The organism is Aromatoleum toluclasticum ATCC 700605 (assembly GCF_000378245.1).
In the GTDB taxonomy this organism is placed as follows: Bacteria; Pseudomonadota; Gammaproteobacteria; order Burkholderiales; family Rhodocyclaceae; genus Aromatoleum; species Aromatoleum toluclasticum.
Map to the genome: position 1 here is coordinate 57672 of NZ_KB899494.1, position 56613 is coordinate 114284.

The window sequence follows — 56613 nt, forward strand, 5'->3', positions numbered from 1 at the left end:
ATGACGCGCAGGCAGTGGCGGATTTCGTCGTGGATTACGCGTTCAGGATCGTGGCGACACAGCCATAGGGCGCGGCCGGTCAGGGCCGCATTACGCCGTAGGATTCGCGGATGAGCTTCAGGCCCGTTGCGCCCAGGATCACGCCGACCGTCGCGGACAGCCGGTGCGAGTGCGCCGAGTACCAGGTCCGCACCGGCCCGCGCGAGAACAGGTAGGCGACCAGCCCGTACCAGCTCAGCGCGTTCAGCAGGACGATCAGGATCGCCACGGCGGGCAGCCAGCCCGGGGGATCGGCGGGAAACGCCGCCGCGAAGATGCTGCCGAAGAACAGCACGGCTTTCGGATTCGTGAGATTGGTCAGCAGGCCGACGCGAAACGCGTGGTCGTGCCGGCGGATGCCGCAATCCGGCGCCGTGCACGCGCGGGCGGACAGGCAGAACTTCCCGCCCAGCCACGCCAGATAGGCACCGCCCGCCGCCAGCGCCGCCGCGCGGACGTCCGGAAACGCGTTTAACAGGGTGCCTACGCCGGCAACCGCGAGCGCCGCCCAGAGGGCGGAACCCGTGGCGATGCCCGCGGCAGCGCGCGCCGCGGCGCCCTGCATTCCGCTGGCGGCGACCTGCATCACGAGCACGGTGTTCGCGCCCGGTGTCATCGTCGCGACGAGGTGCAGGAGCCAGATGGTGACGAGTGTGGCGGGCATGACGCTATCGACCCTTGTGTTCAACGAGCGACCTGATCGCCCACCGCAGGGCGGGGATCACGAGCGCGATGACAATGACGTCGATCGTCGCCAGAGTCGGCAGGGGATTCTCCCATTTGTCCAAGCATGGATCGTCCGCAGGACGGGACTTGCGGTGCGTGTCGTTCGGCCGCGTAGGAATTTGGCGTCTCGTTCTTCCGTGTATGCGCCTATTTGTTTGGCTTCCGCCCCAAGCAATCGCCACCGCATAATGTTAATGGAATTTTCAATTCCAGATCAAAGGTGTGCCCAGATGAATTTGCGTAGTAACGAAAAACCTTGACCCGGTCGAGGCCCGGCGATTGCGCGCCGGGTGCTCAATCCAGCGGCAATACCTGTCCCGGCGTGGCCAGTTCATAGCCGCCGAGCTGCTGCGCGAGCTCGCGCATCTCGGCGCTGCCGAGCCGCGCGAGCAGGCGCTGGAAGAGGTGGCGGAAGTAGATTTCCTTGGGCAGCGCGAGGTCCAGCGCTTCCCGGCCGAGCGGCAGGAAGTCGAGGCCGAATTCGCTCGCGGTGGCGCGCGTGCCGGGGGTGCAGTCGGCCGCGTCGCGCACCAGCAAGGCGGCGGCCTCGCGTTCGCCATGTGCGGTTGCGACGGCGCTGCAGTCCTCCGCGCGCAGGCCGCGCGCCCTGAGCGCCGAGGCGAGGAAGTGCGAGGCGCCGGAGCCGGCTTCGCGCATCGCCCAGCGCACGTCGAAGGCGGCCAGCGTTTCGAGCTGGTCGATGCCCAGGCCGGGGCGCAGCAGCACGCCCTGCTCGCGCTGGCCGATGCGCACCAGCGTCCAGCGGGCGTGGCCGGGATGGGCGCGCAGCAGCGTTGCGTGCAGGTGCGCGCTGTGCTCGACGTCGCCCCAATGCACGACGGAGAGGTCGGCGCGGCGGCGCGCGAGCTGTTCCAGGCCGGGCAGGGTCGCGGTCGGGCTGTAAGCGACGAAGGCCTCGGCGCCGAGTTCGGCGGCGAGCGACCGCACCGCCGCGGCGAGCAGCGCGTCGTCGCCGCCGGCGATCAGCAGGCGGTCGGTGAGCACGCCGCCATGCGCCTGCTCGAGCAGCCAGTCGTCGAGCAGCCGGCGCGGAAACAGCCACTTGCCGCCGACGCGCGCGGCCGGGACTTCGCCGCTGTTGGCGAGCTCGTACAGCTTCTTCTCGTTGAGGTGCAGGTAGGCCGCCGCCTGCTTCGCGGTGAGGCAGGGGCTCTCCGGCGCAAGATGGTCCACGGTTGGCGGCTCGGGCGCGCTCATCATCCGGCGTCGTTCAGTTCGTCGCGCGTGTTGATGTTGCGGAAGGCGGCCTCCTCGTCGTCGAAGCGCACTTCGACGATCTTCAGCGTCGCGTACCAGAAGTCGATCTTGCGCCCGCCGCCGGCGAGGAACTCGTCGAGGTGCGGCAGCACCTCGCGCCGGCACAGGCAGAACACCGGGTGCGGCTGGTCGAAGGTGCGCGCGACGGCGAGCTCGGCGCCCGCGTCCGCGAGGCCGCGGTAGAGGCGTTCGACGAGGTCCGCCGGCAGGAAGGGCGAGTCGCAGGGCGCGGTCGCGACCAGCGGATGCTGCGCGCGTGCGAGGGCAGCGTGCAGTCCCGCGAGCGGGCCGGCGAAACCGCCGATGTCGTCGGGGAACACCGGGTAGCCGAAGGCCGCGTAGCGCTCGGCGTTCTGGTTGGCGTTGATGATCAGCTCGTCGACCTGGGGGCCGAAGCGCTCGATGACCCGTGCGGCCATCGGCCGCCCGCGCAGCTCGACGAGCCCCTTGTCGACGCTGCCCATGCGCCGTCCCTGCCCGCCGGCGAGGATGACGCCGGTGATTTTCTCGCGCGCGCTCATCGCGTGAATCGCTCCTCGCCGGTGAATAGAAGGTAATGCTTGCCCTGCGCGCGGCCGATCATCGTGAGGCCGATCTTGCGCGCGATCTCCCAACCCATCTGCGTCAGGCCGGAGCGCGAGACGAGGAAGGGGATGCCCATCTGCGCGGTCTTGATGACCATCTCCGACGTGAGCCGGCCGGTGGTGTAGAAGATCTTGTCGCCGCCGTCCAGGCCGTCCAGCCACATCTGCCCGGCGATGGCGTCGACGGCGTTGTGGCGGCCGACGTCCTCGACGAACATCAGGATGTCGCAGCCGTCCGCCGTGGGTTTGGCGAGCGCGCAGCCGTGCACGGCGCCGGCCTGCTTGTAGATCGATTCGTGGTGGCGTACGGCGTCCATCAGCGCGTACAGGGTCGCCTGCGTGAGCGTGCGCTCGGCCGGCAGGCGGATCGTGTCGATCTCGTCCATCAGTCCGCCGAACACCGTGCCCTGGCCGCAGCCGGTGGTGACGGTGCGGCTGCCGAGGCGCTCCTCGGCGTCGACGAGGCCGTTGCGCGTCTTCACCGCGACCGCGTTGACCTCCCAGTCGACCTGCACCGCCTCGATGTCGTCGAGGCTCGCGACCAGGCGCTGGTTGCGCAGCCAGCCTATCGTCAGCGCCTCGGGTGCGGCGCCCAGTGTCATCAGCGTGACGATCTCGCGGCGGTCGACGTAGATCGTCAGCGGGAACTCGCCGGCGATCTGCGTCGGCACGTGTTCGCCGTTTTCGTCGACGGCCGGGATCGTCACCGTCAGCGGGTGGCTCGCGTGACTTAGCAGCGGTCGGCGTGGCGTGTCGGAGGCGGAGGGCATGGAGAGGGACGGGTAGGTTCGAGGGGGTATTCTAGTGCGGCGGGCAGGAAATTCGCCAAGGACCACGGTGCGCGGGTCTGTGACGGGCGTCGATGTGGGAGCGGCTTCAGCCGCGAAGCAGCGTTCCCTCAGTCTGAAGCGCCTATTCGCGGCTGAAGCCGCTCCCACGGGAACCGGGTCGGCGGTGTGACGTTCGCCGCCAGCGGCTGCTTCGCCTATCCTATGAGAGATCAAGTCACCCGGAGTTCGCCGCATGGACCGCTTCCCCGTCGCCGTCGTCATGGAGCGCCGCCGCCTGCAGAGCCGCTGGGCGGACGAGGCGTGGGAAGCCGTCGGCGTCGTGCCGGCCTTCGGCGACAACCCGGCGGCGACGCGCCAGCTGGTCGCCGAGACCGACCGCGACCAGTACCTCGTCGGCGGTTTCGCGCTGGAGCTGTTCCGCGACGAGGCGGACAACTACTTCCTCAACCTTAGTTCGCCCGTGCCCAAGGTGTTCGTGATGTGGCGCCACGAGGATGGCGTCGCGAAGCCCCTGGTCGTTACCGTGAGCTACGGCGAGGCGGCGCGTCTGCTCGATTCGGGCGAACAGGTCGACGGCGTCACGATGCCGCGCGAGATTGCCGACTGGGTCGGCGCGTTCGTGAACCTGCACTACAAGCCGGCGCCGCGGAAGAAGATCCGGCGCAACGACCCGCTGGCGCAGGACCGGGATCGGACATGAGCCGCTTCCTCGAACGCTGGTCGCGGCTGAAGCGCAGCGACGTTGCCGCCGCTGCGCCCGCGGCCCCGGTGGTGCCGGCGCCCACGGTCGCGGAAGGGCCCGCTGCACCGGCTGCGGCGTCGCCGGCCGATGCCCAAGCGCCGGTATCGCCTGCGGAGGCCGTGCTGCCGCCCATCGACAGCCTCGACCTCGCGGCGGACTTCAGCGCCTTCATGAAGAAGGAGGTCAGCGAATCGCTGCGCCGCGCCGCGCTGCGCAAGCTCTTCAGCGATCCGCACTTCCACTTCGAGCGCATGGACAAGCTCGACATCTACATCGACGACTACTCGGGCAGCGATCCCATCCCGCCCGACATGCTGCAGCGCCTGCGTCAGTTCGAAACCCTGCTCAAGGACGAGGAAAAGGAAGGGGGCGAGGACGCGGCAGCACCGGACGTCGCGGGAGCGTCGTCCGGTGCGGATGCTCACGTGCCGGCCGACGCAGAATCGCGCGAGCCCGCCGTTCAAGCCTTGCCCCCGGAAATGGGGAAAGACCGGGGAAAAACCCCATAGCAAATGCGACATTTTGGGGACGCTGGGACTTTTAGTCCCGATTGACGCGATTCATCGCTCGTAGCTGCGGTAAATCAGGGATTCCTGCTCCGTTTTATTGCCGTATTCCTGGTACGCCCTCTGCTTTGCCTTCAGCACCTCAATCAGGCAGGCAGAAGACCCAAAGTGGAGAGACAGCTCAGGCTGTGCGACTGCAACCGCAGTTTCACGGTCGATGAAAAAGCCCTCGCGGCGGGCAGCACGGTGCCGCTCAAAGTCCATCACGAACTCTGCCGGCGCGAGATCGGCGAGTTCGAGTCTGCGCTCGCGTGCGGCGACGTGCTGGTCGGCTGTACGCAGGAGGCTGCGCTGTTCGCCGAAGTGGCGGCGGAGCGGCCGATGGCGCGCGTCGACTTCTTCAACCTGCGCGAGAACGCCGGCTGGTCGGCCGAAGGGCGCGGTGCGACGCCCAAGATGGCGGCGCTGATCGCCGCGGCGATGCTGCCCGAGCCGGACCCGGTCGCGGGCGTGACGCTCGCGGCGGGCAATCACCTGCTGATCGTCGGCGAGGCGGGCGCGGCGCTGGGCTGGGCCGAGCGGTTGGCTGCGCGCTTCGACGTGTCCGTGCTGCTCACCGGCACGAGCCGCGATGCGGAATTGCCGACCGAGCGGCGCTATCCGGTGTGGTCCGGCACGGGCGTGACGCTCGCCGGCCACCTCGGCGCTTTCGACGCCACGTGGGTGCAGCAGAACCCGATCGACCTCGACCTGTGCGTGCGCTGCAATGCCTGCATCCGCGCCTGTCCCGAAGGCGCGATCGGCTGGGACTATCAGGTCGACAGCGCGCGCTGCCAGTCGCACCGCGCCTGCGTGACGGCCTGCGGCACGGTCGGTGCGATCGATTTTGCGCGCACCGACACGCGGCGCGAAGGGCGCTTCGACCTCGTGCTGGACCTCTCGCCCGAGCCGCTGATCAAGCGCGTCGAGCCGCCGCAGGGCTACGCGGCGCCGGGGCGCGATCCGCTCGACCAGGCGCTGGCGGCGCAGGCGCTGGGCGAGCTCGTCGGCGAGTTCGAGAAGCCGCGCTACGTCGCGCTCGACGCGAAGCTGTGCGCGCACAGCCGCTCGCGCAAGACGGGCTGTACGGCCTGCATCGAGTCCTGTTCGGCCGAGGCGATCGCGTCGGCGGGCGACGTCGTGCGCGTCGATCCGTATTTGTGCCAGGGCTGTGGCACCTGTTCGACGGTGTGCCCGACGGGCGCGCTCGCGTCGCAGTATCCGCGCGTCGAGGACCTCGGCCTGCGCGTGAAGACGGTGCTGACGGGCTACCGCGAAGCCGGTGGCGATGCGCCCGTGTTGCTGTTCCATTCGGCGGAAGCCGGCCGTGCGCTGATCGACCGCCTCGCGCGCCGCGGCAAGGGGCTGCCGGCGCGCGTGATCCCGCTCGAAACCTGGAGCGCCGACGCCGTGGGCCTCGACCTGATGCTCGGCAGCCTCGCACTCGGCGCCTGCCAGGTCGCCGTGCTCGCAGCCGGCTCGCACGACGCGGCCCCGCTGCGCGCGCAGGCCGCACATGCGCAGGCGATCCTCGCGGGCCTCGGCTACGGCGGTGAACACCTGCGCGTGATCGATGCCGGCGACTGGCCGGAGCTCGAATCCGCGCTGTGGGACTGGGCGCCCGCGCAGGGCGTGAGCCGCCCGGCGACTTTCCGCCCCATGCCGAGGAAGCGCGACACGCTCGACCTCGCGTTGCGTCACCTGCACGCGATGGCACCCACGCCGGTCGCGGAGATCGCACTGCAGGCCGGCGCCCCCTTCGGCGCGGTCGCCGTCAGCGATGCCTGCACGCTGTGCATGTCCTGCGTCGGCGCCTGTCCGACCGGGGCGCTCAGCGCCGCGACGGACGCGATGCGCCTGGGCTTCCTCGAGAAGAGCTGCGTGCAGTGCGGACTGTGCGTGAACTCCTGTCCCGAGAGCGCCATTGCGCTCACGCCGCGCCTGCTGCTCGACGACGCGGCGCGCCGCGTGGTGCCGCTGAAGGAGGCCGAGATCTTCCACTGCATCCGCTGCGGCACCGCGATGGGCGCGAAGCCGATCATCGACGCGATGTTCGCGCGCCTTGCCGGCCACGCGATGTTCGCCAGCGAGGCGCAGCGCCGGCGCCTGCACATGTGCGCGGACTGCCGCGTGATCGACCTGATGGAAACCGAGAACGGCACCAAAGCCTGGGACATGACCGAATGAACGCACCTGTGTCGATCTTCCAGCCGCAGCACCCGGCGCCCGGCGACGGAACCGTGCTCACCGACGAGGACCGTGCGCGTGCGCATCACTACGCGCTGCTGGGCAACCTGTTCTTCGCCGCGCCGGAGGCGCCGTTGCTGACCGCGCTGGCAGCCTCGGCGCGCGTGCTCGGCAGCGGCGACACGCCGTTCGCCACCGCCTGGGCCGCGCTCGGCGAGATCGCCGCAGGCAGCGACACGGCGAGCGTGCACGACGAATACCACACGCTGTTCTTCGGCATAGGCCGGCCCGACGTGATGCTCTTCGGTTCCTTCTACCTCGCAGGCTTCCTGATGGAGGAACCGCTCGCCGAACTGCGCGACGACCTCGCCGAGCTGGGTCTCGCTCGCCGTCCCGGCGTCGCCGAGACCGAGGACCACATCGCCGCGCTCGCCGAGGTCATGCGCCACCTCGTGATCACCGGCCCCGACGAGGCCGGTCTCGCGCGGCAGCGCCTTTTTTTCACCCGTCATCTGCAGCCGTGGTACGCGCGTCTCGCCGACGCGCTCGCCGCGGCGCCGCAGGCACGGTTCTATGCCCGCGCCGGTGCGCTGATGCGGGCGTTTTTCGACATCGAGAGCGAAGCTTTCGCAATGGAGTAGGTCGCACCCGGTCCGCTGGGCCGGCCGAGTGATCCGATACGGGAGAAGGACCATGGAAGACAAGAAATCCGGCCTGCAGCGCCGTCATTTCCTGCTGACTCTGGGCGCTGGCGGCGCTGCTGCCGCGGCGGCCGTTGCGACGGTCGCGGGCAAGCCCGCTGCGGTCGCCACGCCGCTCGCACAGACGACGGGTGAAACCGGAGCGGAGCGCGGCGTCAGCGAGCACGCCCGCAACTACTACCGCACTGCGCGCATCTAGGCGGGGGACAGGCGATGCTTACGAGGAAATCCACCCAGGCGACGGGCGCCGCCCGCCAGCTGCGCAGCTCCGCGGCGCGGCACTTCGGCCAGACCATGGACCGGCGTACCTTCCTGAAGCGCTCGGGCCTCGGCGTGGGCGCCGGCGCGCTGGCCGCGCAGCTGCCCTACAACCTGATCGGCAGCGCCGATGCGGCGAGCCCCGAAGCGGCGGGCGCGGCGGGCGCGGCGGGCGACACGAGCGTGCGCCGCACCGTGTGCAGCCACTGCTCGGTCGGCTGTGCGATCGACGCGGTCGTGAAGAATGGCGTGTGGATCCGCCAGGAGCCGGTGTTCGACTCGCCGATCAACCTCGGCGCGCACTGCGCCAAGGGCGCGTCGATCCGCGAGCACGGCCACGGCGAACACCGCCTGAAGTACCCGATGAAGCTGGTCGACGGCAAGTACCAGAAGATCACGTGGGAGCAGGCGCTCCAGGAAGTCGGCGACCGCCTGCTGAAGATCCGCGAGGAGTCCGGCCCCGACGCCGTGTACTGGATCGGCTCGTCGAAACACAGCAACGAACAGTCCTACCTGCTGCGCAAGTTCGTGTCCTTCTTCGGCACGAACAACATGGACCACCAGGCACGCATCTGCCACTCGACCACCGTCGCCGGCGTCGCCAACACCTGGGGTTACGGCGCGATGACGAACTCCTACAACGACATGCAGAACGCGAAGGCGATGCTGTTCATCGGCTCGAACGCCGCCGAGGCGCATCCGGTGTCGCTGCTGCACATCCTGCACGCGAAGGAGAATGGGTCGAAGATGATCGTCGTCGACCCGCGCTTCACGCGCACCGCGGCGAAGGCCGACTACTACGTGCGCATCCGCTCGGGCACCGACATCCCCTTCATCTGGGGCATGCTGTACCACATCTTCAAGAACGGCTGGGAGGACAAGGAATACATCCGCCAGCGCGTATACGGCCTCGACAAGGTGCGCGAGGAAGTCGCGAAGTGGACGCCCGACAAGGTGCAGGAAGTTACCGGCATCGCCGAGGAGCAGGTGCTCAAAGTCGCCGAGACGCTGGCGAAGAACCGCCCGTCGACGGTCGTGTGGTGCATGGGCCAGACCCAGCACACGGTGGGCAACGCCAACGTGCGCGCGATGTGCATCCTGCAGCTGGTGCTCGGCAACGTTGGCGTCTCGGGCGGCGGCACCAACATCTTCCGCGGCCACGACAACGTGCAGGGCGCGACCGACGTCGGCCCGAATCCGGATTCCCTGCCGGGCTACTACGGCCTCGCGGCCGGATCGTGGAAGCACTGGTGCAGGGTGTGGGGCGTCGACTACGAGTGGGTCAAGGCGCGCTACAAGTCCGAGGACCTGATGACCAAGTCGGGCATCACGGTGTCGCGCTGGATCGACGGCGTGCTCGAGAACCCGGAGCTCATCGACCAGCCCGGCGGCAACCTGCGCGCGGTGGTGTACTGGGGCCACGCGCCGAACTCGCAGACGCGCGGCGCGGAGATGGTCGAGGCGATGAAGAAGCTCGACACCCTGGTCGTCATCGACCCCTACCCGTCGGCGACCGCCGGGATGGCGGCGATGGTCAGGAAGGACGGCGTCTATCTGCTGCCGGCCTGCACGCAGTTCGAGACCTCCGGGTCGGTCACCGCGTCGAACCGTTCGCTGCAATGGCGCGAGAAGGTCATCGAGCCGTTGTTCGAGTCCAAGCCCGACCACACCATCATGTACGCCTTCGCGAAGAAGTTCGGCTTCGCCGACGAGCTCGTGAAGAACATCAAGCTCGTGAAGGACAAGCAGGGCTGGGACGAGCCTGAAACCGAGGACATCCTGCGCGAAATCAACCGCGGCACCTTCACGATCGGCTACAGCGGCCAGTCGCCCGAGCGGCTCAAGCTGCACATGCAGAACATGGCCACCTTCGACGTGAAGACCCTGCGCGCCAACGGCGGCCCGTGCGACGGCGAATACTTCGGCCTGCCCTGGCCGTGCTACGGCACGCCGGAGCTCAAGCACCCCGGCACGCCCAACCTGTATGACACGTCGAAGCACGTGATGGAAGGCGGCGGCAACTTCCGCGCCAATTTCGGCGTCGAGCGCGACGGCGTGTCGCTGCTCGCCGAGGAAGGCTCCGCCTCCAAGGGCGCCGAGCTGCAGATGGGCTACCCCGAGTTCGACGACGTGCTGCTGAAGAAGCTTGGCTGGTGGGACGAGCTCACCGACGCCGAGAAGGCCGCGGCCGAAGGCAGGAACTGGAAGACCGACCTCTCGGGCGGCATCATCCGCGTCACGATGAAGAACCACGGCATGCACCCCTTCGGCAACGCCAAGGCGCGCGCGCTGGTGTGGAACTTCCCCGACCCGGTGCCGCTGCACCGCGAGCCGATCTACTCGCCGCGCCCGGACCTCATCGAGAAGTACCCGACGCACGACGACAAGATGAAGTTCTGGCGCCTGCCGACGCTGTACAAGTCGCTCCAGGACAAGGTCAAGGACATCTCCAAGGAGTATCCGCTGATCATGACCTCGGGGCGCCTCGTCGAGTACGAGGGCGGCGGCGAGGAGACGCGCTCCAACCCGTGGCTCGCCGAGCTGCAGCAGGAGATGTTCGCCGAGGTGAACCCCAAGGACGCCAACGACGCCGGCTTCCGCAACGGCGACTACATCTGGGTCGAGTCGCCGACCAAGGCGAAGCTCAAGGTGCGCGCCCAGGTCACGCAGCGCGTCGCCCCGGGCACCGTGTTCCTGCCCTTCCACTTCTCCGGCTGGTGGCAGGGCAAGGACATGCTCGAGTTCTACCCCGAAGGGGCGGCGCCGATCGTGCGCGGCGAAGCGGTCAACACCGCGACGACCTACGGCTACGACTCGGTGACGATGATGCAGGAAACCAAGACGACGCTTTGCCGCGTGTCGAAGGCCTGAACAAGGGGACCAACAAATGGCACGCATGAAATTCCTGTGTGACGCCGAGCGCTGCATCGAATGCAACAGCTGCGTCACCGCCTGCAAGAACGAGCACGAAGTGCCGTGGGGCGTGAACCGCCGGCGCGTCGTCACGATCAACGACGGGGTGCCCGGCGAGCGCTCGATGTCGGTCGCCTGCATGCACTGCTCCGATGCGCCGTGCATCGCGGTGTGCCCGACCAACGTGATCTACCAGACCGAGGAAGGCGTCGTCCTGCACGACAAGGACGGCTGCATCGGTTGCGGCTACTGCTTCTACGCCTGTCCCTTCGGCGCGCCGCAGTTCCCCAACGGACCGGCGGCCTTCGGCGCGCGCGGCAAGATGGACAAATGCACCTTCTGCGCCGGCGGCCCCGAGGAAAACGGCTCGCAGGCCGAGCTCGAGAAGTACGGCCGCAACCGGCTGGCCGAAGGCAAGCTGCCGCTGTGCGCCGAGATGTGCTCCACCAAGGCGCTGCTCGGTGGCGATGCGACCGAGATCTCCGACATCTTCCGCGACCGCGTCCTGCGCCGCGGCAAGGGGGTCGAGGCCTGGGGCTGGATGACCGCGTACGGCAAGGACAAGGAGGAGGCGAAATGAAAGCGCGCATTCATTCGCTGGCACTGGCCGGTGTCGTGACACTGGCGGCGGCCATGCTCGCGGGTTGCGGCGAGCGGCCGCAGGTCGGGAAGCTGGAGCAGGGCAAATATGCCGGCAAGGCCGACACGCGGCCGTGGGAGGGCGGAACGTTCAAGGGCGACAAGGGCGCCTGGGAGCAGGCCGAACGCAACCGCGTCCGCGCGCAGAACGAATACAAGCGTGTCGAATGAGGAGACGGCCATGAGCACAATCCTCAGGCGGCGCAGCGGCCTCGGGCTGCTGGCGGCGCTGGCAGTGTGGCTGCTGGCGCTGGCCGGTACGCCGGCCGTGGCAGCCGACGCGTCCGCAACTCCGGCTGCGGCGCAGGTCGAGCGCCAGCAGACGCAGCCGCTCAACAACGCGCCGGTGTGGCGCGAGGTGCGCTCGGGCGAGGTGCACTTCACCACCGTGCGCGGCCCCGAAACCGGTGTGCTGATCCAGAGCGAAGGCCAGACGTGGCGCCAGTGGCGCAACGGTCCCGTGACCTTCTGGGGCGGCGTCCTGCTGCTGGTGGTGCCCACCGCGATCGGCCTGTTCTTCGCGGTGAAGGGCGCCGTCAAGCTGCATGGCGCGCCGACCGGGCGCAGGATGCAGCGCTTCAGCACCTTCGAGCGCGTCGTGCACTGGGGTACCGCGATCAGCTTCGTCGTGCTCGGGATCACCGGCGTGTGCATCCTGTTCGGCAAGCACTTCATCGAGCCGGTGTTCGGCAACGCGGTGCTCGGCGGGCTGCTGTGGGCGGGCAAGAACGTGCACAACTACGTCGGCCCGCTGTTCGGCGTGTTCACGCTGCTGATGATCCTCGCCTTCCTGCGCGACAACGTCTGGCAGGCGATAGACAGCGTGTGGATCCGCAAGGCCGGCGGCATCGCCAGCGGCGAGCACGTGCCCTCCGGGCGCTTCAACTTCGGCGAGAAGACCTGGTTCTGGATCGGCGTGACCTTCCTCGGCCTGATCGTTGCCGGCTCCGGTCTCGTGATGGACTTCCCCAACTTCGGCCAGACGCGCGCGACACTGCAGCTTGCCAACATCATCCACGGCGTCGGCGCGATCCTGTTGATCGCCCTGTCGCTGGGCCACATCTACATGGGCACGATAGGCGTCGAAGGCGCCTACCAGTCGATGAAGACCGGCTACGTGGACGAGACCTGGGCGAAGGAGCACCACGAGCACTGGTACGACGAGGTCAAGGCGGCCCGCACGGGCAATCCCTGATCCGCGGCGTGCGGGAGGCGTGCCGCCCACCCTCCCGCGCACTTTCCTGCTCACTTTCCCGCCAAGACCCCTCCGTCCGCGCGGTTCCCCTGTGCGGCATTCACGACTAGACTGATCCGGTAAAGCTGGCGCTCGCCGCCGGCCCACAGACATCTCAACGGAGGAGACACTCGCATGAGCACCGTGACCCTGGGCGGCAACCCGATCGAAGTCGCAGGCAAGTTCCCGCAGAAGGGCGACAGCGTCCCGCCGCTGGCGCTGGTCGGCGCGGACCTCAAGGACGTGACGCTCGCCGACTACGCCGGCAAGCGCAAGGTTCTCAACATCGTTCCCAGCCTCGACACCCCGACCTGCGCGACCTCCACGCGCAAGTTCAACGCCGAGGCGTCCAAGCTCACCGACACCGTCGTGCTGGTCATCTCCGCCGACCTGCCCTTCGCCGCGAAGCGCTTCTGCGTCGCCGAAGGGCTGGAGAACGTCGTCACGCTGTCGACGATGCGCGGCCGCAACTTCCTCAAGGACTACGGCGTCGAGATCGCCTCCGGGCCGCTCGCCGGCGTCACCGCGCGTGCGGTCGTCGTGCTCGACGGCGACAACAAGGTGCTGCATTCGCAGCTCGTCGGCGAGATCAAGGACGAACCCGACTACGCGGCGGCGCTCGCGGCGCTGAAGTAAGGCGCCTGCAGGAATCGGCTAATGCAAATGGGTTTATGATGCGGTCAGGGCGCGTGCGGCCGGTTTCCGGTCGCGCCGCCGTTGCGCATCCGGCTGGCGGAAACAGCCGCTTTCCGATCCGCCGCCCGATGTAACGAGATGCAGGACCCACTGCCGAAAGTCGGTGTCGAACAGGTTCAGGTCGGCATGTTCGTGTCGCTGGACATGCCTTGGCTCGACCACCCCTTCCTGGTCAATTCCTTTCGCATCAGCAGCGAGAAACAGCTGCGGGCCCTGCGTGAACTCGGCCTGCACCGCATCGCCTACGATCCGGCGCGTTCGGCGGTCGGGCCGCGCGAATGGGGCAGCGCCCCGCCCGCGCCTCCCCCATCCGCATCCGGGGCGGACGACGGGTTCCGGATCGAGGCCAAGCGCCAGGGCGCGACGCGCATGGCCGAGCAGCGCGAACTTATCCGCAGCTGCGAAAAGGCCTATGGGGAATGCGTCGACTCCACCCGCAACCTGATCGCCGACCTGCTGCGCGAGCCGGCGGCGGCCACCGCGCTGGCGGGTGCCATGGTCGGGGAGCTCGCGTCGACCTTCCTCGACGACCCCGGTGCGACAGTGATGCTGATCGCCTCGCGCAAGCGCGACGATGCGACGCACCAGCACGCGCTCAACGTGATGATCCTGACGATGATCCTCGCGAAGGGGCTGGGCCTCAAGCGCGAGGTGTTCGAGGCCGCCGGCATGGGCGCGCTGCTCCACGACATCGGTGCCAAGCGGATCAACCCCATCGTGTTGCGCACCAAGGAGCGCAGCCGCCCGGAAGAATCCCTCTACCGCATGCATTGCGAGTACGGGCTGCAGATCGTCGGCAAGCACGTCGCGTCCCCGGTATGCGCGATCATCCGCGAACACCACGAATGCGTGGACGGCAGCGGTTTCCCGGCCGGCCGCAAGGGTGCGGACATCAACCCGCTCGCGCGCATGGTCGCGATCGCGAACCGCTACGACAACCTGTGCAATCCCCATTCGCTCGCCGAGGCACTGACGCCCGCGGAAGCGCTGTCGCAGATGTACGCGCGCGAGTCCGCGCATTTCGACGCCTTCATGCTATCGACCTTCATCAAGGAGCTGGGGATCTATCCGCCCGGCTCCTTCGTGCGCCTGTCGACCGGCTCGATCGCGATCGTCGTCGCGGTCACGCGCGGCAACACGCTCAAGCCGACCGTGCTGGTGTACGAACCGGGCGTGCCGCGCCGCGACGCGCTCGTGCTGAGCCTGGCCGACTCCGGCGAGGTCACGATCGACGCCGTGCTCAAGCCGCGCGCGCTGCCGCGCGAAGTCGTCGATTACCTCAACCCACGCATGAACCTCGCGTACTTCGCGCAGCGCGCGCACGGCTGACGCAAGACACTATTACCGGGCAACCAAATACCGTTCGGGCTGAGCCTGTCGAAGCCCTGCCCATGCCCTTCGACAGGCTCAGGGCGAACGGCTATCTCTGATCGCCGCGTTAGTTGCGCACGCTGATTTCCACGCTGTCGAAGCGGCCCGCGTCGTCCATCGCGGTGATCCGGTATGGGCCGGCGACGGGAAATTTCTGCAGCAGCGGCCGGCCGGCCGCCATGCGCCCGACCTGCACGCCGTTCACGAGCCAGGTCAGGGTGTCCTGCCCGCCGCGGGCTTCCAGCCGCACTTCGGGGGCGGGGCCGGTTCCGGCGCGGCGTATGGTTTCCCCGTCGGCGACGCCGACGATCTTCAGCCCCGCCTCGGGCGCGATCGCATCCTTGCATGCGGGCGCCCACGCGGGGGGCAGGGCGTGCCGCCGGGTTCCGGTGTCCAGCCAGGGTTCGAGTGCGGCGGGCCAGCGTGCCATCTCCACGGCCCGCATTTCGCCCGGCGCGCAGCCGGCGCGCACCCGCAAGCCGCTTTCCGCGTCGCGGTAATCCGTGTAGCGGGGCGCGCCGCCGCGCAGGCGGTCGGGAAAGGTCGGCGGCGCGGCGCCGTTGAGGATCCAGGCGGTGCGCTGCTCATGGCACAGCGCGGGCGGGAGGTCCTCGCCCCAGGTGCCCAGCGGCCAGCAGATCTTCGCCTGCGACACGCCCTCGGGCGGGAGGCGTGGCCCGGGAGGTGCGCCATCGACCGCGGCGAACACGTCGATCAGCAGCGGCGCGGCGATGTTCGCGCCGAAGAAGCCGGGGTTGGGCGTGCCGTCGGGCCGGCCGACCCACACGCCCACCGTCAGGCGGTCGCTGACGCCGACCGACCAGGCATCGCGGAAGCCGAAGCTCGTGCCGGTCTTGAAGGCGATGCCGCGCCGCACCCCGACGCCGCCTTCGACCGCGCGCGCCAGCGGCCCGCCCGATTCGAGGATGTCGCGCACGATGAAGGCCGCGCCCGCGCTCATCATGCGCGTTTCCTCGAGCGGCGCGTTCTTCGTGTAGCGCGGCCGGGCGGCGATACCGCTGCGCGCGAACGAAGTATAGGCGCCGACGAGACCTTCCAGGCTCGTCGCGGCGCCGCCCAGGATCACGCTCAGGTTGGGGCCGGCGCCGCGCGGCAGCTCGAGCCTGAGGCCGCCGCGTCGCAGCTGTGCGACGAAGCGCTGCGGCCCCAAGTGGTCGAGCACCTCGACGGCCGGCACGTTCAGCGACTTCTGCAGTGCCTGCGACACGCTGACCGGGCCGCTGAAATTCGCCTGGAAGTTGCCCGGCTGGTAGCCGGAGAAGGATTGCGGCACGTCGGCCAGCAGCGATTCCGAATGGATCAGGCCTTCGTCGAGCGCCAGCCCGTAGAGGAAGGGCTTCAGCGTGGAGCCGGGCGAGCGCGTCGCCCGCACCATGTCCACGTGCGAGAAGCGGCTCTCGTCGGCGAAGTCGGCGGAACCCGCGTAGGCCAGCACTTCCAGCGTCGCGTTGTCGACGACCAGTGCCGCCATCGACACGCGCGGCGGCAGCACCGACAGCCGCGACGCGATGAGCTGTTCGACCATGCTCTGCATGCCCGCGTCCAGCGTCGTCTCCACGCGCGGCTGGCGGGGATGCTCGCGGCGCACGCGCTCCGCGAACAGCGGTGCGAGCAGCGGTTCGCGCACCGTCTGTGCGATCACCGGCTCCTGCCGCGCCTCGCGCACGAGCTCGGCCCCCCAGCGCGGCCCCATGCGGGCCAGCACCTTGTCGCGCGCCTGCCGCGCACGGTCGGGATAGCGGTCCGGGCGCAGCAGCGAGGGGGCCTGCGGCAGCACCGTCAGCAGCGCGGCCTCCGACTCGGTCAGGCGCGCCGAGGGCTTGCCGAGGTAGGCCCGGCTGGCCGCCTCGACGCCTTCGAGCACGCCGCCCATCGGCGCGTAACCGAGGTAGAGCCCGAGGATCTCGCGCTTGGACAGCCGCAGTTCCAGCTGCACCGCGCGGGCCATCTGGCGCAGCTTGCCGCGCAGCGTGTGCGGCGTCGGGTCGAGGATGCGCGCGACCTGCATCGTCAGCGTCGACCCGCCCGACACGACGCGGCCGTTCGTTGCCCACTGTCCCGCGGCGCGCAGCAGCGCCAGCGGATTGACGCCGGGATGCCAGTGGAAAAAGCGGTCCTCGTAGGCGATCAGGGCCTCGAGGTAGCGCGGCGACACCTCGTCGTCGCGGACGGGATGGCGCCAGATGTGGGTGCGGTCGGGGAAGGCGCGCAAGGGCGTACCGTCGCGCGCCAGCACCACCTGCGCATGCGGTGCCGCGCGCCCTGGCAGGGGCGGCGGGAAGAGCTGGTCGGCGACAAGCAGCAGTCCCAGCGCCGCCGCCAGCGCGAGGCGCAGCCGGCGGCTCATTGCCCGTTGCCGGCCCCGCCGCCGTTTCCGTCGGTGATCTGCAGCGTTTCCTCGCTTCCGGCCATGCCGTAGATCTGCGGCTGGTACATGTCCTCGGCGTAGGTCGGCGGCACGACGAAACGCCCCGGGGTGACGACGCGCACGCGGTAGAAGAAGTTCATCTCGCCCCGCAGCTTCGCGGCGACGACGAAGCGGTCGTCGCGGAACTCGACGTGCTGGATCGCGCTGTCCTGCATTGCCTGGCGCGGGTCGATCCCGGCGATGCTGATCGCCGACTGCTCGCCCTGCACGATGTTGGCGTTCTCGATCTCGACCCCCGCCGGCACGTAATCGACCACCAGGCCGTTGGCATGACGGCCCGCCGTGAGCACGCGCAGGCGCACCACCAGCGTTTCGCCGACGCGCAGCGGACGCTTGCCGAGCGGCTGTCCGTCCGGCGTGTACCACTCGCGCTTGAGGTCGAAGGCATCGCGGCGAGCCGCGGGCATCGTTGCGGGGTTGCCCGCGAGATTGAGTTCGACGAAGAGCTTTTCCTGGTGGGTATTGGTGAACCGGACGCCGCCGGCGACGTCCTCGGCGGACAACGACAGGAACTGCGTGCCTTTGCCGCCGATCGCCTGCGTCTTCCCGCCGCTGGCCGCTTCGGCCGTCCAGTTGCCGCCGGCCCGGGTCACGAAGCTGCGGCCGAGGAGGAACAGCGCGAGTTTTTCCTGGGTGCTGTGGTAGTAGTAGCGGCCGCGCTCCAGTTCCCCGGCGACGAGGTTCACGAGATTCTCGCGGCCTTCCGGATTGAGACCGTGCTTCTCCGTCAGCACGTACATCAGCGCCCAGTCGCGCAGGTTGCTGCCGTAGTCGCCCCACCAGTAATTGTCCGGGCGGCTCTTCCTGATGCCGGCTTCGACCGCGCTGGTGGCGCGCGCCTCGTCGCCCATGAGCTTCAGCGCGATGCCCAGGTGCACCAGCCCGAGGCCCGAGTGCGCCGCGGCCAGCGATTCGTGCAGCTGCCGCAGCGTCGCCAGCGGCGCCTTGCCCTGCCGGGCGAGGACGTAGGCGCCGTAGGCGAGCACCGCGAAGCGGCCCGATCCCGCGTAGCGGTGGTCGGCCCACACCGAATCCGCATTGTATTTCACCGTTTCGCGCGGTAGCCCGGCGACGCCTTCCTGCAGGCCCTTCAGCAGGAATTCGACGGCGCGTCTTTCCATCTCGGCCGGGACGTTGAAGCCCTGTTCGCGCGCGTCGAGCAGGAAATTCGTGACGTAGGCCGACAGCCAGTACTCGTAATTGCCGACGTTGCCCCACAGGCTGAAGCCGCCGTTCGGCGCCTGCATGCCGGCCAGCCGCCCGATTGCCTTCTCGAGCATTTCGGCGCGCTCGGCCTGCGTGTAGGCCTTCAGGCCGAACTGCTTCGCGGCGGTCTCGTCGATGAACACATGCGGGTACGCGGTACTCGTCGTCTGCTCGGTGCAGCCGTACGGGTAGGTCAGCAGGCCGCGCACGGCGCTGCGCACGTCGATCGGCGCCTTGTCGGATACCGCCAGCGTCGCCGCGACGCTGTGCTTCAGGAAGCCGCCCAGTTCGGCCTCGCGCACATCCACCGTTTCACCCGGAGCGACCACGACACGCTTCATCACCGACTGGCGCGGCGTGGGCGCCTGCACCTGCAGCGGGAAGCTGCGGTCGATCTTCGCCGCGTCGCTCTCGATGTGCACGCGCACCTCGGTGAGTCCCAGCGCCGTTCCCGCCTCGACGGGGATGCGCAGGATGCGCTTCTGCTGGTCCTTGAGTGCGAGCCGCTGTTCGCCCGCGCGGATCGCGAGGCCGTCGCCGTTCGTCACGCTGATGCGCACGTCCTGGGCTGCGCCGGAGAGGTTCTGCACGTCCATCGCGAGCACGGCGCTGTCGCCGACCGAGAGGAAGCGCGGCGTCGCGAGTTCGACGACGAGCGGTGCCGCCACGACGACCTCGGCTTCCTGCATGCCGAAACGCTCGCCGCTGGTCGCGACGGCCATCAGGCGCAGGCTGCCGTTGAAGTCCGGCACCGGCAGCGAGATTTCCGCCTCGCCCTTGTCGTCGAGCGCCACCGGGCCGCTGAAGAGATCGACCAGGCGCACCTTCTTGGGCAGGCTCTTGGTCGGCTTGGGGGCGGCGTCGCCGCCGAACTTGAGCCGTCCCTTGTCGCCGGCCATCTTCTCGATCAGGCGCCCGTACACGTCGTGCGCGTCGGCGCCGTAGCGCAGCTTGGCGAAGAAGAAGCCGAACGGGTCGGGGCTCTTGTACGAGGTGATGTTGAGGATGCCGGCATCCACCGCGGACAGCGTGACCATCGCCTTCTGGCCCCGGGCCTCCGGCACCTTCACGCGAACCTTCAGCGGCTGCTCGGGTTTCATCTTCTGCGGCGCCTCGAGCGCCACGTCGAGCTTGCGTTTGCTGCGGTCGAGCGGCAGGTGGATCAGGCCCAGCGCGCGCGCCGGCGTGACCTTGTCGCCGCTGCTGCCCGGACGCAACACCATGACCGACACGTACAGGTCGTGGCGCTTCCATTCCTTGTCCACCGGGATGTCGATCGTCGTGCCGTCGGCGCCGATCGAGAGGCGGCGCACCCACAGCGCCTTGTCGCCCTCGACGGTGACCAGCGCCTCGCCGGCGTGCGGCGGCGTGATCGTCAGGCGCGCCGTCTCACCGTCCGCGTAGCCCGACTTGTCCAGCTTCAGCGCGACGAGGTCCGGGCGCACGCCCTGGGTTTCGTCGTCCTGCGCACTCCAGCCGGCGTAGAAGCGGTAGCGTGCGGTCTGCTGCGTTTCGGGGTCGAAGACTTCGAGCCGGTAGCGGCCGTACTTGACCGGCAGCGCGAGCTTGCCGCGGCCGCCGGCGGGCACGGAAACCTGCGTGGTCGAGACCAGTTCGTCGGTCTCGGTAAAGCCCGAGTTCCAACCGCGCTGGTCGTCGAAACGCCAGTAGTAGTTGCGGTTCTCGCGGAACAGCCGCACCGGCAGCGCAGTGCCCGCCTTGAGGGTGCCGGCGGTATCGGCCCGTACCACTTCGAACTCCGCTGCGGCGCCTTCGCGCGCGTAGGCGCCGACGAACATCGGGCGTACGCCGATCAGCACCGGCGCGGGCCAATGCACGCGCTCGATGCTGCGGATGACCGGCCGGCCGCCGCTTTCGAGCAGCCCGATGGTGGCGCGCACGGTGAAGGGCGAGTGCCGGTCGGCGACCGGCTCAAGATCCACGGCTATGCTCGTCTTGCCCGCGTCGTCGAGTGCGTTTTCCGGCAGTTCGGTGCGCGACTTGACCGTGTCCTCGTCCGCATCGCCGAATACGAAGCCGGGCAGCTTCTGCGCGAGCGGATTGCGGTTGCGCTCGGTGTTCACGACGCCGACGAGGTTGTTGCCGGCGGCGGGAGCGCCGTACAGATAGCGCCCCGTGACGTCGATGCGCCAGCTTGCGCCGTCCGCGAGACTGCCCTCGGTGCTCGCGAGGTCGAGCTTCATCCGTTCCGGCAGGAACTCCTCGACGCCGAAGCGCATCACCGCCGCTGCCGTGCTCGCCGCCGGGTCGGTGCGCAGTTCGAGCGCCCACGAGCCGGTCGCGGCGTCGATCGGCAGCTCGATCGCCTGATTGTAGTAGCCGGGGTCGAGCTCCTGCGGCTTCCATGTCCGGGTCCATTGCAGCTTGCCGTCCGGTCGGCGCAGCGCGGCCTGGACCGGCTGCGGCGGCACGACGCGACCGTCGGCATCGCGCGCGATGACCGACACGTCGAAGCGCTCGCCCGGGCGGTAGAGATTGCGTCCGCTGTAGGCGAACAGGCGCACCGGGACGAAAGGCGTGCCGGCGATGTCGAATTCGCCGAGGTCGAGCGCCGGTTCCTTCAGGGCGATGAGCGACAGGTGCTCGCCCTTGCGTGCCGTCAGGACGCGGGCGCCTTTCGGGCGTTCGGCGAAGTTCGCCCGCCCGTCGCCATCGGTCTCGCCGCGCGCCAGGGTCTTGCCCTCGCCGTCGATCCAGTTCACCTCGGCGCCGCTCACGGCCTTGCCGCTGGCCAGCGAACTCACCCAGGCGTCGGCGCCGGCGGCGTACTGGCGCACGTGCAGACCGAGATCGCTGACGTAGAAGTAGGTGGTCTGGAACTCGTGGCGGAAGCGGTTCGGCTGCGACATCACCGCGACATAGACGCCCGGTTCGCGCAGCGCGGGGATGTCCTCGACGGGAATGAAGGTCACGCGGCGGCGGTCGGGCTTCTGTTCGGTGACGAAGCGCCCGATGAAGGCGCTGGTCGTGAGGCGGTGCAGCTGGTCGAGCTGCCAGCCGTCGACGGCGCCCTTGAGGCGCGTGCCCGACTCGCCGTAGTAGGTCTCCTCGTCGTCGGCATCGCCGCCTTCCCCTTCGCCGTCGGCGGCTGCGTCGCGGGCGCGCTGGCCGGCCGGGCCCGCCACGACCTGGTCGAGGAATTCGGACAGGCGTTCGGGCTTGACCTTGAGGAACTGGATGTCGACTTCGGGCACGTTCACGGTCGTGACCGGCAGCCCGCCGTTCTGCCCCGCGGGCAGGACCATGCCGCGGCTGGCGAAGTAGAAGGCCGGGGCGACCGCGCCCATGCGGATGGAGAAGCGCGATTCCGCATCGAGCTTGCTGCCGTCCTTCGCCGGCAGGCCGGCCATCACGCGCACGACGTAGCGGGTCTGCGGCTTGACGTGCGGGAAGAACAGCAGCCGCGGGTTCTCGCCGACGACCCAGGCGCCCGCGACCGGCTTGCCGCCGTCGGTCGCCGTGTCGACCGGGTCGCGGCTGCTCGCGTTGCTGATCCCGGAGGTCGTGCTTCCGTCTTCCTCTTCCTCATACTGCACGCCCGCCGAAGAACCCTCGGCCGCGTGGGCGGGAGACGGCATCTCCAGCACCTGGAGAAACTTGTCGTGATCGCCGCGGGCGTCGAGCGGAAGGCTGAACGACAGCGCGAGGGCCGGCGATCCATCGAGCTCGCGCGGGGCGCCGTCCACGACCTCGAAGGGCACGCTGCCGACCTCGGCCTCCTCGCCCGACTTGTCGCGCGTCGCGAAGAAGTAGCCGCCGAGCGCGGCCACGAGAACGACGACGAGTGCGATCGGCGCAATGCCGAAGCCCCTGGATCCTGCCTTTCCCAACCGCATGCCATTCCCCCGTTATATGCGGTCGGAATTGTAACCGAGGAATGCGGGAAGTTCTCCGGGCCGGACAGCTCGGTTGCCGGGTCGATAGGTGGCCGCCGCAGGGCGCGCCGCTTATGTCGGCCGGAGCGCGTCGAGTGCCTGTTCGAGCGATGCCACGCTGCGCTCGACGGCGTGCAGCTTGTCGAGGCCGAACAGTCCGATGCGGAAGCTGCGGAAGTCCGCCGGCTCGTCGCACTGCAGCGGTACGCCGGCGGCGGATTGCAGGCCTTGCGCGATGAACTTCCGGCCCGACTGGATTTCCGGGTCGTCCGTGTAGCACACGACCACGCCCGGCGCTTCGAAGCCCGGTGCGGCGACGCTGCGGAAACCGCGCGCGGCGAGCAGCGCGCGCACGCGGCGGCCCAGCTCCTGCTGTTCCGCCTTCACCTTGTCGAAGCCGTAAGCCTCGGTTTCGAGCATCACGTCGCGTAGCGCGGTCAGCGCGTCGGTCGGCATCGTCGCATGGTAGGCATGGCCGCCCTTCTCGTAGGCTTCCATGATCTGCAGCCACTTCTTCAGGTCGCACGCGAAGCTGGTGCTGGTCGTGCCGTCGAGGCGCTCGCGCGCGCGCTCGCCGAGCATCACGAGGGCGCAGCACGGCTGCGAGCTCCAGCCCTTTTGCGGCGCGCTGATGAGGATGTCGACGCCGCTCGCGGCCATGTCCACCCAGATCGTGCCGGACGCGATGCAGTCGAGCACGAACAGGCCGCCGACTTCATGCACGGCGTCGGCGACCGCGCGGAGGTAATCGTCGGGCAGGATCATGCCCGACGCGGTCTCGACGTGCGGCGCGAACACCAGGTCGGGTTTCTCGTCGCGGATCGCCGCGACGACCTCGGCGATCGGCGCCGGCGCGAACGGCGCCTGCGGACCGGCGTCGGCCGGCCGCGCCTTCAGCACCGTACATTGCAACGGGATGCCGCCCATGTCGAAGATCTGCGTCCAGCGGTAGCTGAACCAGCCGTTGCGGATCACGAGGCACTTCTTCCCGGTTGCGAACTGGCGTGCGACCGCCTCCATGCCGAAGGTGCCGCTGCCGGGCACGACCACCGCCGCTTGGGCACCATAGACCTTCTTCAGCACGCGCGAGATGTCGCGCATGGCGCCCTGGAAGCGCTGCGACATGTGATTCAGCGCGCGGTCGGTATACACGACCGAGTATTCGAGAAGACCGTCCGGATCGGGTTGGGGCAGCAGGCTGGGCATATTTTTTCGGGCTCCGCAGGCAATGAATCCGACATGGCCGTCCAGCTTAGCACGCAGTGCGGCTCAGGGCGGACAGGGGGTCCGGTTCAGGTATCTGGCGCATTCCGCATCGGTGAGGCCGTCGGCGACGCGTTCGCGCAGTGCCGTCGCGAGTTGCCCTGCGTCGAGCGGATGGAAATGCACGCGCCCGTCGCCGCCGCCGGTCGCTAGCAGGCGCCCGTCGGGCGAGAAGGCGACGGCATTCACGGCGCCATCCTGCGGCGGCAGCACCAGATGCTCCTCGCCATTCGCGACCTCCCACACGCGTGCGCGGTGGTCGCGTCCGGCGGTTGCGAGCAGGCGGCCGTCGGGGCTGAAGACGAGCGCAGCGATCGCGCCCGCATGTCCTGCAAGGCTTCGCACCGGCTTGCCGCCCGTCAGGCCCCACAGGCGCGCAACGCGGTCTGCGCCGGCCGTTGCGAGCAGCGAGCCGTCCGGACTCAGCGCGAGGTCGAGGATATTCTCGCCGCGCTGCTGCAGGTTGCGTAGCCGCTTGCCGTCCGCGGTATTCCATTCCGTGAGGGCTCCGTCGGCACCCGCGGTCAGCAGGCTGCGTGCGTCGCGGCCGAAGATCACGCAGTTCAGCGGCGCAGCGCCGGTACGCAGCCACAGGCGTCGCGCGCCGCTGGCGGCGTCCCATACGCCGACCATCCCGTCGCGTCCGGCCGTGACGACGCGCTGCCCGTCGTTACTGAAGGCGATGCCATTCACGCGACCCGTGTGTCCGCGCAGCGGCAGCGGCGGCTGCTCGCCGGCCGCGTCCCATAGCGTGGTGGTGCCGTCGGCTTCCGTCGTCGCGATGCGGCGGCCGTCCGGGCTCCATGCGACGCGCGACGCGGCGCCCGCGTGGCCGGCGAGCCTGTGCTGCACTTTTCCGCTCCCGAGCTCCCACACGGTGACGTCCGTGCCGGCGGCCGCCGTTGCAAGTCGCTTGCCGTCGGGACTGTAGGCAAGGCCGTGGATCGCACCCGCGTGGCCGAAGGCAATGTCCCACAGCTTCATGCTGCCGTCTGCGCCGGTCGTCGCAAGCCGTGCCCCGGAGGTATCGAAGGCGAGGTCGGTGACGGGGTTGCCGGCGTCGGCGAGCGTCGCGAGCGGCTGGCATTCGCCGGCCGGGCGCGTGCAGCCCGCCGCGTCCCACAGCCGAGCCGAGCCGTCCGAAGCACCGGTCGCCAGCAGGCTGCCGTCCGCGCTGAAGGCGACGGCATGAACCGCGCCGGGCTGTTCGGGCAGCTCGCGTACCGCCGCGCCGCTACCGGCGTCCCACAGGCGCGCCCGGCGGTCCTCGCCTGCGCTCGCCAGCCAGCGCCCGTCCGGGCTGAAAGCGATCGCCAGGACCGTGTCGGAATGGCCCTCGAGCACATGCAGCACGCGACCGCTCAACAGATCCCAGATGCGTAGCGCACCATCGCCGCCCGCCGTCGCCAGGCGCCGCCCGTCGGGGCTGAAGGCGACCGCACGCACCTGGGCCTTGTGGCCGGTGAGATTGGCGAGCAGGCCGCCCGTATCGGCGTCCCACAGCCGCACGACCGGGCTCTGGCCGACCGTCGCCAGGATCTCCCCGTCCGGCCCGAACGCGACGCCGTTCAGCGGTTCCGGCTGGCGTGGCAGCTCGCGCAGCTGTTCGCCGCGCACGGCGTCCCACAGGATGATGCGGCCGTCGTCGCCGACCGATGCGAGCGTCTTGCCGTCCGGGCGGAAGGCGAGATCGCGAGCCGCGCCCTCGTGTCCGCGCAGCTCGGAGGACGCGGTCCCGTCGGAGCGCCGGATGCGCACCGTGCCGTCCTGCCCGGCCGATGCGATGAGGGCGCCGTCGGGGCTGAAGGCGACCGCGTTGACGCGGTCCGCGTGCCCGTGCAGGGTCAGGCGCAGGCGGCTCCCGTCGAGTGCGCGCCGCGCCGCGTCTTCGGCCTGGGCGCGCACGAAGGGTGCGGCGTCCGCGGTGCGCCGCAGGGCCTCGAATGCCGCGCGCGCGGCGAGGTCCGGGTCGGTGTCGAGATGGCGCAGGGACGTGGCGACGAGCTGGAGCGACAGCGCGACCGCGTCCTGCTGCCGGCGCTGCAGCTCCGCGACCTGCTGTGCGATCAGTGCGGCGATCGCCGCGACCGCCAGCAGGAAGGCGAGGATGCCCAGTCCGATCGCACGCCGCCGCATGCGTCGCGCGAGAGCGGCCTGGTCGTCGTCGCGTGTGTGCGCGGCGACCATGCGGTCTTCGCGTCCGCCTGCGGGACGCTCGTCCCGCAGCAGTTCCGAGATCACGCCATCAGGGGATGATGCCACCGCCGCCCTCCACGCCGATCCGCCGCAAGGCCCGCCGTTACGCGATCTGGCGCGCCTCCGTCGTTGAACTATATTTGAAGCACGCTCCCGTTCGAAGGAGTTCCGTCACGTGTGCCCCGACATCCGTACATCGCGTCCGGGCTGGCGATTCGCCCTTGCGTCTGCGCCACCCGCCGACTCCTGCCCGCGGACGAACCGCGGTCCGCGCGGTGCGCGGCCACCCCCGGCCGCCTGTCCGCAGCATGCCGCGGACATCGGGCCCGCGCCGGTTACAAAGTGTAAGCTCGCCCGCAGTACTCCGGCGCACGAGCGTGGACACGGGTTGATCCCTATGCCCGCGTGCCGCGCCATGCCTTACGATGGGCGCGGGCGGCCGTCACCTGCTCGCTGCCTCGCCGGGTCAAAGAGTCGTCCTCCGCATTTCCGAACCAACACAATTGGAGTCCGTTCATGCGCAAGTCCCTCACCGCCGTCGCCCTGTGCCTGTCCCTCGCCGCGCCCGCCCATGCCCAGCTCACCGGCACGTTGCAGAAGATCAAGGATTCCGGCGCGATCACGATCGGCCACCGCGAATCCTCGGTGCCCTTCTCCTACCTCGACGCGAATCAGAAGCCCATCGGCTATGCGATGGACCTGTGCGGCAAGGTCGTCGACGCGATCAAGGCCGAGCTGAAGCTGTCCAGCCTGCAGGTGAACTACCAGGCCGTGACTTCGCAGAACCGCATCCCGCTGATGCAGAACGGCACGATCGACCTCGAGTGCGGCTCGACGACGAACAGTGTCGCGCGCCAGCAGCAGGTCGCCTTCAGCGTCGCGTACTTCGTCACCAGCGTGCGCATGGCCGTGCGCAAGGACTCCGGTGTCAAGGACATCGGCGACCTCAACGGCAAACCCGTCGTGACCACCACCGGCACGACGTCCGACCAGCTCATCAAGATGAACGAGAAGGGCAAGACGATCGACGTCAGGAACATCTACGGCAAGGACCACGCCGACTCCTTCCTGATGGTCGAGAGCGCCCGCGCCGCCGCCTTCGTGATGGACGACATCCTGCTCGCCGGCCTCATCGCCAGCTCCAAGAACCCCGCCAACTTCGAGATCGTCGGCCCCTCGCTGCGCGACGAGCCCTACGCGGTGATGATGCGCAAGGACGACGCGCCGATCAAGGCGATCGTCGACAAGACCCTCACCGGCCTGATGAAGTCCGGCGAGGTCGAGAAGCTGTACACCAAGTGGTTCATGAACCCGATCCCGCCGCGCAACGTGAACCTCAACTTCCCGATGAGCGCGGCGGTGAAGGCCGCGTTCCAGAGCCCGACCGACAAGGGCGTCGAGTAAACCGCCCGCGCGCGGCGGCCGTCCCCCGGCCGCGGCGACCCGACATCCGACAAACCCGGCGCCCGCGCGCCGCCCAGGGAGGGGGTTCGCATGAACTACCATTGGGACTGGATGTTCTTCTTCCAGGAGACCGACGACGGTCTCAAGTATTACGACTGGATCCTGTCCGGCCTCGGCTGGACCACCTTCGTCTCGCTCGCATCGCTCGCCGTCGCGCTGATTCTCGGCTCTGCGCTCGGCGTCATGCGCACCACCCCCGGCCGCTGGCTCGTCGGGCTCGGCGATGCCTATGTCGACCTCTTCCGCAACATCCCGCTGATCGTCCAGCTCTTCATGTGGTTCTTCGTCGTGCCCGAGTTGGTGCCCGAGAACATCGGCATCTGGATGAAGCAGGACCTGCCCTATTTCGTCACCGCGATCGTCGGGCTGGGCCTGTACACCGCCGCGCGCATCGCCGAGCAGGTCAAGGCCGGCATCAACTCGCTGTCACGCGGCCAGCGCAACGCCGGCCTCGCGCTGGGCTTCACCGAATGGCAGACCTACCGCTACGTGCGCCTGCCGATGGCCTACCGCATCGTGCTGCCGGCGCTCACGTCGGAGGCGATGAACATCTTCAAGAACTCCGCCGTCACCTACGCGGTCGGTATCCTGGAGTTGTACTTCCAGTACAAGCAGATCATCGAGAAGACCTCGCAGGTGCTCGAGATCACCATCGTCGTCACGCTTGCCTACTTCATCCTTGCGTTCGTCATGAACCGCATCCTCGCCTTCGTCGAGGCGCGAACGCGCGTGCCCGGGCTCATCGTCGGCCAGAAGGGAGGGAAGGGATCATGAGCGACTTCGACTTCTCGGTGATCGCCGCGAACTGGGCCTTCCTCGCCGAAGGCCTGCGCTACACGCTGCAGGTCACCGTCACCGCGATGCTCGGCGGCATCCTCATCGGTACGCTGCTGGCGCTGATGCGCCTCTCGTCGATCGTGCCGCTGCAATGGTTCGCCGCCGGCTACGTCAACGTTTTCCGCAGCGTGCCGCTGGTGCAGGTGATCCTCGCCTTCTACCTCATCATCCCGCTCGTGCTGCAGATGATCACCGGCAAATCGACGCCGATCGGCGCCGCCAACTCGGCCTACTTCACCTTCACGATCTTCGAGGCCGCGTATTACTCGGAAATCATGCGCTCGGGCATCCAGTCGATCCCCAAGGGCCAGATCGCCGCGGGCTACGCGCTCGGCTTCACCTACGGCCAGACGATGCGCTTCGTCGTGCTGCCGCAGGCCTTCCGCAACATGCTGCCGGTGCTGCTCACCCAGACCATCATCCTGTTCCAGGACATCTCGCTCGTGTATGCGATCGGCGCGACCGACTTCTTCGGCGCCGCCGACAAGATCACGCAGCGCGACCTGCGCCCGGTCGAGATGTACACGACCGTCGCGGTCGTCTATTTCGTCATCTGCTTCACGCTGTCGCGCCTCGTCAAGCTGCTGCAGTCGCGCATCGCCATCATCCGCTAAGCATCGGGAGCCCAGAACGATGATCGAGATCAAGAACGTTTCGAAGTGGTACGGCAGCTTCCAGGTGCTCACCGACTGCACCACGCAGGTGAGCAAGAGCGAAGTGGTGGTGGTGTGCGGCCCCTCCGGGTCGGGCAAATCGACGCTGATCAAGTGCGTCAACGCGCTCGAACCCTTCCAGCAGGGCAGCATCGTCGTCAATGGCATCGCGGTCGAGGATCCGAAGACCGACCTGCCGAAGCTGCGCGCCAAGGTCGGCATGGTGTTCCAGAACTTCGAGCTCTTCCCGCACATGACGATCACCGACAACCTCGCGATCGCGCAGATCAAGGTGCTCGGCCGCGGCAGGGAGGAGGCGGTCGACAAGGGCCTGAAGCTGCTCGACCGCGTCGGCCTCAAGAGTCAGGCGGCGAAGTTCCCAGGGCAGCTTTCGGGCGGCCAGCAGCAGCGCGTCGCAATCGCCCGCGCGCTCGCGATGGACCCGATCTGCATGCTGTTCGACGAACCCACCTCGGCGCTCGATCCCGAGATGATCAACGAGGTGCTCGACGTCATGGTCCAGCTCGCCCACGAAGGCATGACGATGATGTGCGTCACGCACGAGATGGGTTTCGCGCGCAAGGTCGCCAACCGCGTGATCTTCATGGACCGCGGCGCCATCGTCGAGGATGCGGCGAAGGAAGACTTCTTCGGCCAGCCGCGTTCCGAGCGCGCGCAGACCTTCCTCGCCAAGATCCTCAACCACTGAGGCATCGGGGCGCGTCGCGCCCCGATGATCACACCTTCTTCAGGTAGCAGGCCTTGAGCATGAAGTTGCCCGCGTCCATCTTGCAGTCGACCTCGTGGTCGCCGCCGACGAGGCGGATGCTCTTCACCTTGGAGCCGACCTTCAGCGTGATCGACGAGCCTTTCACCTTCAGATCCTTGATCAGCACCACCGAGTCGCCGTTCTGCAGCACGTTGCCGTTGGCATCCTTGACGACCGCCTCGTCCTCGTCGTCCGTGGGCGCGGCCTCGGCCATCGGCCACTCGTAGCCGCAGTCGGCACACACGTAGTTCGCACCGTCCGGGTAGGTGTTCTCGAGGGTGCATTGGGGGCAGGGCGGGATGTTCGACATGATTTCCTTGCGGCTCGCGGAGGGGCTGAAACGCGCGAGTATCCCCAACGGCGGAAGGGTTGGCAACCTTGGCTTGTGCACCGGGCCGTTCCCGCGGCGTCGCTTGGGGTCGGGAACAACGTATTTCGGCATATTCCGCTGTCCCCGCCGCAGAACCGTGGAATAGACTCCGGGCTGTGCTCCCGCGACCTGCAGCCCCGATGCCTCCCTCACCTGCGATCCAGCCTTACTGGCGCCGCTTCGGCAGCTTCTTCCTTTATCCGCTCTCGCTCGAGCCGCTGCTCGCCTGTCTCGGCATCGGCGCCCTCGCCGGTCTGGCGGGGGGCGTGTTCTTTCCCGCCAATCTGGTCCTGCAACTCGTCGTTCTCGTGGCGACGCTGCGCTACGGCTACAAGGTGCTGGAGCTCACCGCGCGCGGGCACCTCGACGAGGCCCCGGTGCTCCTGCATGGGGGGCACGGCGGCAAGTACCTTCCCTACAAGCAGTTCGTCGTCATCGCGATCGGGCTGAGCCTGAGTGCGTACGCGGCGAGCATCGGCGGGGGGCACCTCGCGATGGTCCTTCTAGTGCTTCTCGGCTTGCTGCTCCCCGCCAACACGATGCTGCTTGCCCTCACGAACGACCTCGGGGAGTCGATCACCCCGCCGCGCCTGTGGGCCCTCATCCACCGCATCGGCATGCCTTATCTCGGCCTGTGTGCCTGTCTGCTGCTGCTCTCGTCGAGCAGTGCGGTCCTGCTCGGCTGGCTCGTTCCGGTCGTGCCGTCCGCTTTCGTCGGCGCGCTCGGCGGCTTTCTGGGAGCCTATTTCACCGTCGTGATGTTCCGCCTCATGGGCTATGCGCTCTACCAGTACCACGACGTGCTCGGTGTCGCGGTCGATGTCGGCTTCGAGCGCCAGACGGCCGCCGCAGTGCGTACCGATCCGGCCACACAGCGTACTGCCGAGACCGCGACCCTGATACGCGAAGGTCGATTCGCCGACGCGATTGCGCTCGCGCGCAGCGAACTCGCCGAGAGGCCGGGCGACACGACGGCCAACCTGCGTCTGCACCGCCTGCTGTGCGCGGTGCCGGGGGAAGAGCGCACGATGCTGGCGCATGCCACCGAATGGCTGCCAGCGCTTCTGCGGGGTGGCAGGGAACGGGTCGCGATCGATGTCGTCGAGGCCATCTGGCGGCACGAGCCCGATTACAGCCCCGCGCTCGGCTTCTTCGTCCTGCCTCTTGCGCAGGCTTTCTTCGACGCGAGGCGCTACGACGCCGCGGCGAGGCTGATCAAGGGCTTCGATCGCCGCTTCCCGGGCCATGCCGACACCCCTGCAGTGTATCTGCTGGGTGCCCGCCTCCTGATCGAACATCGGCGCGACGAAACCCAGGCCCGCCGCGTGCTGGCAGCCCTTCGCGAGCACTATCCCGAAAGTGCTGCCGCAGCGGAGGCGGCGCGGCTGGGCGAATTGCTCGACCGGCTGGCCGCCGCGAACGCTGCCGGAGCCTGCTAGCGTGGACGTTCGACGGCAGCCAGCAGCCGTCGCAGCGGTGCTGCCCGTTCCGCAAGGCCCCGCGCATCGAAGGCGCGCCCCAGCCGTCCGGCGAGGCGCACAGCGATCGCCCGCTGTTCGGGGCGGGGGAAGAAGCGTTGCACCAGGCGCTCGGCGACGTCCAGTTCGCCGGCGTCGATCAGGCCACCGGTCAGCGCCTCCCACTGTCCGGGCGTAAGCGCAGGCAGGACGCTCGCGTCCCCGTTCAGCGCCTCGCCCAGCAGCTTCGCGTTCAGCGTTTGGGGATCGGCTGCGGCAGCTTCCAGAATCCGCCGGCGGGCGTCGCTCTCCAACTCGACCTGGCGCGCGAGGCGGGCGACCCGCCAGTACTCCGCGGCGAACTTCGCACTCACGCCCTCGTGCTCGTCGAACATTTTCCGGTACTGCAGGGCGGCGAGCCCGAACTGCATCGCCGCGACATGCTTCTCCGCTCGGGCGCGCAACGCCGAAATCACCTGCTCGGCGTCCTGTCGATGCACGAGTTCCGCGCTCCGGCCGTGCCTGCGCCAGCGGTACAGGGCGATCAGCAGCGCTCCGCTGATCAGGCCGGCGAAGTGCGCCAGATAGTTCACGTTGCCGTCGCGGTCGAGAACGAAGTTCTGCAGCAGCTCGTTTCCCAGCCATAGCGGCAGGATCGCGAGGGCCGGTCCGCGCACGGTGCCGAAGAAGAACAGGAGCCAGTAGAAGAACTCGATCCGGCGGCGGCCGAACAAGCCCAGGTAGGCGGCCATCACGGCCGAAATCGCCCCCGAGGCGCCCAGCGACAAGCGGTGCCCCGTGGCGGGAAGAAGCAGGTCCGGCAGCGCCGCGCCCAGACCTCCGAGTAGATAGAGGGCGAGGAAGCCGAGCGGCCCGAGGGCGGCTTCGACCGTGTAGCCGACGACGAACAGGACGGCCATGTTCCCGCTCAGGTGCAGGATGTCGCCGTGCAGGAACATGTGCGTCAGCAGCGTCGCCGGCCGCGGCTGCTGCCCTTCAAGGGCGAAGCGCTCGGTCAGCACACGTGCGCGCAGCGTCTCGTAATGGGCCCGTTGCGCCCGCCACGTCGGGTAGTCGGGACTGTCCGAGGTAATCACGCGCCCCATGCGCAGCGCTTGCATGAAGTCCCGGTCGGCCTCCATCTCCTGCAGCAAGGCAGCGTCGTTTCTCTGCGCCGATGCACGTCCCTCGCCCCCCTTCCGCCGGCCGAGTTCGGCACGGTAGGCCGCGCCCTCGGTTCCGGCCAGTCCGGATTGCTGGTAATACCGCCTCGCCGCCTCTGCCCGCTCCGCGTCGCCGCCTTGCATCAGGAACGCAATCAGGCAAAGCAGCATGATCGACAGGGTTGCCAGCGGGGGGCGGGTCCAGTCGGGCCGGGCGGGAAGGGGAAGGATCAGCATCGGGACCTGGGGAAGCAGCCGGGAGCCGGTAGATTATACGGAGTGCATGCGCGGAACCGGGCGGAATGCGTCCTTTGCAGGCAGAATGCCGCCTTTCGACGTTATTCCATACGACCGATGACAAACCATTGCAGGGTGATGATTTCCGGCCGCACGCTTTCCGGGGCGACGCTGAATGATGTGCGGGCGGCGGTCGGTCGTGCCTTCCAGCTGCAGGACGGGCAGCTCGACCGCATGCTGTGCGGACAGCCTGTCGCGGTTTCGCGCCGCGCGAGCCCGGAAGCGGCCGCAAAGCTCGTCTCCCGCCTGCAATCGCTCGACCTCGAAGCCTACGTCGAATCGCTCTCCGCCGGGGATGTGCCGCCGGTTCAGCCCTCGGCGGAGCCGATCGCAGCGACGCCTGAGCCGGTCGAGCGATCGGCGGTGCCCGTCGAGCCCGGCAACGCGACCGAAGACCGGCAACCCGGTGAACTCTTCGCCCTGGCTCGACCCAGCACGCCTTCGCCGGATGCCCTCTCGCAGGGTCTCGCACCGCAGGGGGCGGATGCCGAAGTGCAGTGCCCCAAGTGCGGCGAAGCACAGCCCAAGCGCACCTTGTGCCGCAAGTGCGGCCTTGACATGCCGCGCTACGCTGCGGCGCAGGAGGCGCTCGAGCGCGAGGCGCGCGAACAGCGCGCTGCCGAAATCGCTGCGCGCACCCAGACCCCGGGCCGGGGACCGCGCGCTGCAAGCGGGGCGAGTGCCGGACTCCTGGGTGTGGGGTTCTCGGGTCGGCTGGGCAGGCTCGACTACTTCACGAGTTCGCTCGTCAGCACGATGCTGTGGCTCGTTTTCGTTCTGATCGCGGCGAAGACGGGCAAGGCTACCTTCGCCGGCTTCGGCATGTTCCTGTCCGCGATCTACGGCGTCCGCTGCATCGCCCTGAGACTGCACGACACCGGCCGCAACGGCTGGCTTTCACTGATTCTCTTCGTCCCCGTGCTCGGCGGCCTTATGGCGCTCGCGCTGTTGTTCCTGCGCGGGGACAACGACGATAACGAGTATGGCACGGTGCCGGCCGATGGCGGCGGCAGGCGTGCCGTCGTCGCGCTCGCCGCCGTGCTCGCGCTCGGAACCCTCAGTTACCGCAACATCGCCGGTGACCCCGAGAGTGCAGCCCGCTTCCTCGGCGCGATGGGCTCCGTCGAGAACGGTGCCGGATCGCACGCCGCGGGCGCGGCGGGGAGCGTCGCGGCGGCCCGCTATGCCAGCAACAACCGCATCGATATCTACGTGATCACCGGATGCGCCGACTGCGACGACATGCGCGAGTGGCTCGACGACAACGGCCTGCGATACACGGCATATGCGGTCGACAAGGACCAGGGGGCGGCCGAACGCCTGCACTCGATCGTCGCCGGCAACGGAGAGGCCCGCATCCAGTTGCCGGTGCTCGAAGTGAACGGCAAGGTGCTCCCGGGCAATCCCGACGTCGATGCCGTTCATCAGCAGCTGCGCCAGGAATGATTCCGCTGCGGAAGGGAAGGCAGCGGTCCGCCGCCGGGATGAGCCTGCCGAGACCGATCGCAAGGTCATGCCGGGCGCCGCGCGAACGGACGGAGTGACGGGCATCATGAGCGGTTGGTCGATCGGGGCGGGACGCGGTCTGGGACGGAAGCTGGGAATGGCCGGGCTGCTGCTCGGCCTGCATTGCGCGAGCGGCTTCGCGATCGAACACCCGCGCGGAGCGATGGAGGGGCTGATCGAGGCGCAGGTGATCCGTCTCGCCCGCCGCTGAGCAGGCACCGGGGCGAAGGGGGCGGGCGAATTCCGGCGGCCCGCCTTTCCTCCCCAAACCGGGGTGCGTCATGCGCTATCCCTCCCGTTTCGAGTCATCGTTGTCGGCCTCGGCCAGGAAGGCCTTCGCAAGCGCCGCGAGCGACCGGTAGAGCCGTGCATCCGGGTGTGCCGAGACGCGGTCGAGAAAGCGCGGAGCCCATCGGCCGAGATGGCGCCCCAGAAACTCGCGCTGGTAGCGCGCGGCGTCGCGCGCGCAGGCGGCTTCGCCCGTCTCCAGCGCGAACGCCTGCTCGCGCGCCAGATGGCCGAGGAACTCCAGCTCGATGCTGAAATGGTCGGGTTCCATCCGCAGCGCATCGGCGAGGCGGAAGCCGGTCCGTTCGTAGAAGTCGCGCACGTCCGCCGTCTCGGGCCCGCGCAGGATGCCCGAGCCGCCCGCGAGCTGCACGGACTCATGCGGCGAGACGAGCACACCGGGCAGCAGGAAGAGGCGGGCGAACTCGACCGCCACCTCATCGGCGAGATCCTTCTCGTCGAACCCGCCGAAAAGGGCTTCCTGCGTCAGCCCGATGTCGGCGAGGGCGTCGGCGAGCGCCCCGGTACGCAGCGCGGACAGCGCGGCGGCGTCGGGCGCGTGGCGGAAGAGGCCCGACAGGAGGTCGAAGATCGCCGCGCGGGCGCGGATCGCCTGCATGGCGTCCGCGTCCTCGCTGACCGCCTCGGACCGCAGGGTGTCACGGTCGGTCGCGCTCATGCCTTGACAACCTTGACGACGGTGTCCATCCAGCGCTGCTCGCCGTTGATCGGATCGGGCGAGTTCGGAATGATCCAGTTCGGATGCACGCCGTGGTCCCCCTTCCACCAGATGCGCTCGAGATCGGCGTCATTGTCGGTCGCGGTGGGCCCCCGCTTGCCGGAGGCGTAGCGCCCGTATTCCCAGTGGCCGCAGTGGTGGGAGATCGCGATCACGCCCACATTCACGGCCGGCGTGACCTTCGCCTCGGTGACGATCTCGCCGACGACCGAGCTGACCTTGATCCGGTCACCGTCCCGGATCTCGCGCCGGGCGGCGTCGGCCGGGTTTATCCAGGCCGGATTTTTGTGATAGAGCTCGGTGAGGTACTTGCAGTTGGGCGAACGCGAGTGGATCTGGGTCGCGACCTTGAAGGTCGTCAGCACCAGCTCGTCCGGCGTCATGCGCTCGTGCTCCGGCACCGCCATCCAGGTCGGCATCGGCGCGAAGCCCTTCTCCGCCAGGATCGCGGAATGGACCTCGAACAGCCCCGACTTGTTGACCTTGTCGGGCGGGAAGCCCCTGACGACCCGCTCACCGATGCGCTGGCCGACGTAGGCCTTGTAGGCGCCCTTGACGTGGGCATACCCCGTCTTGAGGGCCTCTGCGCGGCTATCGACGTGCGCCTTCTGCCAGTCCCAGTACACACCGGTCGCTTCATCGAAGACCACCGAGTCCTTCTGGTAGTCCTCGGCTTTGATCTCGCGCCGATAGCTGAAATACACAGGGCTTGCCTTCGGGTCGTGGTACACGCCGTTCTGCTTCATGTACTCGAAGCCCCCTACGGCCGCAACGGCGGGCGTCATTTCGCAGGACAGGCGGACGAACTCTTCCTTGGACGCGTAGCCGAGCGGCGTGCCGAGGCGCTCGGCCAGTTCGCACACGACGTCGCCGAAGTCGCGTGTCTCGCCCATCGGCTTCACCGCCGGCTGGCGGATGTAGAACTCGGGGATCTGCACCGGCGAGACCATGTCTTCCCAGTCCCAGCGCTCGACATAGGTCGGCTCCGGCAGGATCAGGTCGGCGAGGGCGGCCGATTCGTCGTAGAAGGGATTGATATTGACGTGGAAGGGGATCAGCGTCTCGTCCTTCAGGATGTCGATGTTCTCCTGCACGTTGCCGTTGGCATAGGCCGGGGTGTACTTGTAGCAGATGTAGATTTCCGGCCGTCCGGCGCTGCCGTCCTTGATCATCTTCAGGACTTGATGGCTCATGTGGTGCGTCGGCAGGGCCGCCGCCCCTTTCGGGCCATCGGCGATCGCGAGCTTGCGTGCCTTCGGCAAATTCTCCGGCCCCTTCGGGAACTGCCACTTCGGTTCGATCGCCTTGCAGCGTCCGCCGGGGTTGTCGATGTTGCCGGTGATCGCCGCCAGCGTCTGGATTGCGCGCTCGGTCTCGTTGCCGTTGTAGTGCGCGATCGCGCCGCGGTAGCTGATCACGCAGGCCGGATGCGCCGTCGCGAACTCGCGCGCGAGGCGGCGAATCGTCTGCGCCGGCACGCCCGAGAGCTTCTCGGCCCATTCGGGCGAGTACGGTTCGAAGTGCGCCTTGAGCGCCGCGACCTTCTCGTCGAGGCTCGCTTCGCGCTTGTCGGTGACCTTGCAGTATTCGAGGAAGGCTTCGCCGTCACCCTTGTGGAGGTCTTCGCCCATCACGACGTGGCACATCGCGAGCACGACCGCCAGATCGGTGCCCGGCTTGATCGGCACCCATTCGGAGGATTTCGCGGCGGTGTTCGAGAGGCGTACGTCGAAGGTCACTAGCCGCACGTTGCGCTCCGCGATCGCGCGGATCAGGCGATGCGAGGTCGGGACGTGGTTGGTGCCCGCTTCGAAGACGTTCGAACCGAAATTCAGCACGAAGCGCGTATTGTCGAAATCCCAGCTGTCATAGTGTGCACCCCAGGTGAGCTCCTGCGCGGTCCACTTGCCGCCCTCGCAGATCGACGTGTGGTCACCGATGGTGCCGGTGCCGACTACCGCGAGAAAAGTGTTCACCATCTTGCTGGTGGACGACTTCATGCGCCCGTACTGGAACATCACCTTTTCCGGTTCGCCCTTGTCCATCAGGGCCTTGATCCGCCCGGCCAGCTCGCCGAGGGCCTCGTCCCAGGAAATCTGCTTCCACTTCCCTTCGCCGCGCTTGCCGACCCGCTTGAGCGGATACAGGATGCGGTCCGGGTCGTTCGGCTGGTTGACGCCGCCCTGGCCCTTGGCGCACATCACACCTTCCGAGCGGATCGACTTCAGCTGGCCTTCGATCTTGACCACCCGGCCGTCCTCGACGTAGGTGACGTTCGGGCAGCGCGTCACGCATTGGTAGCACGCGCTCGGCACTGCCTTGCGTTCGCGGCCGGTCTTGCGGGAGAAGTCCTGGTTGCCCCACACCAGCGTGTCGCCGGCCTTGCCCAGCGTCGGCGCGCCGGCGAGACCGGCCGCGGCCGAGGCGACACCCAGTTTCAGGAAATGACGACGATCGAACATGGCTTGACTCCTTCAGATTCCAACCGGGCCGGTCATCTGGCCGGCGATGACGACGACGTAGCGGAGCATGAAGCCGCCGACCAGCACCAGCACGCAGATGGCGACCTCCATGCGGCGCGGGATCGCGAACGGGCGCTGGTAGAGCAGGGTCGGCAGCACGTACTTCATCTCGATCAGGCCGGGCAGCACCAGCCCGAGCAGCACGAATCCGAACCAGAACAGCGCGCTCATCTCGCCGCCCAGGATCACCGACATGGCCGTCTTGACGTTGCCGACGGTCAGATGGCCGAACATCAGGAACAGGAAGATGACGACGACCTCGAGCCCGATCAGCAGCATGTCGGAGGAGCTGAGCATGTAGCTGTGCCGCTCGAAGTTGTCCGGGCTGATGATGCCGCGATGGGCGAACAGCGCCCGCACCAGCAGGATCGCCGCGACGCCGGTCGAAAGTGCCGAGACCATGAACAGCATCGCGAGGATCGGCGAGTTCCAGAACGGCCGCGCGGGCATCGCCCCGAGCAGCACCCCGGTGTAGAGCGCCACGGCGAGGCCGAGCGGTACCATCGCCCAGGCGAGCTTCTTGCGCAGCGTTTGCAGCGCGTCGCCGGGCGCCGCGTCGGGCCGCAGGAAGGTGTAGGCGTAGGCGAGGCTCACCAGGATGAAGAGCGCCAGCACCCATGAGCCGATCGACATCGGCGACAGGTTGATCGTCCGGAACAGGTTGATGAAACGGAAGTAGTGCCCCGTCTGGAAGGAGCCCAGCTCGAGCACGATCATCCCCGTGCCGAGGATCACCAGCACCGGTGCAAGCAGTGCGCCCCAGCGCGCGAAGCGGAAATTCGAGCCGGCCAGGTCGCCGCCGCCGCTGCGCAGGAAGATCGAGGCGCTGACAGCGCCGGCACCGGCACCCATGCCGCCCAGGAACAGGTACAGGATGACGGGAAGTCCCCAATTCAGTTCATGCATGGCTAGACCCTCTCTTTCTGGCGACGATTGGTTTCGATGCGGATGTAGATGCTCTGGCGCGCCGCATCGCGTGCATCCGTGTGATCGGCGTCGATGTAATAGACCATCGGCTCGGTGCCCATCTCGGGCCGCAACACCGAAGTGGCATTGCTCGAGAGCAGCCGGGAGACTTCGCTTGCCGGGTCGTTGAGGTCACCGAAGATCCGGGCGCGGCCCTGGCAGGTATTGACGCACGCCGGCACCAACCCCTGCTCGACGCGGTGCAGGCAGAAGTCGCACTTGTCGGCGGCCCCCGTCACCGGGTTGATGAAGCGCATGCCGTAGGGACAGGCCTGCACGCAATACTTGCAGCCGATGCACACGTCTGCGTCGACGACGACGATGCCGTCCTGGCTGCGCTTGTATGTCGCCCCGGTCGGACAGACCGCGACGCACTGCGGCTTCTCGCACTGGTTGCACAGGCGGGGCAGGAAGCTGCGGCGCACGTTCGGGAAGTTGCCCTTCTCGATGAACTCGACCCAGCTGCGGGTCTCGCCGAGCGGCACCTCGTTCTCCGTCTTGCAGGCGACGCTGCACGCCTGGCAACCGACGCAGCGGCGGGTGTCGATGACCATCGCGTAACGCTTCGGACGATCGGCCGATGTCACCACGCCGGGCAGCGCCGTGGCCGTGGCCACCGCCGCCGATCCGCCCGCCACCTTCAACAGGAATTCGCGGCGGGACGCCTTGGGGGTATGTTCACTCATGGATCTGCCTCCGGAGATGAGATTCGAACGACGCCGGCGCACGGATCGCTCCGCGTGCGCTACGATGGGCGGCGACATCGACGCTGTCGAGGAAGGCATAGCATCCATCGTGCCAACATGGTCTTAATGCGCAAAGTACTGATTGAAAACAGAAAATTATTCTGGCTGGGCGAGCCCGGCCGAAGCAGTCCTTGCGTTCAGTTACGTTTTGGTAACGATGGGCGACACCGGACGGATTTGGTTACGAACTCGGAACAAGTACCGGAGGAAGCCCGGTGAATAGGTTTCGTGGGCGTAACAGGCGTCTCTGCTTGCGCGCCCTGGCCGCCCTGCCGCTCGTGTGGCGCGGCGGCTCGGTCGGCCTCGCCCGCGCGCAGCACGGCTCGCACCCGAATAGCGCGCCGCTGCGCGTCGGCCTCACGCCCGCCTTCCTGCACGACAGTCACACGGTGGTCGAACGCTGGCGGGACTACCTGATTCGCCACCTCGCCCGTCCGGTCGAATTCGTGCTGCGCGACAGCTACCGCGAAACGATGGACCTGTTCCGGCTCGGGCAGCTCGATTTCGCCTGGATCTGCGACTATCCGTATCTGCAGCTTCGGCGGCAGGTGCGCCTGCTCGCGGTGCCGCTGTTCCGGGGGCGGCCCGAATACCGCTCCTACCTCATCGTCAATGCCGCCGATTCCGCCACGCACTCCATCGCGGACCTGCGGGGCAAGCTGTTCGCGTTCGCCGACCCGCTGTCCAACACGGGCTATCTGGTGCCGCGTTACCAACTCCACCTCATCGGAGAGACGCCCGAGCGCTTCTTCGCGAAGCACTTCTTCACCTTCGGACACCGCAAGATCGTCGAGGCGGTCGCGAGCGGGCTGGCCGATGCCGGCGCGGTCGACAGCTTCGTCTGGGAGACGCTCGCAGAGCTCTCGCCGACGCTCACCGGCCGCACCCGCGTCGCATGGCGCTCGGCGCCGTTCGGCTTTCCCCCCCTTGTCGCCCATCGCGAACGCGTCGGCGAGGAGCCCTTCGGGGCCATGCAGCGCGCGCTGCTTTCGATGCGAGACGATCCGGAAGGGCGCGATCTGCTCGCGGACCTGAACATCGACGGTTTCATCGCCGGCGCGCCGGAGCTCTACGACGGCGTGGCGAAGATGATGCGCGCCCTCGGCGAACCGCCGGACTGAAGATGCTGCGACGACTGCTCGATCTCAGTATCCGCCACAAGTTGCCGATCTGGGGCGCGGCGCTGATCCTGGCGTCCTCGTTGTCGGTGCTCGGCGCATCGCTCTACAACGCCTACCTTGCCCAGCGCGAGGCCGTGCTGAGCAGCGCCGACAGCCTCGCCACGGCCCTGTCGCGAACCATCGCACCGGCGATGCTGCACGACGAGGTCTGGCGTGCATACGAACTCGTGCGGGCGCCTTTTCGCGACGGGGCCGAGCGCCGGCACGGCCTGCGTCCGGCGCTCGCATTCGCGATCGACAATGAATCGAGGGTGTATGTGGCGAGCGATCCGCAGGTGCTCAGGATGCTCTCGCCCCTGGCGGATGCGGGTGCCGAGTTCTCGAGCCTCGCGCGGGCCCTCGCCAGCCAGTCGGTGACGCCCTATGCGATGATCGAACCCGAGGAATCGACGCGACTCTTCGTCGCGGTACCCATTGCCGATGGCGACCGGGCGCTCGGCACCCTGATCCTGGCCTATTCCAAGCCGGCGCTGGCCGAGATGTTCGCGCCGAGCATCGAGCGCGGGCTGATGATCGGGCTGCTCGCGCTCGCCTTGCTGCTGCCCTTCAACTGGTACTGGGGGCGCCGGCTGGCAACGCCGCTGGCGCAACTGGCCCGCCAGATGGAGGCGCTCAAGCGCGGCCTGCCCCGCGTCGAGGAGCGCTCCAGCTACGACTTCCGGGACGAGGTGGGGCTGCTGTTCGAAGCCTTCGACCGGATGGTGCAGGCGCTGCGCGAGAAGGCGCTGCTAGAACAGGGCATCGTCAGCGCCGAGCGTCTCGCGGCGATCGGCCGGCTCACCGCCGCGATCGCGCACGAGATCAACAACCCCCTGGCCGGCATGCTCACCGCTGTCGACACCCTCAAGGAGCGGCGCACCTTCGACGAGCGGACCCGGCGCACGCTGGGCCTGGTCGAGCGCGGCCTGTTGCAGGTGCGCGACACGGTCGGGGCGCTGCTCGTGGAGGCGCGCTGCGAGCGCCGCGAACTGGCGCGTGCCGATATCGAGGATCTCGCGACGCTGTTGCAGCCGGCGGCGCAGAAGGCCCGCGTCGAGCTGTCGGTGCCGGTCGAGCTCCCGGTGTCGGTGCCGCTGCCCGCCGCGCAGGTCCGCCAGTTGCTGATCAACCTCACCAGCAACGCCATCCAGGCCGCCGGCGAAGGCGGCTGGGTGCGGGCGGTCGTGCGTGCAGGTGCCGCCGAGCTGCACATCGAGGTCGCCAACGGCGGACCGCCGATTGCGCCCGAAAGGATGGCGCACCTGTTCGAACCCTTCGTATCCTATCGCCCGGGCGGCCACGGCCTGGGCTTGTGGGTCACTTATCAACTGGTGAAGCAGATGGAGGGCTGGATCGAAGTGCGATGCGAGGACGACGCCGTGCGTTTCCTTGTCGGGCTTCCGCTGGCCGACGGGGGGCCTTCGACATGAGCTATCGCGTGTGCCTGATCGAGGACGACGAACTGCTCGGCGAGGCGCTGGTCGAGCGGCTGGAGCTCGCCGGTTTTGCCTGCACCTGGCACAAGACCGGCGCGAGCGCCCTGCGCGCCCTGCGCAATCGCTGCTGCCACGTCGTCGTCAGCGACATCCAGCTGCCCGACATCGACGGCGAGACGCTTTACCGCAAGGTCACCGCCGAGGCCGTGCCCCCTCCGTTCCTGTTCATCACGGGCTTCGGCGGCGTCGACCAAGCGGTCCGCCTGCTGAAGCTCGGCGCCGAGGACTACCTCACGAAGCCCTTCGACGTGCCGCAATTGATCGAGCGCCTGCAGGCCTTGTGTGCCCGCTTGGCGCCTGCGGGCGGCGCGATCCCGCTCCTGGGCGTCTCGCCCGGCATGCGGGCGATCGAGGCCAGCCTGCCGCGCATAGCGGCGAGCGCCAGCACGGTGCTGATACGCGGCGAGTCGGGGGTAGGCAAGGAGTATGTGGCCCGCGCGCTGCATGGTGCCGGCGAAGCGGACGGACAGCGTCCCTTTGTTGCAGTCAACTGCGGCGCGATTCCCGAGACCCTGATGGAAGCCGAGCTGTTCGGGCACACCCGCGGGGCCTTCACGGGCGCCGTCCGCGACAAGCGCGGCGTGTTCGAGCAGGCCGCGGGCGGCACGCTATTCCTCGACGAGATCGGCGATATGCCTCCGCTCATGCAGGTCAAACTGTTGCGGGCGTTGCAGGAGCGACGGGTGACGCCGCTGGGGGCGGAGCGCGATGTCGCCGTCGACCTGCGCCTGGTCTGCGCGACCCATCGCGACCTCGCGGAGATGGTCGCAGAGGGGACGTTCCGCGAGGATCTCTACTATCGCGTCAATGTGGTTGCCGTCGAGGTCCCGCCGCTGCGCGAACGGCCCGAGGACATCCTGTGGCATGCGCGCAGGATCCTCGACGATCTCGCCGCTGCAGGGAGTGTGCGTGCTTGCGCATTGAGTCCGCTCGCGGAAAAGGCGTTGCTCGCCTATCCCTGGCCCGGCAACATTCGCGAGTTGCGCAACCGGCTGGAACGTGCCAGCGTGCTCGCCCCCTCGGCCGTGCTGACCCCCGAAGTCCTGTTCGGCGACGCATGGCGCGAGCGCGCCGTCCCGTTTGGCGCGCCTCCCACCGAACGGCTCGTGGATCATCTCCAGCAGTGCGAGCGCGATTACATCTTGCGCGTTCTCGACGAGCATGGCGGTCGCATCGGCGACAGTGCGGCGGCACTCGGGATCAGCCGCAAGACCCTCTGGGACAAGATGAAGAAGCTGGGCCTGTCCGGCGACGGCGGTCCCGCCGCCTGATCCCTTCGTCCGGGCCTCTCGGGCGCGCCGCGCGGGCGACGCGTTCGTGCAAGTCACTGTTTGTTATCCGCTTTTCTGTGGAACACCAGTGCGGAACACTAGGCTTTCGCACTGCAACAGCGTAACATCTCCCGTCTTTCGCTTCATCCGCGCCGGGGTGCGCCATGCTCTATCCCTCCCGTTTCGATGTCATCGTTGTCGGTGGCGGCCATGCCGGCACCGAAGCCGCCCTCGCGTCCGCGCGCATGGGGGCAAAAACGCTGCTGCTCACGCACAACATCGAAACCCTCGGCCAGATGAGCTGCAACCCGTCGATCGGCGGCATCGGCAAGGGCCACCTCGTCAAGGAAGTCGACGCGCTCGGCGGCGCGATGGCAGCCGCCACCGACGAAGGCGGCATCCAGTTCCGCATCCTCAACGCCTCGAAGGGCCCCGCCGTGCGCGCGACCCGCGCCCAGGCCGACCGCGTGCTGTACAAGGCGGCGATCCGCCACCGCCTCGAGAACCAGCCCAACCTGTGGCTGTTCCAGCAGGCCGTCGACGACATCACCGTCGCCGGCGACCGCGTCACCGGCGTGGTCACGCAGATCGGCCTCGCCTTCGAGGCGCCCGCCGTCGTGCTCACCGCCGGCACCTTCCTCAACGGCCTCGTGCACGTCGGCCTCGAACACTACTCCGCGGGCCGCGCGGGCGATCCGCCCGCGATCTCGCTCGGCCAGCGCCTCAAGGAACTCAAGCTGCCGCAGGGGCGGCTGAAGACCGGCACGCCGCCGCGCCTGGATGCGCGCACGATCGACTTCTCGGTGATGCAGGAGCAGCCCGGCGACGACCCCGTGCCGGTGTTCAGCTTCCTCGGTTCCGCTGCGCAGCACCCGCGCCAGCTGCCGTGCTGGATCACGCACACCAACGCCCAAACCCACGACATCATCCGCGCCAACCTCGACCGCTCGCCGATGTACTCAGGCGTCATCGAAGGCGTCGGCCCGCGCTACTGCCCGTCGATCGAGGACAAGATCCACCGCTTCGCCGACAAGGACAGCCACAACATCTTCCTCGAGCCAGAAGGCCTGACGACGCACGAGATCTACCCCAACGGCATCTCGACCTCGCTCCCCTTCGACGTCCAGCTCGCCGTCGTGCGCTCGATCCGCGGCCTCGAGAACGCCCACATCCTGCGCCCCGGCTACGCCATCGAGTACGACTACTTCGACCCGCGCAACCTCAAGTCCAGCCTCGAGACCAAGACCTTCCACGGCCTCTTCTTCGCCGGCCAGATCAACGGCACCACGGGCTATGAGGAAGCCGCCGCGCAGGGACTGCTCGCCGGCGCCAACGCCGCCCTGCAGGTGCAGGGGCGCGAAGCCTGGTGCCCGCGCCGCGACGAGGCCTATCTCGGCGTGCTCGTCGACGACCTCATCACCCGCGGCGTCGCCGAGCCCTACCGCATGTTCACCTCGCGCGCCGAATACCGCCTGTCGCTGCGCGAGGACAACGCCGACCTGCGCCTGACCGAAAAGGGCCGCGAGCTGGGGCTGGTCGATGACGTGCGCTGGGAAGCCTTCTGCCGCAAACGCGAAGCGATCGAACGCGAAACCGCGCGCCTCAAGGCCACGTGGGCGAATCCCGAACGCGTGCCCGTGGCCGACGCCGAACGCGTCGTCGGCAAGGCGCTCGAACGCGAATACCGCTTCTTCGAGCTGCTGCGCCGCCCGAATACCCGTTACGTCGACCTGATGACCCTGCCCGGCGCGCCCGAGGCGCCCGAGACCGACCCCCAGGTCATCGAGCAGCTCGAGATCGCCGCCAAGTATCAGGGCTACATCGACCGTCAGCAGGGCGAAGTCGCGAAACAGCTGCAGGCCGAATCGACGCGCCTGCCCGCCGATCTCGACTACGCCGAGGTGCGCGGCCTGTCGAAGGAAGTGCAGCAGAAACTCAACCTGCACAAGCCCGAAACGATCGGTCAGGCCGGCCGCATCCAGGGCGTGACGCCCGCCGCGATCTCGCTGCTGCTCGTGTGGCTCAAGCGCCGCGAACTCGCCGCACGCAACCGGAACACGGTTGGCAACGAGCCGACGCACGCGAAAACCGCATGAGTGCAATGACGCTGGAAAGCGGCCTCGCCGCAATGGGCCTGGACCTGCCGCCCGAGGTGCGGGCGAAGCTCCTCGCCTTCGCCGCGCTGCTCGCGAAGTGGAACAAGGTCTACAACCTCACCTCGATCCGTGATGCCGGCCAGATGCTCACGCATCACCTGCTCGACTCGCTGGCGGTCCTGCCGCAGCTCGCAGGCATCGAACGCCTCGCCGACGTCGGCTCCGGCGGCGGCCTGCCGGGCATCCCGCTCGCGATCGCCACGCAGGGGCGCGCGCCGGCGCTCGCGATCACGTCGATCGAGACCGTCAACAAGAAGGCGAGCTTCCAGCAGCAGGCGAAGATCGAACTGGGGCTCGCGAACTTCGATGTCCTGAACGAGCGTGTCGAGAACGTGCGCCCCGACGCCCTCTTCGACGCCATCATCTCGCGCGCCTTCTCCGAACTCGCCGACTTCGTCGGCCTCACGCAGCACCTGCTGCGTCCCGGCGGTCGCTTCCTTGCCATGAAGGGCGTGTATCCTCATGACGAAATCGCGCGCCTGCCCGCCGACTTCCGCGTCGTCGAGGCCGTGCCGCTGACGGTGCCGGGACTCGGCGCCGAACGACACCTGATCATCGTGGAAAAGAGCTGAATGGCCCGAATCTTCTGCGTCGCCAACCAGAAAGGCGGAGTCGGCAAGACCACCACCTGCGTGAACCTCGCCGCCGCCCTGCACCTCGCCGGCCAGCGCACGCTGCTCATCGACCTCGATCCGCAGGGCAACGCCACGATGGGCAGCGGCATCGACAAGCGCACGATCGCGAAATCCGTCTACCACGTGCTGGTCGGCCTCGCGACCCTCGACGAGGCGCGCGTCGCCTCGCCCTCGGGCGGCTACGATGTCCTGCCCGCGAACCGCGACCTCGCCGGTGCCGAAGTCGAGCTCGTTGACCTCGAGCGCCGCGAGAACCGCCTGCGCGACGCCTTCAGGCAGTTCGACGCCGACTACGACTTCGTCCTCGTCGACTGCCCGCCCTCGCTGTCCATGCTCACGTTGAACGGCCTGTGCGCCGCCGACGGCGTCGTCATCCCGATGCAGTGCGAGTACTACGCGCTCGAAGGCCTGTCCGACCTGGTGAACACGATCAAGAAGGTGCACGCCAACCTCAACCGCGAGCTCAAGATCATCGGCCTGCTGCGCGTCATGTTCGACGCGCGCATGACCCTGCAGCAGCAGGTCTCCGCCCAGCTCGAGAGTCATTTCGGCGACAAGGTGTTCGACGCCATCGTTCCGCGCAACGTGCGCCTGGCGGAAGCCCCGAGCCACGGCATGCCCGGCGTCGTGTTCGACCGCGGCGCCAAGGGCGCGCAGGCCTACATGGCCTTCGCGAATGAAATGATCGAACGCGTGAAGACGCTGTAACCCGCCCATGATCCAGCAGGCAAAGCCCATGTCCCGACCCAAACTCAAAGGCCTAGGCCGAGGCCTCGACGCCCTGCTCGCGGCGAACAACGACGACGAAACCGCAGGAGCGCTGCAGACCCTCGATGTCTCCGCGTTGCGCCCAGGCAAGTACCAGCCGCGTACGCGCATGGACCCCGGATCGCTCGAGGAGCTCGCCGCCTCGATCAAGGCTCAGGGCGTGATGCAGCCCATCCTCGTGCGCCCGGTCGACGGCAGCGGTTACGAGATCATCGCCGGTGAACGCCGCTGGCGCGCCGCACAGATCGCCGAACTTGGCGAAGTGCCCTGCCTCGTGCGCGAGATCCCGGACGAGGCCGCGCTGGCGATGTCGCTCATCGAGAACATCCAGCGCGAGGACCTCAATCCCCTCGAGGAAGCGAGCGGCATCCAGCGCCTCATCGACGAGTTCGGCATGACCCACCAGCAGGCCGCCGACGCCGTCGGCCGCTCGCGCCCGGCGGCGTCCAACCTGCTGCGCCTCCTGAACCTCGCGCGCCCGGTGCAGGAACTGCTGATGGCCGGCGACATCGACATGGGCCATGCCCGTGCCATCCTCCCGCTCGACGGCGCCAACCAGATCCAGCTCGCCAACCAGGTCGCCGCGCGCGGCCTGTCGGTGCGCGACACCGAACGCCTCGTGCAGCAGAGCGTCAATCCGCGCCCCAAGAAGCCGACGCAGGCCCCCGACCGCGATCTCCAGCGCCTCGAGGAGGAAACCGCCGACCTCATAGGGGCGACCGTCCGCATCAAGGCCAACCGCAAGGGCGCGGGAGAAATCACCCTGCAGTTCGGCAGTCTCGACCAGCTCGACGGCCTCCTCGCCCGTCTGCGCGGCCCCCTCGACTGACGCGGGGCGGAACGCCCCCCCCCGAGGTGTCAGGCAGGCCCGCAAGCTACGCAGTTCTGCGTATCTTGTATAAGATGCAGGACTAGGCGGAACTTTCATGCTGCACTGCGATACATATTTGACTTTGTTACGGTTAACCCCTAGTATTCGCAAAATTTTGAAGGCGGTCGGTGCCTGAAAGGCACGGCGCGGCGGCAGATCCATGCTGAAGATGGTTTTACTGCAGTTGGGCGCAACGATCGTGGCAACGGCCATTGCGGCCGTTTTTTTCGGCCCTGCCGGGGCGGTCTCCGCGGCATTCGGAGGTCTGTCCTGTGTGCTCCCGAGCGCCCTGTTCGCGCTGCGGCTGCACGTCGTCGCACAGCGTGGCGGGTCAGGCCATGTGGCAGCTTTTTTTGTCGGCGAGTTCCTCAAGGTCGCGTCGATAGTGGGATTGTTGGTGCTGGTCGGGCTGCTGTATGAAGACGTCCACTGGGGTGGCCTCTTCATTGGCCTGATCCTGGCACTGAAGGCGAATTTATTTGCATTTTTGGTGAAGACCTGAATATGGCTACCGAAGCACCCACCGCAGGCGAGTACATCGTCCACCACCTCACCCACCTCAACTCTACCGGTCACGCCCAGAAGGCGGTCATCGACTGGAGCGTGTGGAACCTCGACACCCTGTTCTTCTCGATCTTCCTGGGCGTCGTCACCCTGTTCTTCCTGATCCGTGCCGCCAACAAGGCGACGGCCGGCGTGCCGGGACGCTTCCAGGCCGCCGTCGAGATCCTCGTCGAGATGGTCGCTGATCAGGCCAAGGGCATCGTGCATAGCGCCGAATCGCGCAAGTTCGTCGCCCCGGTCGCGCTCACCGTGTTCCTGTGGATTTTCGTCATGAACTCGATGGACTTCCTGCCGGTCGATCTGCTGCCCAAGATCTGGCAGGTTACGACGGGTGATTCGCACGCGTACCTGCGCGTCGTGCCGACAGCCGACCTGAACGGCACCCTCGGCATGTCGATCGGCGTGCTGCTGCTGTGCCTCTACTACAACATCAAGATCAAGGGCATGTCGGGCTGGGTGCACGAGCTCTTCACCGCGCCCTTCGGCGGTCACCCGCTGCTGTACCCGGTGAACTTCCTGATGCAGATGATCGAGTTCCTCGCCAAGACCGTTTCCCACGGCATGCGACTGTTCGGCAACATGTATGCCGGCGAACTGATCTTCATGCTCATCGCGCTGCTCGGCGGCACCGCCACCGTCTTCGGTTTCGTTGGCCACATCATCGCCGGTTCGATCTGGGCTGTGTTCCACATCCTGATCGTCGCGCTGCAGGCCTTCATCTTCATGATGCTGACGCTGGTGTACATCGGCCAGGCTCACGAAAGCCACTAACCGTTTTATAGTCGTAACTGGTTTCTTTTTAACTTCAATCTCTTACTTAAGGAGTCGTCATGGAAAACGTTCTGGGTTTTGTTGCGCTGGCTGCTGGTCTGATCATCGGTCTGGGTGCTATCGGTGCTTGTATCGGTATCGGCATCATGGGTTCCAAGTACCTTGAAGCCTCGGCCCGTCAGCCCGAGCTGATGAACGCGCTGCAAACCAAGATGTTCCTCCTCGCCGGTCTGATCGACGCTGCGTTCCTGATCGGCGTCGGTATCGCGATGATGTTCGCCTTCGCCAACCCGTTCCAGCTCTGATCGGTTCGCTCATTTGGCCACCATCGGCCTCATTGAACACAACTGAGGAGCAAGAACAGTGAATCTGAACGCAACCCTGATAGCCCAGCTCGTTGTGTTCTTCATTCTGGCGTGGGTCACGATGAAGTTCGTGTGGCCCCCCATCGTGAAGGCACTCGACGAGCGCGCGAAGAAAATCGCGGACGGGCTGGCGGCTGCGGACAAGGCAAAGGCCGACCTCTCTCATGCCGAGAAGAAGGTCGTCGAAGAGCTGCGCAAGGCCCGCGAATCCGCGGGTGACGTGCGCGGCGCTGCCGAAAAGCAGGCAGCCACCGTCATCGACGAAGCCCGCGCCGAAGCCGCGCGCATCATTGCCCAGGCGCGTGAAGCCGCGCAGGGCGAAGCCGGCGCTGCGGCACAGCGCGCCAAGGAAGCCCTGCGCGACCAGGTCGCGAATCTGGCCGTTGCCGGCGCCGAGCGCATCCTGCGCCGCGAGATCAACGCCCAGGTGCACGCCGACCTGCTCGCCAACCTGAAACAGGAACTGCAATAAGTCATGGCCGAGAACGTCACCATCGCGCGCCCCTATGCGGATGCCGCCTTCGAGCTGGCCCGTGGGGCAGGTGCGCTGGGGCCTTGGTCGGAAGCACTCGATCGGCTGGCCGCGATTGCCGCGGACAGCTCGATGCGGGCCTGCATCAGTGATCCGAAACTGTCGGCGCAGCAGCTGTACCAGCTGTTCCTCGACGTTGCGGGTCAGGGCCTGACCCCCGAACTGCAGAATTTCGTTCGTGTCCTCGTGGATAACGAGCGCTTGCAGGTGCTTCCGGAGATCCGTGACCTGTTCGTCGATCTCAAGAACGAACATGAGGGCGTCAAGGAGGCGGAAATCGCCTCCGCCTTCCCGCTCGACGATGCGACCCTGGCAACGCTGAAATCCGATCTTGAATCCCGTTTCAAGACCAGGCTGAACATCAGCGTGAGCCTCGACCCCGAACTTATCGGCGGGGTCCGTATCGCCATCGGCGACGAAGTGATCGACGCCTCGGTCCGCGGCAAACTCGCGAACATGGCCGCTGCGCTAAAGAACTAGGAGCATACCCAGATGCAACTCAACCCCTCTGAAATCAGTGATCTGATTAAGAGCCGGATCCAGAACCTGCAGCTCGCAGCCACGTCGCGCAACGAGGGTACGGTGGTGTCGGTTACCGACGGCATCACCCGCGTCCACGGCCTGGCGGATGTCATGCAGGGCGAAATGCTGGAATTCCCTGGCAACACCTTCGGCCTCGCGCTGAACCTCGAGCGCGACTCGGTCGGCGCGGTGGTTCTCGGCGAGTACGAGCACATCACCGAAGGCGATTCCGTCAAGGCGACGGGCCGCATTCTCGAAGTGCCGGTCGGTCCCGAACTGATTGGTCGCGTCGTCAACGCCCTGGGTCAGCCCATCGACGGCAAGGGCCCGATCAACGCCAAGCTGACCGACAAGATCGAAAAGGTCGCGCCGGGCGTCATCTGGCGTCAGTCGGTGTCGCAACCGGTGCAGACCGGTCTGAAGTCGGTCGACTCCATGGTGCCGATCGGCCGTGGCCAGCGCGAGCTGATCATCGGTGACCGCCAGACCGGCAAGACCGCCGTGGCCGTTGATGCGATCATCAACCAGAAAGGCCAGGACATGTTCTGCGTCTACGTTGCGATCGGCCAGAAGGCCTCGACGATCGCCAACGTGGTGCGCAAGCTCGAAGAGCACGGCGCGATGGAATACACCATCGTCGTCGCCGCGACCGCGTCCGAGTCCGCCGCGATGCAGTTCATCGCCCCGTACTCGGGCTGCACGATGGGCGAGTACTTCCGCGACCGCGGGCAGGACGCGCTGATCATTTACGACGACCTGACCAAGCAGGCCTGGGCGTACCGCCAGATCTCGCTGCTGCTGCGCCGCCCGCCGGGCCGCGAAGCCTACCCGGGCGACGTGTTCTACCTGCACTCGCGTCTGCTCGAGCGCGCCTCGCGCGTCTCCGCCGAGCACGTCGAGAAGTTCACCAACGGCGAAGTCAAGGGCAAGACCGGTTCGTTGACCGCGCTGCCGATCATCGAAACGCAGGCCGGCGACGTTTCCGCGTTCGTTCCGACCAACGTGATCTCGATCACCGACGGCCAGATCTTCCTCGATACCGACCTCTTCAACGCCGGTATCCGTCCCGCGATCAACGCCGGTATCTCGGTGTCGCGCGTCGGCGGCGCCGCGCAGACCAAGGTCGTCAAGAAGCTCTCCGGCGGTATCCGTACCGACCTCGCGCAGTACCGCGAACTCGCGGCCTTCGCGCAGTTTGCGTCGGACCTCGACGATGCGACGCGCAAGCAGCTCGAGCGCGGCCGCCGCGTGACCGAACTGATGAAGCAGGTCCAGTACGCGCCGATGTCGATCGCCGAAATGGCCATCACCCTGTTCGCGGTGAACAACGGCTACTTCGACGATGTCGAGGTTCCCCGTCTGCTGGCCTTCGAATCCGCGCTGCAGCAGTTCGTCAAGACGAAGAACGCCGCGCTGGTCGCCAAGATCCTGTCCGCCAAGGAGCTCGACGCCGACGGCGAGAAGCAACTCGTCGCCACGATCGAAGAGTTCAAGAAGAGCTGGGCCTAAGGCCGCGGACGGAGACGGAATATGGCTAGCGGTAAGGAAATCCGTACCAAGATCAAGAGCGTGCAAAACACGCGCAAGATCACCAAGGCCATGGAAATGGTGGCCGCATCCAAAATGCGCAAGGCGCAGGACCGGATGCGTGCTGCCCGTCCCTATGCCGAGAAGATCCGCCGACTCGCCGCGAACCTGTCCCAGGCCAATGTGACCGACTACAAGCACCCGTTCCTGGTCCAGAAGGCCCAGGTCAAGCGGGTGGGCCTGATCCTCGTCACTACCGACAAGGGTCTGTGCGGCGGTCTCAACACCAACATCCAGCGTGTCGCGCTAAACGCGATGAAGGAATGGAGCGCCAGCGGCGCTTCCGATATCCGTGCCTGCTGCATCGGCAACAAGGGTTTCGGCTTCATGCAGCGTATGGGCGCGAACGTCGTGTCGCATGTCGTGCAGATGGGCGACACGCCGCACCTGGAAAAGATGATCGGCCCGGTCAAGGTCATGCTCGACGCGTTCCAGAACGGCGAGCTCGACGCGGTCTACATTGCCTACACGCGCTTCATCAACACGATGAAGCAGGAGCCGGTGCTGGAGCAGCTGCTTCCGCTGTCCGGCGAGCAGCTGGGCACGCCGGAAAGCTCGTGGGACTATCTCTACGAGCCGGACCCGCAGGTGGTCATCGACGAAATGCTCGTGCGTTACGTCGAGGCGCTGGTGTACCAGGCTGTCGCCGAGAACATGGCTTCCGAACAGAGTGCGCGAATGGTGGCAATGAAGGCCGCCTCCGACAATGCCAAGACCGTGATTGGCGACCTGCAGCTGGTCTATAACAAGACCCGCCAGGCAGCGATCACGAAGGAGCTGTCGGAGATCGTCGGCGGCGCCGCCGCGGTGTAACGGAATATTGATTTAAGGAAACGACGATGAGTCAAGGAACTATCGTTCAGTGCATCGGCGCCGTGGTGGATATCCAGTTCCCCCGCGAAGCCATGCCGAAGGTGTATGACGCGCTCAAGCTCGACAGCGCCACCGGTTCGTTCGCCGAAGACGGGCTGACCTTCGAGGTCCAGCAGCAGCTCGGCGACGGCGTGGTGCGTACCATTGCGCTCGGTTCGTCCGACGGCCTGCGCCGTGGTATGACCGTGACGGGCACCGGCAAGGCGATTTCGGTGCCGGTCGGTCACGGCACGCTGGGCCGCATCATGGACGTGCTGGGTCGCCCGATCGACGAAGCCGGCCCGATCGAGGCCGACGAACTGCGCCCGATCCACGCGAAAGCACCGAAGTTCGACGATCTGTCGCCTTCGGTCGACCTGCTCGAAACCGGCATCAAGGTTATCGACCTGGTGTGCCCGTTCGCGAAGGGCGGCAAGGTCGGCCTGTTCGGCGGCGCCGGCGTGGGCAAGACCGTGAACATGATGGAGCTGATCAACAACATCGCGAAGCAGCACTCGGGTCTGTCGGTGTTCGCAGGCGTGGGCGAGCGTACCCGTGAGGGCAACGACTTCTACCACGAGATGAAGGACTCCAACGTTCTGGACAAGGTTGCGATGGTGTTCGGTCAGATGAACGAACCCCCGGGCAACCGTCTGCGCGTCGCGCTGACCGGTCTGACGATGGCCGAGCGCTTCCGTGACGAAGGCCGCGACATCTTGTTCTTCGTGGACAACATCTACCGCTACACGCTGGCCGGTACCGAAGTGTCCGCGCTGCTGGGCCGGATGCCGTCCGCGGTGGGCTACCAGCCGACGCTGGCGGAAGAAATGGGCCGCCTGCAGGAGCGCATCACCTCGACCAAGGTCGGCTCGATCACCTCGATCCAGGCCGTTTACGTCCCTGCGGACGACTTGACCGACCCGTCGCCTGCAACGACCTTCCTGCACCTCGACTCGACCGTCGTGCTGTCGCGCGACATCGCCGCGCTGGGTATCTACCCCGCCGTCGATCCGCTCGACTCGACCTCGCGCCAGCTCGACCCGCTGGTCGTCGGCGAAGAGCACTACGGCGTGGCCCGCCAGGTGCAGATGACGCTGCAGCGCTACAAGGAACTTCGCGACATCATCGCGATTCTGGGCATGGACGAACTGTCGCCGGAAGACAAGCTGGCCGTGTCGCGTGCGCGGAAGATCCAGCGCTTCCTGTCGCAGCCCTTCCACGTCGCGGAAGTGTTCACCGGCTCGCCGGGCAAGTACGTGCCGCTGAAGGAGACGATCAAGGGCTTCAAGATGATCGTCAACGGCGAGTGCGATCACCTGCCGGAGCAGGCGTTCTACATGGTCGGTGGCATCGAAGAGGCCATCGAGAAGGCCAAGAAGCTCCAGTAATCTGGGTCGCCGCGCGGCAGCTCGCTGTCGCGCGGCCTTGAAAAGGAGTCAACATGGCAATGACGGTCCACGTGGACATCGTCAGCGCGGAAGAGCAGATCTTTTCCGGCCTGGCGGAGTTCGTTGCGCTTCCGGGCGAAGCGGGCGAACTCGGGATCCTGCCCGGCCACATGCCGCTGATGACCCGGATCAAGCCGGGCGCGGTGCGTGTGAAGGTGCCGGATCAGGCGGAAGAAGAGCTGGTGTTCGTCGCCGGCGGCATTCTCGAAGTTCAGCCGGGGCTGGTCACCGTTCTGGCGGACACCGCGATCCGGGGCAAGGATCTCGACGAGGCCAAGGCACTCGACGCCAAACGGTTGGCGGAAGAGGCGCTGCAGAACAAGTCGTCGGAGCTGGACTACGCGAAGGCCCAGGCAGAACTCGCCGAAGCAATCGCCCAGATCGCCGCGATCCAGAAGCTGCGCAAGCGCGGTCACTGATCGGCGTTCGCCGCTCCCGCGGCGAGCATGAAGCACGAAGGGCAGTCCTTGCGGACTGCCCTTTTAGTTTGTGCGGTACGGCTCAAGGATCGGGCTTGCGTCTCGGGCAAGGGCGGCCCCCGGGGCGGGGTGGCCCTGATGGGGGCAGTGCTGAGGATTCAGCGTCGTCCGCTGACCGAGACCCGGCCGACGCGCTTGTCGAGCCGTGCGAGATCGTCGCGCAGCGCGCGCAGTTCGTCGCCGAGGGCGGCGAGCGCGCCGCGGGTGACGAGGGCCTGCTGCTCTTCCGCGAGATATTCGGCGAGGTTGCCGGTGAGGCCGGCCCATGCGCGTTCGTGCATCCGCCGCAGGCTCCCGGCGCCCAGGACCATGCGGTGCGCGACGATGTCGCCGAACACGCGCGACAGGTCTTCTTCCGCATCCCAGCGCAGGTTGCGGAACAAGAAGCCGAGGGTGTCCGCGAGCTCGGCGTTGCCTTCGATGCGCACCGCGTTCATCGCCTTGTTGGCGTCGCCGCCGATGAGGCCGGGAAGGGCCGCGAGCGGCAGCGACAGCGTAACACCCGGCTCGGCGTCAGCCTCGGCGTCGACGAGGTAGCCGGCGCTGTCGATCGCGAGCAGCAGTTCGACAGGCTCGGCGTGCAGGCGCGCACAGCGGCCGGCGTGCGGGGCGAGGCGTTCGCGTGCCCAGTCGGCGCGTGCTAGAAGATGGTTGATGGCGGCGAGTGCGCCGCGGGTGCCGAAATTCAGTGCGGACATGTTCTCGATGGGGATGCGGCGGCGCGGAGTCAGGCGACTTGCTGGATACCGGCGACGACCCAGCCTCCCGAGCCGCCGAGCGGTTTGGTGAGGTGCCAGACTTCGTCGAAGGGCGCGGGCGCCGCGCCGGGCTCCTCACGCAACAGGCCGGTGAAGCGTACGCTGACGATGTAGCGTTGCGCCTCCTCTACGACCTCGAGGACCTGGGCGTTGAGCTCGACGACGTCGGTGCGTTGCGCGCTCATGCCGCGGTCGGCCATCTGCAGACGGATTTCGGCGTACATCTCGGGACTCGTGAATTCGCGGATGTCGTCGAGGTTGCCGGCGTCGTGGGCCGCTTGCAGGCGGATGAAATTGACCTTGGCCTGGCGGGCGAAGGCCTCGGCGTCGAAATCGTGCGGAAACGCGCGGGCGCCGGCACCTTCGTCGGCGCCAGAGAGGGCGGGAGCGGGCGAATCGGGTGTCGCTCCGCCGCCATGCACTGCACCGGCGTACTGCATACCCGGGGCGGCGCGCGATTCGTCCGCTCGGCGCGCAAGCATGCGGAACAGCGCGACCGCGGCGAATACGAGCAGGCCGATCATCACCAGGGAGCCAAACTCCTCGCTCAGGCCGAGGTGCGAGAACAGCGCGGCGAGGCCGAAACCGGCTGCGAGACCGGCGAGGGGGCCCATCCAGGAGCGTCGGGGCTGCGTCGTTGCGGTGGTGGGCTGCGAAGGCTGCGGCGCGGGCGTCGCGGACTGCCGGGGGGCCTGCTGCGGGCTGATCTGCCTTTGCATGCCCAAGCTGCTGCCACCGCCGAGGCGTCGCGCCTCGACGTCGGCGACGCCCAGGCCGAGGGTGAAGACGAGGGCGATGAGGGCGAGGACGGACTTCTTCATGGCTTGTGTCACTCCGTGGTGCGCGCGGTGCCGTCCCTCACGACGTGGCCGCGGCGGGCCGCGCCA

Annotated in this window: 51 protein-coding genes (1 of these 51 cut by a window edge); 35 read left to right on the forward strand and 16 right to left on the reverse strand. The window is 67.7% G+C overall.

The features are described 5' to 3' along the window. Positions 1–68, forward strand: partial view of a molybdopterin-guanine dinucleotide biosynthesis protein B gene (gene mobB / locus F464_RS0107900; RefSeq protein ID WP_018989253.1) — the 3' end only. Its footprint begins 442 nt before the window's first position; the window shows 68 of its 510 coding nt (coding positions 443–510); its start codon lies off the left edge, out of view; it ends in the stop codon at positions 66–68. A gap of 11 nt (positions 69–79) precedes the next feature. Here the strand turns inward: mobB and F464_RS28010 are convergent, their stop codons facing one another. The 4 genes from F464_RS28010 to F464_RS0107920 all read right to left on the reverse strand — a co-directional run bounded on the left by F464_RS28010 (position 80) and on the right by F464_RS0107920 (position 3397). Continuing rightward, complete coding sequence (locus F464_RS28010) at positions 80–703, reverse strand: LysE family transporter (RefSeq protein ID WP_018989254.1); 624 nt, start codon at positions 701–703, stop codon at positions 80–82. Between the two features lie 356 nt (positions 704–1059). Beyond that, entirely contained in the window at positions 1060–1986 is a 927-nt protein-coding gene (locus F464_RS0107910) for a substrate-binding domain-containing protein (RefSeq protein ID WP_018989255.1), read from the reverse strand. After that, positions 1983–2564 (reverse strand): molybdenum cofactor guanylyltransferase MobA, encoded by a 582-nt coding sequence (gene mobA / locus F464_RS0107915; RefSeq protein WP_018989256.1) that lies wholly within the window; start codon positions 2562–2564, stop codon positions 1983–1985. Before mobA ends, F464_RS0107910 begins: the two co-directional genes overlap by 4 nt. Beyond that, a complete protein-coding gene (locus F464_RS0107920) occupies positions 2561–3397 on the reverse strand; it encodes a formate dehydrogenase accessory sulfurtransferase FdhD (RefSeq protein ID WP_026295841.1) in 837 nt (278 codons plus the stop codon). The genes mobA and F464_RS0107920 overlap by 4 nt, the downstream gene beginning before the upstream one ends. A gap of 253 nt (positions 3398–3650) precedes the next feature. Here F464_RS0107920 and F464_RS0107925 point away from each other — a divergent pair, with 253 nt between their 5' ends. The 11 genes from F464_RS0107925 (at position 3651) to F464_RS0107975 (ending at position 14662) form a co-directional block, all read left to right on the forward strand. Next, positions 3651–4118: a DUF3305 domain-containing protein gene (locus F464_RS0107925; protein WP_018989258.1), complete on the forward strand. Its 468-nt coding sequence runs from the start codon at positions 3651–3653 to the stop codon at positions 4116–4118. Next, positions 4115–4669, forward strand: coding sequence for a DUF3306 domain-containing protein (locus F464_RS28015; protein ID WP_018989259.1), 555 nt, complete (start codon positions 4115–4117; stop codon positions 4667–4669). Before F464_RS0107925 ends, F464_RS28015 begins: the two co-directional genes overlap by 4 nt. Before the next feature lie 165 nt (positions 4670–4834). Continuing rightward, positions 4835–6892 (forward strand): 4Fe-4S binding protein, encoded by a 2058-nt coding sequence (locus tag F464_RS0107935; RefSeq protein WP_018989260.1) that lies wholly within the window; start codon positions 4835–4837, stop codon positions 6890–6892. Next, positions 6889–7533 carry a TorD/DmsD family molecular chaperone gene (locus F464_RS0107940; protein ID WP_018989261.1) on the forward strand — a complete coding sequence of 215 codons (645 nt, stop codon included), beginning with the start codon at positions 6889–6891 and terminating at the stop codon, positions 7531–7533. The genes F464_RS0107935 and F464_RS0107940 overlap by 4 nt, the downstream gene beginning before the upstream one ends. 52 nt (positions 7534–7585) lie before the next feature. Beyond that, the gene (locus F464_RS0107945) at positions 7586–7792 is read left to right on the forward strand and encodes a hypothetical protein (protein WP_018989262.1); all 207 of its coding nucleotides are present in this window, start codon (positions 7586–7588) and stop codon (positions 7790–7792) included. A 14-nt stretch (positions 7793–7806) separates the two neighbouring features. Continuing rightward, on the forward strand, positions 7807–10722 hold the full coding sequence (locus F464_RS0107950) for a molybdopterin-dependent oxidoreductase (RefSeq protein WP_018989263.1): 2916 nt from the start codon (positions 7807–7809) through the stop codon (positions 10720–10722). A 16-nt stretch (positions 10723–10738) separates the two neighbouring features. Next, positions 10739–11344 (forward strand): formate dehydrogenase FDH3 subunit beta, encoded by a 606-nt coding sequence (gene fdh3B, locus F464_RS0107955; protein WP_018989264.1) that lies wholly within the window; start codon positions 10739–10741, stop codon positions 11342–11344. Continuing rightward, a complete protein-coding gene (locus F464_RS0107960) occupies positions 11341–11574 on the forward strand; it encodes a hypothetical protein (protein ID WP_018989265.1) in 234 nt (77 codons plus the stop codon). The genes fdh3B and F464_RS0107960 overlap by 4 nt, the downstream gene beginning before the upstream one ends. 10 nt (positions 11575–11584) lie before the next feature. Next, positions 11585–12598, forward strand: a complete 1014-nt coding sequence (locus tag F464_RS0107965) for a formate dehydrogenase subunit gamma (protein WP_018989266.1) — start codon at positions 11585–11587, stop codon at positions 12596–12598. 174 nt (positions 12599–12772) lie between these two features. Continuing rightward, positions 12773–13273, forward strand: a complete 501-nt coding sequence (tpx, locus tag F464_RS0107970; RefSeq protein WP_018989267.1) for a thiol peroxidase — start codon at positions 12773–12775, stop codon at positions 13271–13273. 138 nt (positions 13274–13411) lie between these two features. Next, complete coding sequence (locus F464_RS0107975; RefSeq protein WP_018989268.1) at positions 13412–14662, forward strand: HD-GYP domain-containing protein; 1251 nt, start codon at positions 13412–13414, stop codon at positions 14660–14662. A 109-nt stretch (positions 14663–14771) separates the two neighbouring features. On the opposite strand, the gene pbpC is transcribed toward F464_RS0107975, so the two are convergent. From pbpC to F464_RS28020, 4 genes are all read right to left on the reverse strand, one after another. After that, complete coding sequence (gene pbpC, locus F464_RS0107980) at positions 14772–17072, reverse strand: penicillin-binding protein 1C (protein ID WP_018989269.1); 2301 nt, start codon at positions 17070–17072, stop codon at positions 14772–14774. Beyond that, on the reverse strand, positions 17069–22216 hold the full coding sequence (locus tag F464_RS0107985; RefSeq protein ID WP_157353601.1) for an alpha-2-macroglobulin family protein: 5148 nt from the start codon (positions 22214–22216) through the stop codon (positions 17069–17071). The genes pbpC and F464_RS0107985 overlap by 4 nt, the downstream gene beginning before the upstream one ends. A 111-nt stretch (positions 22217–22327) precedes the next feature. Beyond that, a complete protein-coding gene (locus tag F464_RS0107990; RefSeq protein ID WP_018989271.1) occupies positions 22328–23461 on the reverse strand; it encodes an aminotransferase class V-fold PLP-dependent enzyme in 1134 nt (377 codons plus the stop codon). Between the two features lie 63 nt (positions 23462–23524). Next, a complete protein-coding gene (locus F464_RS28020; protein ID WP_157353603.1) occupies positions 23525–25780 on the reverse strand; it encodes a WD40 repeat domain-containing protein in 2256 nt (751 codons plus the stop codon). Between the two features lie 450 nt (positions 25781–26230). Here F464_RS28020 and F464_RS0108000 point away from each other — a divergent pair, with 450 nt between their 5' ends. The 4 genes from F464_RS0108000 to F464_RS0108015 all read left to right on the forward strand — a co-directional run bounded on the left by F464_RS0108000 (position 26231) and on the right by F464_RS0108015 (position 29377). Further along, entirely contained in the window at positions 26231–27118 is an 888-nt protein-coding gene (locus F464_RS0108000) for a transporter substrate-binding domain-containing protein (RefSeq protein ID WP_018989273.1), read from the forward strand. A 90-nt stretch (positions 27119–27208) separates the two neighbouring features. Next, positions 27209–27952, forward strand: a complete 744-nt coding sequence (locus F464_RS0108005) for an amino acid ABC transporter permease (protein ID WP_018989274.1) — start codon at positions 27209–27211, stop codon at positions 27950–27952. Next, the gene (locus tag F464_RS0108010) at positions 27949–28629 is read left to right on the forward strand and encodes an amino acid ABC transporter permease (RefSeq protein ID WP_018989275.1); all 681 of its coding nucleotides are present in this window, start codon (positions 27949–27951) and stop codon (positions 28627–28629) included. The genes F464_RS0108005 and F464_RS0108010 overlap by 4 nt, the downstream gene beginning before the upstream one ends. A gap of 19 nt (positions 28630–28648) precedes the next feature. After that, positions 28649–29377 (forward strand): amino acid ABC transporter ATP-binding protein, encoded by a 729-nt coding sequence (locus F464_RS0108015; protein ID WP_018989276.1) that lies wholly within the window; start codon positions 28649–28651, stop codon positions 29375–29377. Between the two features lie 28 nt (positions 29378–29405). Here the strand turns inward: F464_RS0108015 and F464_RS0108020 are convergent, their stop codons facing one another. Further along, complete coding sequence (locus F464_RS0108020; protein WP_018989277.1) at positions 29406–29747, reverse strand: zinc ribbon domain-containing protein YjdM; 342 nt, start codon at positions 29745–29747, stop codon at positions 29406–29408. A 200-nt stretch (positions 29748–29947) separates the two neighbouring features. Between F464_RS0108020 and F464_RS0108025 the strand changes: the two genes are divergently transcribed. Next, a complete protein-coding gene (locus tag F464_RS0108025; protein ID WP_018989278.1) occupies positions 29948–31246 on the forward strand; it encodes a tetratricopeptide repeat protein in 1299 nt (432 codons plus the stop codon). Here the strand turns inward: F464_RS0108025 and F464_RS29850 are convergent. Next, positions 31243–32664: a rhomboid family intramembrane serine protease gene (locus F464_RS29850; RefSeq protein ID WP_084600442.1), complete on the reverse strand. Its 1422-nt coding sequence runs from the start codon at positions 32662–32664 to the stop codon at positions 31243–31245. The two genes, F464_RS0108025 and F464_RS29850, sit on opposite strands and share 4 nt — an antisense overlap. 138 nt (positions 32665–32802) lie before the next feature. Between F464_RS29850 and F464_RS30260 the strand changes: the two genes are divergently transcribed. Together F464_RS30260 and F464_RS30870 are read left to right on the forward strand one after the other, a co-directional pair. Beyond that, positions 32803–34170: a DUF805 domain-containing protein gene (locus F464_RS30260; RefSeq protein ID WP_018989280.1), complete on the forward strand. Its 1368-nt coding sequence runs from the start codon at positions 32803–32805 to the stop codon at positions 34168–34170. A gap of 106 nt (positions 34171–34276) precedes the next feature. Continuing rightward, positions 34277–34441 carry a hypothetical protein gene (locus F464_RS30870; RefSeq protein ID WP_157353610.1) on the forward strand — a complete coding sequence of 55 codons (165 nt, stop codon included), beginning with the start codon at positions 34277–34279 and terminating at the stop codon, positions 34439–34441. 75 nt (positions 34442–34516) lie between these two features. On the opposite strand, the gene F464_RS29855 is transcribed toward F464_RS30870, so the two are convergent. Genes F464_RS29855 through dsrO form a run of 4 tightly spaced genes read right to left on the reverse strand, consistent with a single transcriptional unit; the run spans position 34517 to position 39431 of the window. After that, the gene (locus F464_RS29855) at positions 34517–35197 is read right to left on the reverse strand and encodes a TorD/DmsD family molecular chaperone (protein ID WP_018989282.1); all 681 of its coding nucleotides are present in this window, start codon (positions 35195–35197) and stop codon (positions 34517–34519) included. After that, positions 35194–37719 carry a molybdopterin-containing oxidoreductase family protein gene (locus tag F464_RS0108050; protein ID WP_018989283.1) on the reverse strand — a complete coding sequence of 842 codons (2526 nt, stop codon included), beginning with the start codon at positions 37717–37719 and terminating at the stop codon, positions 35194–35196. Before F464_RS0108050 ends, F464_RS29855 begins: the two co-directional genes overlap by 4 nt. Before the next feature lie 12 nt (positions 37720–37731). Next, positions 37732–38685: an NrfD/PsrC family molybdoenzyme membrane anchor subunit gene (gene nrfD, locus F464_RS0108055; protein WP_018989284.1), complete on the reverse strand. Its 954-nt coding sequence runs from the start codon at positions 38683–38685 to the stop codon at positions 37732–37734. 2 nt (positions 38686–38687) lie between these two features. Beyond that, the gene (gene dsrO, locus F464_RS28035; protein ID WP_018989285.1) at positions 38688–39431 is read right to left on the reverse strand and encodes a sulfate reduction electron transfer complex DsrMKJOP subunit DsrO; all 744 of its coding nucleotides are present in this window, start codon (positions 39429–39431) and stop codon (positions 38688–38690) included. Positions 39432–39742: 311 nt separating this feature from the next. On the opposite strand from dsrO, the gene F464_RS0108065 reads away from it, so the two are divergent. The 16 genes from F464_RS0108065 to F464_RS0108140 all read left to right on the forward strand — a co-directional run bounded on the left by F464_RS0108065 (position 39743) and on the right by F464_RS0108140 (position 54908). Then, the gene (locus tag F464_RS0108065; RefSeq protein WP_018989286.1) at positions 39743–40612 is read left to right on the forward strand and encodes a substrate-binding domain-containing protein; all 870 of its coding nucleotides are present in this window, start codon (positions 39743–39745) and stop codon (positions 40610–40612) included. Between the two features lie 2 nt (positions 40613–40614). Further along, a complete protein-coding gene (locus tag F464_RS0108070; protein ID WP_018989287.1) occupies positions 40615–42081 on the forward strand; it encodes a sensor histidine kinase in 1467 nt (488 codons plus the stop codon). Further along, a complete protein-coding gene (locus F464_RS0108075) occupies positions 42078–43418 on the forward strand; it encodes a sigma-54-dependent transcriptional regulator (protein ID WP_018989288.1) in 1341 nt (446 codons plus the stop codon). The genes F464_RS0108070 and F464_RS0108075 overlap by 4 nt, the downstream gene beginning before the upstream one ends. Before the next feature lie 164 nt (positions 43419–43582). Next, a complete protein-coding gene (gene mnmG, locus F464_RS0108080; protein WP_018989289.1) occupies positions 43583–45514 on the forward strand; it encodes a tRNA uridine-5-carboxymethylaminomethyl(34) synthesis enzyme MnmG in 1932 nt (643 codons plus the stop codon). Beyond that, positions 45511–46146, forward strand: coding sequence for a 16S rRNA (guanine(527)-N(7))-methyltransferase RsmG (gene rsmG / locus F464_RS0108085; protein ID WP_018989290.1), 636 nt, complete (start codon positions 45511–45513; stop codon positions 46144–46146). The genes mnmG and rsmG overlap by 4 nt, the downstream gene beginning before the upstream one ends. Beyond that, positions 46147–46917 (forward strand): ParA family protein, encoded by a 771-nt coding sequence (locus F464_RS0108090; protein ID WP_018989291.1) that lies wholly within the window; start codon positions 46147–46149, stop codon positions 46915–46917. Between the two features lie 28 nt (positions 46918–46945). After that, on the forward strand, positions 46946–47806 hold the full coding sequence (locus tag F464_RS0108095) for a ParB/RepB/Spo0J family partition protein (protein ID WP_026295843.1): 861 nt from the start codon (positions 46946–46948) through the stop codon (positions 47804–47806). Positions 47807–48008: 202 nt separating this feature from the next. Beyond that, on the forward strand, positions 48009–48350 hold the full coding sequence (locus F464_RS0108100; RefSeq protein WP_018989293.1) for an ATP synthase subunit I: 342 nt from the start codon (positions 48009–48011) through the stop codon (positions 48348–48350). Between the two features lie 2 nt (positions 48351–48352). Beyond that, positions 48353–49183, forward strand: a complete 831-nt coding sequence (gene atpB / locus F464_RS0108105) for a F0F1 ATP synthase subunit A (RefSeq protein ID WP_018989294.1) — start codon at positions 48353–48355, stop codon at positions 49181–49183. 59 nt (positions 49184–49242) lie between these two features. Further along, positions 49243–49488 carry a F0F1 ATP synthase subunit C gene (atpE, locus tag F464_RS0108110; RefSeq protein WP_002925444.1) on the forward strand — a complete coding sequence of 82 codons (246 nt, stop codon included), beginning with the start codon at positions 49243–49245 and terminating at the stop codon, positions 49486–49488. Between the two features lie 58 nt (positions 49489–49546). Then, positions 49547–50020, forward strand: coding sequence for a F0F1 ATP synthase subunit B (locus F464_RS0108115; protein ID WP_018989295.1), 474 nt, complete (start codon positions 49547–49549; stop codon positions 50018–50020). A 3-nt stretch (positions 50021–50023) separates the two neighbouring features. Next, positions 50024–50560, forward strand: coding sequence for a F0F1 ATP synthase subunit delta (locus F464_RS0108120; RefSeq protein WP_018989296.1), 537 nt, complete (start codon positions 50024–50026; stop codon positions 50558–50560). Positions 50561–50572: 12 nt separating this feature from the next. Beyond that, positions 50573–52111 carry a F0F1 ATP synthase subunit alpha gene (gene atpA, locus F464_RS0108125; RefSeq protein WP_018989297.1) on the forward strand — a complete coding sequence of 513 codons (1539 nt, stop codon included), beginning with the start codon at positions 50573–50575 and terminating at the stop codon, positions 52109–52111. A 21-nt stretch (positions 52112–52132) separates the two neighbouring features. Beyond that, on the forward strand, positions 52133–53002 hold the full coding sequence (gene atpG, locus F464_RS0108130; protein ID WP_018989298.1) for a F0F1 ATP synthase subunit gamma: 870 nt from the start codon (positions 52133–52135) through the stop codon (positions 53000–53002). A 26-nt stretch (positions 53003–53028) separates the two neighbouring features. Next, complete coding sequence (atpD, locus tag F464_RS0108135; protein WP_018989299.1) at positions 53029–54429, forward strand: F0F1 ATP synthase subunit beta; 1401 nt, start codon at positions 53029–53031, stop codon at positions 54427–54429. A gap of 53 nt (positions 54430–54482) precedes the next feature. After that, a complete protein-coding gene (locus F464_RS0108140) occupies positions 54483–54908 on the forward strand; it encodes a F0F1 ATP synthase subunit epsilon (protein WP_026295844.1) in 426 nt (141 codons plus the stop codon). 158 nt (positions 54909–55066) lie between these two features. Here the strand turns inward: F464_RS0108140 and F464_RS0108145 are convergent, their stop codons facing one another. Both F464_RS0108145 and F464_RS0108150 read right to left on the reverse strand, forming a co-directional pair. Then, complete coding sequence (locus F464_RS0108145) at positions 55067–55666, reverse strand: ubiquinone biosynthesis accessory factor UbiJ (protein WP_018989301.1); 600 nt, start codon at positions 55664–55666, stop codon at positions 55067–55069. Between the two features lie 29 nt (positions 55667–55695). After that, positions 55696–56547 carry a Tim44 domain-containing protein gene (locus tag F464_RS0108150; RefSeq protein WP_018989302.1) on the reverse strand — a complete coding sequence of 284 codons (852 nt, stop codon included), beginning with the start codon at positions 56545–56547 and terminating at the stop codon, positions 55696–55698. Positions 56548–56613 lie beyond the last annotated feature (66 nt).

Excerpts from the sequence above, each read along its gene's own strand:
- F464_RS28010 (WP_018989254.1), bottom strand. The coding sequence starts at position 703 with ATGCCCGCCACACTCGTCACCATCTGGCTCCTGCACCTCGTCGCGACG.
- F464_RS0107910 (WP_018989255.1), bottom strand. The coding sequence starts at position 1,986 with ATGATGAGCGCGCCCGAGCCGCCAACCGTGGACCATCTTGCGCCGGAG.
- mobA (WP_018989256.1), bottom strand. The coding sequence starts at position 2,564 with ATGAGCGCGCGCGAGAAAATCACCGGCGTCATCCTCGCCGGCGGGCAG.
- F464_RS0107920 (WP_026295841.1), bottom strand. The coding sequence starts at position 3,397 with ATGCCCTCCGCCTCCGACACGCCACGCCGACCGCTGCTAAGTCACGCG.
- F464_RS0107925 (WP_018989258.1), top strand. The coding sequence starts at position 3,651 with ATGGACCGCTTCCCCGTCGCCGTCGTCATGGAGCGCCGCCGCCTGCAG.
- F464_RS28015 (WP_018989259.1), top strand. The coding sequence starts at position 4,115 with ATGAGCCGCTTCCTCGAACGCTGGTCGCGGCTGAAGCGCAGCGACGTT.
- F464_RS0107940 (WP_018989261.1), top strand. The coding sequence starts at position 6,889 with ATGAACGCACCTGTGTCGATCTTCCAGCCGCAGCACCCGGCGCCCGGC.
- F464_RS0107945 (WP_018989262.1), top strand. The coding sequence starts at position 7,586 with ATGGAAGACAAGAAATCCGGCCTGCAGCGCCGTCATTTCCTGCTGACT.
- F464_RS0107950 (WP_018989263.1), top strand. The coding sequence starts at position 7,807 with ATGCTTACGAGGAAATCCACCCAGGCGACGGGCGCCGCCCGCCAGCTG.
- fdh3B (WP_018989264.1), top strand. The coding sequence starts at position 10,739 with ATGGCACGCATGAAATTCCTGTGTGACGCCGAGCGCTGCATCGAATGC.
- F464_RS0107960 (WP_018989265.1), top strand. The coding sequence starts at position 11,341 with ATGAAAGCGCGCATTCATTCGCTGGCACTGGCCGGTGTCGTGACACTG.
- F464_RS0107965 (WP_018989266.1), top strand. The coding sequence starts at position 11,585 with ATGAGCACAATCCTCAGGCGGCGCAGCGGCCTCGGGCTGCTGGCGGCG.
- tpx (WP_018989267.1), top strand. The coding sequence starts at position 12,773 with ATGAGCACCGTGACCCTGGGCGGCAACCCGATCGAAGTCGCAGGCAAG.
- F464_RS0107975 (WP_018989268.1), top strand. The coding sequence starts at position 13,412 with ATGCAGGACCCACTGCCGAAAGTCGGTGTCGAACAGGTTCAGGTCGGC.
- pbpC (WP_018989269.1), bottom strand. The coding sequence starts at position 17,072 with ATGAGCCGCCGGCTGCGCCTCGCGCTGGCGGCGGCGCTGGGACTGCTG.
- F464_RS0107985 (WP_157353601.1), bottom strand. The coding sequence starts at position 22,216 with ATGCGGTTGGGAAAGGCAGGATCCAGGGGCTTCGGCATTGCGCCGATC.
- F464_RS0107990 (WP_018989271.1), bottom strand. The coding sequence starts at position 23,461 with ATGCCCAGCCTGCTGCCCCAACCCGATCCGGACGGTCTTCTCGAATAC.
- F464_RS0108000 (WP_018989273.1), top strand. The coding sequence starts at position 26,231 with ATGCGCAAGTCCCTCACCGCCGTCGCCCTGTGCCTGTCCCTCGCCGCG.
- F464_RS0108005 (WP_018989274.1), top strand. The coding sequence starts at position 27,209 with ATGAACTACCATTGGGACTGGATGTTCTTCTTCCAGGAGACCGACGAC.
- F464_RS0108010 (WP_018989275.1), top strand. The coding sequence starts at position 27,949 with ATGAGCGACTTCGACTTCTCGGTGATCGCCGCGAACTGGGCCTTCCTC.
- F464_RS0108015 (WP_018989276.1), top strand. The coding sequence starts at position 28,649 with ATGATCGAGATCAAGAACGTTTCGAAGTGGTACGGCAGCTTCCAGGTG.
- F464_RS0108020 (WP_018989277.1), bottom strand. The coding sequence starts at position 29,747 with ATGTCGAACATCCCGCCCTGCCCCCAATGCACCCTCGAGAACACCTAC.
- F464_RS0108025 (WP_018989278.1), top strand. The coding sequence starts at position 29,948 with ATGCCTCCCTCACCTGCGATCCAGCCTTACTGGCGCCGCTTCGGCAGC.
- F464_RS29850 (WP_084600442.1), bottom strand. The coding sequence starts at position 32,664 with ATGCTGATCCTTCCCCTTCCCGCCCGGCCCGACTGGACCCGCCCCCCG.
- F464_RS30260 (WP_018989280.1), top strand. The coding sequence starts at position 32,803 with ATGATTTCCGGCCGCACGCTTTCCGGGGCGACGCTGAATGATGTGCGG.
- F464_RS30870 (WP_157353610.1), top strand. The coding sequence starts at position 34,277 with ATGAGCGGTTGGTCGATCGGGGCGGGACGCGGTCTGGGACGGAAGCTG.
- F464_RS29855 (WP_018989282.1), bottom strand. The coding sequence starts at position 35,197 with ATGAGCGCGACCGACCGTGACACCCTGCGGTCCGAGGCGGTCAGCGAG.
- F464_RS0108050 (WP_018989283.1), bottom strand. The coding sequence starts at position 37,719 with ATGTTCGATCGTCGTCATTTCCTGAAACTGGGTGTCGCCTCGGCCGCG.
- nrfD (WP_018989284.1), bottom strand. The coding sequence starts at position 38,685 with ATGCATGAACTGAATTGGGGACTTCCCGTCATCCTGTACCTGTTCCTG.
- dsrO (WP_018989285.1), bottom strand. The coding sequence starts at position 39,431 with ATGAGTGAACATACCCCCAAGGCGTCCCGCCGCGAATTCCTGTTGAAG.
- F464_RS0108070 (WP_018989287.1), top strand. The coding sequence starts at position 40,615 with ATGCTGCGACGACTGCTCGATCTCAGTATCCGCCACAAGTTGCCGATC.
- F464_RS0108075 (WP_018989288.1), top strand. The coding sequence starts at position 42,078 with ATGAGCTATCGCGTGTGCCTGATCGAGGACGACGAACTGCTCGGCGAG.
- mnmG (WP_018989289.1), top strand. The coding sequence starts at position 43,583 with ATGCTCTATCCCTCCCGTTTCGATGTCATCGTTGTCGGTGGCGGCCAT.
- rsmG (WP_018989290.1), top strand. The coding sequence starts at position 45,511 with ATGAGTGCAATGACGCTGGAAAGCGGCCTCGCCGCAATGGGCCTGGAC.
- F464_RS0108090 (WP_018989291.1), top strand. The coding sequence starts at position 46,147 with ATGGCCCGAATCTTCTGCGTCGCCAACCAGAAAGGCGGAGTCGGCAAG.
- F464_RS0108095 (WP_026295843.1), top strand. The coding sequence starts at position 46,946 with ATGTCCCGACCCAAACTCAAAGGCCTAGGCCGAGGCCTCGACGCCCTG.
- F464_RS0108100 (WP_018989293.1), top strand. The coding sequence starts at position 48,009 with ATGCTGAAGATGGTTTTACTGCAGTTGGGCGCAACGATCGTGGCAACG.
- atpB (WP_018989294.1), top strand. The coding sequence starts at position 48,353 with ATGGCTACCGAAGCACCCACCGCAGGCGAGTACATCGTCCACCACCTC.
- atpE (WP_002925444.1), top strand. The coding sequence starts at position 49,243 with ATGGAAAACGTTCTGGGTTTTGTTGCGCTGGCTGCTGGTCTGATCATC.
- F464_RS0108120 (WP_018989296.1), top strand. The coding sequence starts at position 50,024 with ATGGCCGAGAACGTCACCATCGCGCGCCCCTATGCGGATGCCGCCTTC.
- atpA (WP_018989297.1), top strand. The coding sequence starts at position 50,573 with ATGCAACTCAACCCCTCTGAAATCAGTGATCTGATTAAGAGCCGGATC.
- atpG (WP_018989298.1), top strand. The coding sequence starts at position 52,133 with ATGGCTAGCGGTAAGGAAATCCGTACCAAGATCAAGAGCGTGCAAAAC.
- atpD (WP_018989299.1), top strand. The coding sequence starts at position 53,029 with ATGAGTCAAGGAACTATCGTTCAGTGCATCGGCGCCGTGGTGGATATC.
- F464_RS0108140 (WP_026295844.1), top strand. The coding sequence starts at position 54,483 with ATGGCAATGACGGTCCACGTGGACATCGTCAGCGCGGAAGAGCAGATC.
- F464_RS0108145 (WP_018989301.1), bottom strand. The coding sequence starts at position 55,666 with ATGTCCGCACTGAATTTCGGCACCCGCGGCGCACTCGCCGCCATCAAC.
- F464_RS0108150 (WP_018989302.1), bottom strand. The coding sequence starts at position 56,547 with ATGAAGAAGTCCGTCCTCGCCCTCATCGCCCTCGTCTTCACCCTCGGC.